Source organism: Methyloceanibacter superfactus (assembly GCF_001723305.1).
GTDB classification, from domain to species: domain Bacteria; phylum Pseudomonadota; class Alphaproteobacteria; order Rhizobiales; family Methyloligellaceae; genus Methyloceanibacter; species Methyloceanibacter superfactus.
Window position 1 is genome coordinate 1 of sequence record NZ_LPWF01000025.1, and the last position, 56,499, is coordinate 56,499.

The 56,499-nt window shown below is 64.0% G+C and carries 57 protein-coding genes and 4 pseudogenes (1 of these 61 only partly in view); 38 read left to right on the forward strand and 23 right to left on the reverse strand.

What is annotated here, in order from left to right:
* Positions 1–250 precede the first annotated feature (250 nt).
* The 6 genes and pseudogenes from AUC69_RS07910 to AUC69_RS07930 all read left to right on the forward strand — a co-directional run bounded on the left by AUC69_RS07910 (position 251) and on the right by AUC69_RS07930 (position 5,172).
* Positions 251–1,120 carry a class II glutamine amidotransferase domain-containing protein gene (locus AUC69_RS07910; protein WP_204377291.1) on the forward strand — a complete coding sequence of 290 codons (870 nt, stop codon included), beginning with the start codon at positions 251–253 and terminating at the stop codon, positions 1,118–1,120.
* Positions 1,108–1,431: a hypothetical protein gene (locus AUC69_RS17920; RefSeq protein ID WP_204377292.1), complete on the forward strand. Its 324-nt coding sequence runs from the start codon at positions 1,108–1,110 to the stop codon at positions 1,429–1,431. Before AUC69_RS07910 ends, AUC69_RS17920 begins: the two co-directional genes overlap by 13 nt.
* Before the next feature lie 14 nt (positions 1,432–1,445).
* Positions 1,446–1,979: a GltB/FmdC/FwdC-like GXGXG domain-containing protein gene (locus AUC69_RS07915; protein ID WP_244500176.1), complete on the forward strand. Its 534-nt coding sequence runs from the start codon at positions 1,446–1,448 to the stop codon at positions 1,977–1,979.
* A 122-nt stretch (positions 1,980–2,101) separates the two neighbouring features.
* Positions 2,102–3,381 (forward strand): annotated as a pseudogene (locus tag AUC69_RS07920) (FMN-binding glutamate synthase family protein).
* 14 nt (positions 3,382–3,395) lie between these two features.
* A complete protein-coding gene (locus AUC69_RS07925) occupies positions 3,396–3,839 on the forward strand; it encodes a hypothetical protein (RefSeq protein ID WP_069441684.1) in 444 nt (147 codons plus the stop codon).
* A 436-nt stretch (positions 3,840–4,275) separates the two neighbouring features.
* Positions 4,276–5,172 carry a bifunctional 5,10-methylenetetrahydrofolate dehydrogenase/5,10-methenyltetrahydrofolate cyclohydrolase gene (locus AUC69_RS07930; protein WP_280136630.1) on the forward strand — a complete coding sequence of 299 codons (897 nt, stop codon included), beginning with the start codon at positions 4,276–4,278 and terminating at the stop codon, positions 5,170–5,172.
* Between the two features lie 133 nt (positions 5,173–5,305).
* Here AUC69_RS07930 and AUC69_RS07935 read toward each other — a convergent pair whose 3' ends face one another.
* On the reverse strand, positions 5,306–6,361 hold the full coding sequence (locus AUC69_RS07935) for a class I adenylate-forming enzyme family protein (protein WP_204377293.1): 1,056 nt from the start codon (positions 6,359–6,361) through the stop codon (positions 5,306–5,308).
* Positions 6,256–6,828, reverse strand: coding sequence for an AMP-binding protein (locus tag AUC69_RS17925; RefSeq protein WP_204377294.1), 573 nt, complete (start codon positions 6,826–6,828; stop codon positions 6,256–6,258). The genes AUC69_RS07935 and AUC69_RS17925 overlap by 106 nt, the downstream gene beginning before the upstream one ends.
* A gap of 150 nt (positions 6,829–6,978) precedes the next feature.
* Here AUC69_RS17925 and AUC69_RS07940 point away from each other — a divergent pair, with 150 nt between their 5' ends.
* The 10 genes from AUC69_RS07940 (at position 6,979) to AUC69_RS07985 (ending at position 18,917) form a co-directional block, all read left to right on the forward strand.
* A complete protein-coding gene (locus tag AUC69_RS07940) occupies positions 6,979–7,485 on the forward strand; it encodes a GbsR/MarR family transcriptional regulator (protein WP_069441685.1) in 507 nt (168 codons plus the stop codon).
* Between the two features lie 43 nt (positions 7,486–7,528).
* The gene (locus tag AUC69_RS07945) at positions 7,529–8,671 is read left to right on the forward strand and encodes an efflux RND transporter periplasmic adaptor subunit (protein WP_141700666.1); all 1,143 of its coding nucleotides are present in this window, start codon (positions 7,529–7,531) and stop codon (positions 8,669–8,671) included.
* On the forward strand, positions 8,668–11,844 hold the full coding sequence (locus AUC69_RS07950; protein WP_069441687.1) for an efflux RND transporter permease subunit: 3,177 nt from the start codon (positions 8,668–8,670) through the stop codon (positions 11,842–11,844). The genes AUC69_RS07945 and AUC69_RS07950 overlap by 4 nt, the downstream gene beginning before the upstream one ends.
* A 73-nt stretch (positions 11,845–11,917) precedes the next feature.
* Entirely contained in the window at positions 11,918–12,976 is a 1,059-nt protein-coding gene (locus AUC69_RS07955) for a glycoside hydrolase family 5 protein (protein ID WP_158008048.1), read from the forward strand.
* A 243-nt stretch (positions 12,977–13,219) separates the two neighbouring features.
* Positions 13,220–14,983 carry an HlyD family secretion protein gene (locus AUC69_RS07960; protein WP_069441688.1) on the forward strand — a complete coding sequence of 588 codons (1,764 nt, stop codon included), beginning with the start codon at positions 13,220–13,222 and terminating at the stop codon, positions 14,981–14,983.
* Positions 14,980–16,713: a glycosyltransferase family 2 protein gene (locus AUC69_RS07965; protein WP_244500161.1), complete on the forward strand. Its 1,734-nt coding sequence runs from the start codon at positions 14,980–14,982 to the stop codon at positions 16,711–16,713. The genes AUC69_RS07960 and AUC69_RS07965 overlap by 4 nt, the downstream gene beginning before the upstream one ends.
* Entirely contained in the window at positions 16,668–16,952 is a 285-nt protein-coding gene (locus AUC69_RS18450) for a PilZ domain-containing protein (protein WP_244500177.1), read from the forward strand. Before AUC69_RS07965 ends, AUC69_RS18450 begins: the two co-directional genes overlap by 46 nt.
* Before the next feature lie 164 nt (positions 16,953–17,116).
* Positions 17,117–17,782 (forward strand): response regulator, encoded by a 666-nt coding sequence (locus AUC69_RS07970; RefSeq protein WP_069441689.1) that lies wholly within the window; start codon positions 17,117–17,119, stop codon positions 17,780–17,782.
* A complete protein-coding gene (locus AUC69_RS16985) occupies positions 17,704–18,486 on the forward strand; it encodes a TackOD1 domain-containing metal-binding protein (protein ID WP_141700667.1) in 783 nt (260 codons plus the stop codon). Before AUC69_RS07970 ends, AUC69_RS16985 begins: the two co-directional genes overlap by 79 nt.
* Positions 18,411–18,917: a hypothetical protein gene (locus AUC69_RS07985; protein WP_069441692.1), complete on the forward strand. Its 507-nt coding sequence runs from the start codon at positions 18,411–18,413 to the stop codon at positions 18,915–18,917. Before AUC69_RS16985 ends, AUC69_RS07985 begins: the two co-directional genes overlap by 76 nt.
* A gap of 18 nt (positions 18,918–18,935) precedes the next feature.
* On the opposite strand, the gene AUC69_RS07990 is transcribed toward AUC69_RS07985, so the two are convergent.
* On the reverse strand, positions 18,936–20,540 hold the full coding sequence (locus AUC69_RS07990; protein WP_158008050.1) for a TolC family outer membrane protein: 1,605 nt from the start codon (positions 20,538–20,540) through the stop codon (positions 18,936–18,938).
* Between the two features lie 519 nt (positions 20,541–21,059).
* Here AUC69_RS07990 and AUC69_RS07995 point away from each other — a divergent pair.
* The 3 genes from AUC69_RS07995 to AUC69_RS18455 all read left to right on the forward strand — a co-directional run bounded on the left by AUC69_RS07995 (position 21,060) and on the right by AUC69_RS18455 (position 24,242).
* Positions 21,060–21,998, forward strand: a complete 939-nt coding sequence (locus AUC69_RS07995) for a response regulator (RefSeq protein WP_069441693.1) — start codon at positions 21,060–21,062, stop codon at positions 21,996–21,998.
* 44 nt (positions 21,999–22,042) lie between these two features.
* On the forward strand, positions 22,043–23,308 hold the full coding sequence (locus tag AUC69_RS08000; RefSeq protein ID WP_069441694.1) for an ATP-binding protein: 1,266 nt from the start codon (positions 22,043–22,045) through the stop codon (positions 23,306–23,308).
* A 220-nt stretch (positions 23,309–23,528) separates the two neighbouring features.
* Entirely contained in the window at positions 23,529–24,242 is a 714-nt protein-coding gene (locus AUC69_RS18455; protein ID WP_244500162.1) for a response regulator, read from the forward strand.
* A gap of 23 nt (positions 24,243–24,265) precedes the next feature.
* On the opposite strand, the gene AUC69_RS08010 is transcribed toward AUC69_RS18455, so the two are convergent.
* Both AUC69_RS08010 and pgl read right to left on the reverse strand, forming a co-directional pair.
* Positions 24,266–24,649, reverse strand: a complete 384-nt coding sequence (locus AUC69_RS08010; protein WP_069441696.1) for a response regulator — start codon at positions 24,647–24,649, stop codon at positions 24,266–24,268.
* A 350-nt stretch (positions 24,650–24,999) separates the two neighbouring features.
* Complete coding sequence (pgl, locus tag AUC69_RS08015; RefSeq protein WP_244500163.1) at positions 25,000–25,770, reverse strand: 6-phosphogluconolactonase; 771 nt, start codon at positions 25,768–25,770, stop codon at positions 25,000–25,002.
* Between the two features lie 109 nt (positions 25,771–25,879).
* Here pgl and rpe point away from each other — a divergent pair, with 109 nt between their 5' ends.
* Positions 25,880–26,554, forward strand: coding sequence for a ribulose-phosphate 3-epimerase (gene rpe / locus AUC69_RS08020; RefSeq protein WP_069441697.1), 675 nt, complete (start codon positions 25,880–25,882; stop codon positions 26,552–26,554).
* 4 nt (positions 26,555–26,558) lie between these two features.
* Here rpe and pgi read toward each other — a convergent pair whose 3' ends face one another.
* The 7 genes and pseudogenes from pgi to AUC69_RS08055 all read right to left on the reverse strand — a co-directional run bounded on the left by pgi (position 26,559) and on the right by AUC69_RS08055 (position 35,172).
* Positions 26,559–27,968, reverse strand: a complete 1,410-nt coding sequence (gene pgi / locus AUC69_RS08025) for a glucose-6-phosphate isomerase (RefSeq protein WP_244500164.1) — start codon at positions 27,966–27,968, stop codon at positions 26,559–26,561.
* Between the two features lie 231 nt (positions 27,969–28,199).
* Complete coding sequence (gene tal, locus AUC69_RS08030) at positions 28,200–29,276, reverse strand: transaldolase (RefSeq protein ID WP_069441698.1); 1,077 nt, start codon at positions 29,274–29,276, stop codon at positions 28,200–28,202.
* Between the two features lie 15 nt (positions 29,277–29,291).
* A complete protein-coding gene (locus AUC69_RS08035; RefSeq protein ID WP_069441699.1) occupies positions 29,292–29,966 on the reverse strand; it encodes an HAD family hydrolase in 675 nt (224 codons plus the stop codon).
* 7 nt (positions 29,967–29,973) lie between these two features.
* Positions 29,974–31,377 (reverse strand): glucose-6-phosphate dehydrogenase, encoded by a 1,404-nt coding sequence (gene zwf / locus AUC69_RS08040; RefSeq protein WP_069441700.1) that lies wholly within the window; start codon positions 31,375–31,377, stop codon positions 29,974–29,976.
* Complete coding sequence (gene gnd, locus AUC69_RS08045; protein ID WP_069441701.1) at positions 31,358–32,371, reverse strand: phosphogluconate dehydrogenase (NAD(+)-dependent, decarboxylating); 1,014 nt, start codon at positions 32,369–32,371, stop codon at positions 31,358–31,360. The genes zwf and gnd overlap by 20 nt, the downstream gene beginning before the upstream one ends.
* A 56-nt stretch (positions 32,372–32,427) precedes the next feature.
* Positions 32,428–34,472, reverse strand: a pseudogene (tkt, locus tag AUC69_RS08050) (transketolase).
* Between the two features lie 49 nt (positions 34,473–34,521).
* Positions 34,522–35,172 (reverse strand): ROK family protein, encoded by a 651-nt coding sequence (locus tag AUC69_RS08055; RefSeq protein WP_083239227.1) that lies wholly within the window; start codon positions 35,170–35,172, stop codon positions 34,522–34,524.
* 438 nt (positions 35,173–35,610) lie between these two features.
* On the opposite strand from AUC69_RS08055, the gene AUC69_RS17930 reads away from it, so the two are divergent.
* The 3 genes and pseudogenes from AUC69_RS17930 (at position 35,611) to AUC69_RS19325 (ending at position 38,117) form a co-directional block, all read left to right on the forward strand.
* Entirely contained in the window at positions 35,611–36,753 is a 1,143-nt protein-coding gene (locus AUC69_RS17930) for an HAD-IC family P-type ATPase (protein WP_204377295.1), read from the forward strand.
* A pseudogene (locus AUC69_RS19320) lies at positions 36,663–37,292 on the forward strand (HAD family hydrolase); the annotation flags it as partial. The gene AUC69_RS17930 and the pseudogene AUC69_RS19320, both read left to right, overlap by 91 nt.
* Positions 37,278–38,117: an HAD-IC family P-type ATPase gene (locus AUC69_RS19325; protein ID WP_342018561.1), complete on the forward strand. Its 840-nt coding sequence runs from the start codon at positions 37,278–37,280 to the stop codon at positions 38,115–38,117. The pseudogene AUC69_RS19320 and the gene AUC69_RS19325, both read left to right, overlap by 15 nt.
* Before the next feature lie 155 nt (positions 38,118–38,272).
* Here the strand turns inward: AUC69_RS19325 and AUC69_RS17405 are convergent, their stop codons facing one another.
* The 6 genes from AUC69_RS17405 to AUC69_RS08080 all read right to left on the reverse strand — a co-directional run bounded on the left by AUC69_RS17405 (position 38,273) and on the right by AUC69_RS08080 (position 40,060).
* On the reverse strand, positions 38,273–38,500 hold the full coding sequence (locus AUC69_RS17405; RefSeq protein ID WP_158008051.1) for a hypothetical protein: 228 nt from the start codon (positions 38,498–38,500) through the stop codon (positions 38,273–38,275).
* Between the two features lie 143 nt (positions 38,501–38,643).
* Positions 38,644–38,961, reverse strand: coding sequence for a hypothetical protein (locus AUC69_RS08070; protein WP_069441703.1), 318 nt, complete (start codon positions 38,959–38,961; stop codon positions 38,644–38,646).
* Positions 38,958–39,143, reverse strand: a complete 186-nt coding sequence (locus AUC69_RS08075) for a DUF4405 domain-containing protein (protein WP_069441704.1) — start codon at positions 39,141–39,143, stop codon at positions 38,958–38,960. The genes AUC69_RS08070 and AUC69_RS08075 overlap by 4 nt, the downstream gene beginning before the upstream one ends.
* Positions 39,140–39,274 carry a hypothetical protein gene (locus AUC69_RS19000; protein ID WP_280136631.1) on the reverse strand — a complete coding sequence of 45 codons (135 nt, stop codon included), beginning with the start codon at positions 39,272–39,274 and terminating at the stop codon, positions 39,140–39,142. The genes AUC69_RS08075 and AUC69_RS19000 overlap by 4 nt, the downstream gene beginning before the upstream one ends.
* Positions 39,271–39,399: a hypothetical protein gene (locus AUC69_RS19005; protein ID WP_280136632.1), complete on the reverse strand. Its 129-nt coding sequence runs from the start codon at positions 39,397–39,399 to the stop codon at positions 39,271–39,273. The genes AUC69_RS19000 and AUC69_RS19005 overlap by 4 nt, the downstream gene beginning before the upstream one ends.
* A gap of 154 nt (positions 39,400–39,553) precedes the next feature.
* Positions 39,554–40,060 (reverse strand): hypothetical protein, encoded by a 507-nt coding sequence (locus tag AUC69_RS08080; RefSeq protein ID WP_141700669.1) that lies wholly within the window; start codon positions 40,058–40,060, stop codon positions 39,554–39,556.
* Between the two features lie 227 nt (positions 40,061–40,287).
* On the opposite strand from AUC69_RS08080, the gene AUC69_RS08085 reads away from it, so the two are divergent.
* From AUC69_RS08085 to AUC69_RS08100, 4 genes are all read left to right on the forward strand, one after another.
* Complete coding sequence (locus AUC69_RS08085; protein ID WP_069441706.1) at positions 40,288–41,586, forward strand: efflux RND transporter periplasmic adaptor subunit; 1,299 nt, start codon at positions 40,288–40,290, stop codon at positions 41,584–41,586.
* 36 nt (positions 41,587–41,622) lie between these two features.
* Entirely contained in the window at positions 41,623–42,318 is a 696-nt protein-coding gene (locus AUC69_RS08090) for an ABC transporter ATP-binding protein (RefSeq protein ID WP_069441707.1), read from the forward strand.
* The gene (locus tag AUC69_RS08095; RefSeq protein WP_069441708.1) at positions 42,318–43,523 is read left to right on the forward strand and encodes an ABC transporter permease; all 1,206 of its coding nucleotides are present in this window, start codon (positions 42,318–42,320) and stop codon (positions 43,521–43,523) included. Before AUC69_RS08090 ends, AUC69_RS08095 begins: the two co-directional genes overlap by 1 nt.
* A 101-nt stretch (positions 43,524–43,624) precedes the next feature.
* The gene (locus AUC69_RS08100) at positions 43,625–43,909 is read left to right on the forward strand and encodes a hypothetical protein (RefSeq protein ID WP_069441709.1); all 285 of its coding nucleotides are present in this window, start codon (positions 43,625–43,627) and stop codon (positions 43,907–43,909) included.
* Between the two features lie 39 nt (positions 43,910–43,948).
* On the opposite strand, the gene AUC69_RS08105 is transcribed toward AUC69_RS08100, so the two are convergent.
* The 3 genes from AUC69_RS08105 to AUC69_RS08115 form a co-directional block, all read right to left on the reverse strand.
* Positions 43,949–44,317, reverse strand: a complete 369-nt coding sequence (locus AUC69_RS08105) for a SpoIIAA family protein (protein WP_069441710.1) — start codon at positions 44,315–44,317, stop codon at positions 43,949–43,951.
* Between the two features lie 24 nt (positions 44,318–44,341).
* Entirely contained in the window at positions 44,342–44,623 is a 282-nt protein-coding gene (locus tag AUC69_RS16990; protein ID WP_141700670.1) for a hypothetical protein, read from the reverse strand.
* 78 nt (positions 44,624–44,701) lie between these two features.
* Positions 44,702–45,973, reverse strand: a complete 1,272-nt coding sequence (locus AUC69_RS08115) for a cation:proton antiporter (RefSeq protein ID WP_069441836.1) — start codon at positions 45,971–45,973, stop codon at positions 44,702–44,704.
* Between AUC69_RS08115 and AUC69_RS18460 the strand changes: the two genes are divergently transcribed.
* From AUC69_RS18460 to AUC69_RS08155, 8 genes and pseudogenes are all read left to right on the forward strand, one after another.
* Positions 45,964–46,317, forward strand: coding sequence for a globin domain-containing protein (locus AUC69_RS18460; protein ID WP_244500165.1), 354 nt, complete (start codon positions 45,964–45,966; stop codon positions 46,315–46,317). The two genes, AUC69_RS08115 and AUC69_RS18460, sit on opposite strands and share 10 nt — an antisense overlap.
* Before the next feature lie 44 nt (positions 46,318–46,361).
* Positions 46,362–47,493, forward strand: a pseudogene (modC, locus tag AUC69_RS19875) (molybdenum ABC transporter ATP-binding protein).
* A gap of 16 nt (positions 47,494–47,509) precedes the next feature.
* A complete protein-coding gene (gene ppa / locus AUC69_RS08130; protein WP_069441712.1) occupies positions 47,510–48,043 on the forward strand; it encodes an inorganic diphosphatase in 534 nt (177 codons plus the stop codon).
* 148 nt (positions 48,044–48,191) lie between these two features.
* Complete coding sequence (locus AUC69_RS08135; RefSeq protein WP_069441713.1) at positions 48,192–48,407, forward strand: DUF6455 family protein; 216 nt, start codon at positions 48,192–48,194, stop codon at positions 48,405–48,407.
* Between the two features lie 190 nt (positions 48,408–48,597).
* On the forward strand, positions 48,598–49,032 hold the full coding sequence (locus AUC69_RS08140) for a hypothetical protein (RefSeq protein WP_069441714.1): 435 nt from the start codon (positions 48,598–48,600) through the stop codon (positions 49,030–49,032).
* Positions 49,029–49,859 carry a GGDEF domain-containing protein gene (locus AUC69_RS08145; RefSeq protein WP_141700671.1) on the forward strand — a complete coding sequence of 277 codons (831 nt, stop codon included), beginning with the start codon at positions 49,029–49,031 and terminating at the stop codon, positions 49,857–49,859. The genes AUC69_RS08140 and AUC69_RS08145 overlap by 4 nt, the downstream gene beginning before the upstream one ends.
* A 19-nt stretch (positions 49,860–49,878) precedes the next feature.
* The gene (locus AUC69_RS08150) at positions 49,879–51,141 is read left to right on the forward strand and encodes a GGDEF domain-containing protein (RefSeq protein ID WP_158008052.1); all 1,263 of its coding nucleotides are present in this window, start codon (positions 49,879–49,881) and stop codon (positions 51,139–51,141) included.
* Positions 51,142–51,323: 182 nt separating this feature from the next.
* Positions 51,324–52,862, forward strand: coding sequence for a CYTH and CHAD domain-containing protein (locus AUC69_RS08155; RefSeq protein ID WP_069441717.1), 1,539 nt, complete (start codon positions 51,324–51,326; stop codon positions 52,860–52,862).
* Positions 52,863–52,865: 3 nt separating this feature from the next.
* Here AUC69_RS08155 and AUC69_RS08160 read toward each other — a convergent pair whose 3' ends face one another.
* Positions 52,866–53,246, reverse strand: coding sequence for an HPF/RaiA family ribosome-associated protein (locus AUC69_RS08160; protein ID WP_069441718.1), 381 nt, complete (start codon positions 53,244–53,246; stop codon positions 52,866–52,868).
* A gap of 213 nt (positions 53,247–53,459) precedes the next feature.
* Here AUC69_RS08160 and AUC69_RS08165 point away from each other — a divergent pair, with 213 nt between their 5' ends.
* A complete protein-coding gene (locus AUC69_RS08165; protein WP_141700672.1) occupies positions 53,460–53,783 on the forward strand; it encodes a c-type cytochrome in 324 nt (107 codons plus the stop codon).
* 38 nt (positions 53,784–53,821) lie between these two features.
* Positions 53,822–54,643 carry a universal stress protein gene (locus tag AUC69_RS08170; protein WP_069441719.1) on the forward strand — a complete coding sequence of 274 codons (822 nt, stop codon included), beginning with the start codon at positions 53,822–53,824 and terminating at the stop codon, positions 54,641–54,643.
* 19 nt (positions 54,644–54,662) lie between these two features.
* Here AUC69_RS08170 and AUC69_RS17410 read toward each other — a convergent pair whose 3' ends face one another.
* A complete protein-coding gene (locus AUC69_RS17410) occupies positions 54,663–54,932 on the reverse strand; it encodes an ElaB/YgaM/YqjD family protein (RefSeq protein ID WP_069441720.1) in 270 nt (89 codons plus the stop codon).
* Between the two features lie 126 nt (positions 54,933–55,058).
* Here AUC69_RS17410 and AUC69_RS08180 point away from each other — a divergent pair, with 126 nt between their 5' ends.
* On the forward strand, positions 55,059–56,499 hold the 5' portion of the coding sequence (locus AUC69_RS08180; protein ID WP_069441721.1) for a PAS domain S-box protein. 113 nt of this gene lie beyond the right edge of the window; 1,441 of the gene's 1,554 nt are visible here — the first part of the coding sequence; it begins with the start codon at positions 55,059–55,061; the stop codon falls past the right edge of the window.

The window sequence follows — 56,499 nt, forward strand, 5'->3', positions numbered from 1 at the left end:
AAGAGAAAGCGCTCAAGTAGCGAAGCGGGTGCGCGAAGAGAAAGCGCTCAAGTAGGCCAGAGGCCGGTAGCGCGAAGAGGAAGCGCTCAAGTAGCGAAGCGGTAGCGCGAAGAGAAAGCGCTCAAGCAGCGAAGCGGGTGCGCGGAGAGAAAGCGCTCAAAGTTGCGAAGGAAGGAAGAACGAGCATGTGCGGGATTGCCGGAGTGATCCATCGCGGCGGCGCCACGGGCGCGGCCAGGAGATGACGTCGATGCTTCAGAGCTTGAAGCATCGCGGGCCCGACTCCACGGGGTTTGCGGTCTACGGCGTGACCACGCCTGACGAATATATCATGCGCCTGAAGCTGGCCGAGGCCGAGGATCTTGAGACCGATTACAAGATCCACGACAAGATCAGGGAGCGTCAGGGCCTAGTCGACAGCCGTCTGTCCGAGCTTGGCGCGGAGACCCTCGACGTGGCGGAGCCGCGGCCCTATGCGTTCCGCTATCGCTTGCGCTATGCCGGCGACACCAAGCAGCTGGCCACGGATATCGAGCAGATCGAGGGCGCCGAGGTGTTGTCCTTCGGCAGCGCGCTCGAGCTGATCAAGGATCTCGGCGACGCCACCCAGGTGTCGGGGCAATATGGTCTGGGCACATTCCGCGGCACGCATGCCATTGGTCACACGCGCATGGCGACGGAGTCGGACGTGGATATCCGCTCGGCGCATCCTTACTGGGCCTATCCGTATAACGACATCTCCGTGGTGCATAACGGCCAGATCACCAATTACTGGATTATGCGCCGGGAGATGGAGCGTCTCGGTCACCGCTTCATGTCGAATTGCGACTCCGAGCTTCTGGCGGTCTACACCGCCAACAATCTGGAGCAGGGGGCGAGCTTGCTCGACTCGCTGAAGGCGTCGATCAAGGAGATCGACGGCGTGTTCACCTATCTGGTCGCCACCGACAGCGAGCTTGGTCTCGCCAAGGACACCATGGCGGCGAAGCCCATGGTTCTTTACGAGAGCGACGATCTCGTCGCTCTTGCCTCCGAGGAGGTGGCCATCCGCGCCATTGTTCCCCGTGAGATCGACACGTCTGACCCTTACGATGAGGAGGTGCGGGTATGGCAGCGCTGACGCGATCGGCCCCTTCGGAGCAGGAGCGCCTGTCCCATGAGATGGGCATGCACACCGAGAAGCTCACCGGGCGCTCGATCGAGAACTTCTTCGACATCGATCTCGGCGAGGAGCATCACGGCTTCTCGCTGCCCAACGCCTTCGAGGTTGACTTCAACAAGCGGGCCGAGATCGACGCGTCCAACATGGACGCCAAGGCGGTCAATTTGCGCATTCGCGAGTTGATGACCGAGGGTTACGGCACCATCGTGCTGAAGAATCCCGGCGCCAAGCACTCGCTTGCGGTTGCATTCTCAACCGGCTCAATCTGATCATCGACGGTTCGCTGGGCTATTTTGGCCTCGGCCTGATCGACGGGCCGAATGTGCGCATCGCCGGCCGTGTCGGCTGGTCCTGCGCCGAGAACATGATGAGCGGGACGGTTCTGATCGAGAAGAATGCCGGCTCGCAGTTCGGCGCGGCGATCAGGGGCGGCGACCTTGTCTGCAAGGGCGATGTCGGCTCGCGCACGGGCATCGACATGAAGGGCGGCAACATCATCGTCGGCGGCAACACGGGGGCCTTCACCGGCTTCATGATGCAGCGCGGGCGCATGGTGATCTGCGGCAACGCCGGCAAGAATCTGGGTGACTCCATGTATGACGGGGTCATCTACATCGCCGGCGAGCCGCAGAGCCTTGGCGTCGACGCGGTGTGGAACGAGATGACCGACATCGACCGTCAATGGCTAGAGCGCAAGTTGCGCATGTACGACGTGATGCCGAAGGGCGGCATCGAGTCATTCCGTAAGATCGGCAGCGGCAAGCAGTTGTGGAACTACGACAATCTGGAGCCGACCGAAAAGAAGATGGTGCTTTAGGCGCCGACGAAGGGGCTGGGTAAATGGCAAAGACCAAGAAGCGAAACGGAAACGGCGCGACGGAGCCGGCGGAATCGAGCCGCTTTATCCTCGGCCAGAGTCAGATCTTCACGCCGACCGTGATGAACGACATTCACGTGAAGTCGGAGCTTGGCCGCTACCGCATGCGCGGCTTCTCGCTGTTCAAGAAGATCCCCCATTGGGACGACCTCACCTTCCTGCCCGGCACGCTGACCCGCTTCGTGATCGAGGGCTATCGCGAGAAATGCGATACCAAGACGGTGATCGGGCCGCAGGCGAAGCGTCCGCTCAAGCTCGACATTCCGGTTTACGTGACCGGCATGAGCTTCGGCGCGCTGTCCTTCGAGGCGAAGATCGCGCTGGCCCGCGGCGCCACCATGGCGGGCTCGGCCACCTGCTCGGGCGAGGGCGGCATGATCCCCGACGAGCGGCGTTATTCCTCGAAATGGCTCTATCAGTGCATCCAGTCGCGCTACGGCTTCAACCCGCATCATTTGCGGCTGCCGATGCGTGCGAGTTCTTCATCGGCCAGGGCTGCAAGGTGGGCTTGGGCGGTCATTTGATGGGCCAGAAGGTGACCGATCAGGTTGCCGAGATGCGCTCGCTGCCGGCCGGCATCGATCAGCGCTCGCCGGCGCGTCATCCCGACTGGCTCGGCCCCGACGATCTGGCGCTCAAGATCGAGGAGATCCGCGAGGCGACCAATTGGGAGATTCCGATCCAGCTCAAATTGGGTGCCGCGCGCGTCTATGACGACGTGCGCATGGCCGCCAAATGCGGGCCCGACTCCATCTATATCGACGGCATGGAAGGCTCGACCGGCGCCGGTCCGCACATTGCCACCGAGGATACCGGCGTTCCGGGCATCGCGGCGATCCGCCAGGCGCGGCGCGCCATCGACGAGCTCGGCCTGCGCGGCAAGATCAGCCTGGTCTATGCCGGCGGCATCAGGAACGGCGGCGACGTGGCCAAGGCCTTGGCGCTCGGCGCCGACGCCATCGCCATCGGCCATTCGGTGATGATGGCGCTCAACTGCAACAAGGAGATCCCGGAGTCCGACTTCGAGGCGGAGATCGGCGTGCCGGCGGGGCGTTGCTATCACTGCCATACCGGGCGCTGCCCGGTCGGCGTGGCGACGCAGGACCCCGAGCTCAGGAAGCGGCTCGATCCCGACGAGGCGGCCGAGCGCGTCTACAACTTCCTGCATACGCTGACGCTCGAGGCGCAGATGCTGGCCCGCGCCTGCGGCAAGACCGACATCCATAGTCTCGAGCCGGAGGATTTGGCCGCGCTGACCATGGAAGCCTCGGCCATGGCGCAAGTGCCGCTGGCCGGCACCGACCACACGGTCGGCGTCGCGAATTACCACAAGCTGGGTTGAGTGGAGCAAGACAGATGGCCAAGGATCTGAAGAACGGCAAGAGCGCCGCCAAAAGCGCCGTCAAGGGCGGCAAGTCCGACGACGTCGACAAATATTTGAAGGACGCCGCCGGTCTCGACACCGACCGCGAGAAGGTGATCGGGCAGCACATCGGCTACCGCTACGACGTCAACCTGCTGCCCGACTACGGCCAGCTCACGCCCTTCCTCAAGGACTATATGGAGTTCATGGGCTGGGACGACCTCAACTGGCTCGAGGACGTCCATCTCGGCTACGAGGCCGGCGAGCCCGCCATCTTCGACCGCAACATCAACGGATGGGTGCGCATCCCCAAATCGATGAAGCTGCCAAACACCCAGCAAGCCCGCGACATGCTCGCCCGCGAAATGCTCATCCGATTCCAGACATCGCCAAACCACCCGCTCCACCAACTCAATAAGGCATACCGAAAGTTCTAACGGGACCGCGTGTCCGGCAAACCGTCCGAACGCGCGGGCGTCAGAGTGTAGTGCAAGAACAATTTGCGGAGCTCCGCAAAGCTCCTCTCCCTGGATCGTTCTTGCAAACCTGCCGGCCACTCCGTCTCGGTGTGGCCGGTTTTTTTGATGCTGGGATGGGATGATCGGCGGCGGCAAGGAGATGCCGTCACAAAGAAAAAGGCCCCGGTAAGAAACCGGGGCCAGGCAATTTGCAGGAAACGTCGCTCGGCGCAAACCTCGCAACGACGAAAAACTAATCGGCCCGAGTATCCAGGCAAATACCCCGTTGTGATTACGTACTCGAGAGGATTGCTCCGAAGTCCGACGCGCCGAGCCGACATCGCCAAATCTAGGCGGTGCGGCCGAGCATCAGTATCCAACCCACGACACGACGCTTGAACGGGAGAATGACCGTATGCCGGCGAAGATCATTTGCGGAAAGTCAATTGCCGCGGCTGTACGAAAAGATTGTCAGCAGCGGGTCGAGCGCATGAAACGTTTGACCGGCCGAGTCCCTGGACTGGCCGTCATCATGGTCGGCAGCGACCCGGCTTCGGCGGTCTATGTCCGCAATAAGATCAAGGCCTGCCAGGACGTCGGCATCCGGTCCGAGCGGTTGCTGTACCCGGCGACGGTCTCCCAGTCCGACATCCTCGACACGATCAAAGCCTATGGGGAGGATCCGGAGGTCGACGGCATTCTCGTGCAATTGCCGTTGCCCAAGAGTTTCGATCTGGAGCTCGTCTTGGGGGCGGTCAACGCCGAGAAGGATGTCGACGGCTTTCATCTCTATAATGTCGGGGGGCTCGTCATCGGCAACACGGTCTTTCCGCCATGCACGCCCTATGGCGTCATGCGGCTGTTGGAGCACGAAGGGATCGAGATCGCCGGCCGTAATGCGGTCGTCGTGGGCGCCAGCAACATCGTCGGCAAGCCCATGGCGCTGATGCTCATGCAGCACGAGGCGACCGTATCGGTGTGTCACGCGAAGACGCGCAATCTCGCCGAGTTCACGAGGATGGCGGACATCCTCGTGGTTGCGCCGGGTGCCCCAATTTTACAGCCTCCATGGTCAAGGAGGGCGCCGTGGTCGACGTCGGCATCAATCGCCTGGCCAACGGCCCAATTGGTCGGAGATTGCGATTTCGAAGGCGTGCGGGCCCACGCGTCCTATCTGACGCCAGTGCCGGGCGGGGTCGGGCCGATGACGGTGACCATGCTGCTCGTGAACACCATCAGCTCGGCCGAGCGGACCTTGGCGGCCCAGAACGCCACAATCGAGAACGACGGCCTCGCGGCCTTTGTCGAGTAGCGTCAAGGCGGCGGAGAGCCCGGTAAACCCGGATTCGATGATTGCCACATCGGCTTTCGCTGGGAGCGATGGGTCCGGCGTCTCCCGGCGTGGCGCGGCATCCCACCAATAAGGCCGGACAGCGCCAGCGCGTTCAGTCCCTTGGTCCTTCGTCGAAATCATCACGCAAGGCCCGACGCAAGAGCTTGCCGTTCGGTCCCTTGGGCAACGTGTCGACGCGCGTGTAGATGCGGGGGCATTTGTAGCGGGCAAGGCGCTCGGCGACGAAGCGTTCCAGCTCGTCAGCGCCGATCGGGCCCTTGGCGACGTAGAACGCGGCGATGACGGTCGTGTCGGCCTTGACGGTGACCTCGGCGGCGGCGCTTTCGACGATTGCCGGATGGGCATTCAGCGCGCTCTCGACTTCGATGGGCGAGACCCGGACACCGCCCGCATTCATCATGTCGTCGGCGCGCCCGAGATAGGTGAGCGCGCCCTCCGCCGCCATGCTGACGAGGTCGCCGGTCAGGAACCATTCGCCCCGGAAGCGCGCACGGGTTTCTTCCGGCGCGCCCCAATAGCCCAGCATCAGCCCCGGATCGCGATTCGAGACGGAGAGAATGCCCGGTTCCCCGAAGCCCACCGGACCGTCCTCGCCCAGCACGGCCACGCGCCGGCCGTCTTGCGGATAGCCGAGCGTACCGTGCGGCGCCGTGCGCATGGGTGCGCCCGATATGAAGGTCGAGCATTCCGACATACCGAAGGCCTCGTGGACTGGTGTGCCGGTGGCGTGCTCCCAGGCGGTGCGGGTGGCGTCGGGCAGCTTCTCGCCGGCCGACAGTCCGTGACGGAGGCCGTGGACTGGAGGGACCGGCGTTCTCAGAAGCTGCCGGTAGAGCCCCGGCGCGGCGGCAAAGATCGTTGCGCCGTGCTCGGCCATCAAGCGGCCAAGCTGGTCGGGCGTCACGCCATGGCCTGGGATCAGCGCCGTCGCGCCGCACGTCCAGGGGTCGAGGAGGCCGGTGCCCAGCGTATAGGTCCAGTTGAAGGCGCCGGCGTGTAGCAGGCGGTCGGACTCGATGAGCCCGTACCAGCCGTCCCACATCATCCGCCGGGCCCAGATCGCCCGATGGGCATGGATAACCGCCCGCGGCTGCCCCGAGGTGCCCGACGTATATATAATGTAGCCGGGCCGATCCTGATCGCCCATGACGTAGGCCGCGGGCGCAGGTCGTACATGGCCCGCATGGCCGTGGCCGGAAGGATGGGGCAGGGCGGATTTGCCGGAAGCGCAACCCCCTCGTGGGCCACAATCAGCCGCGGGGCGATGTCCTCGGCGATCGAGCTCACCTCGGGCGCGGTTAGAAGCGAGGACGTCGGAACCGGAATGATGTCGGCCGCGAGCGCGGCGAGATAGCAGATCGGAAATTCCACACTGTTGCCGAGCCGCATGAGGAGCCGGTCGCCTGGCCGTAAGCCCTTGGACAAAAAGCCGTTTGCGGTGCCGCGCACGGCCGCCTCGAGCCGGCCGTAGCTCCATGCCTCAGCCCCTGATGGGGAGAGCACGGCGAGCGCGGTCTTGTCTCCGAGCTCTTGGGCGCGCCCCAGCACATGGGCCGCCAGATTGAAGGGCACCGGGCACGGGGGCGGTGGGCCATGATCGAAGATCGCGGGCATGACGCGCCTGCTACGCTTTCGTATCTTGCGTTGCAAGCCCCCGAAAATGCCATAAACCCTGGCGATATAACGACCGGACCTGGTGTGGCACGGGTTTGTTTAAAGCGTTCAATCTTGACTGAACGAACAAAATGGACCATATGGTCGCCCATGGCAGACGAAACCGAAAAAGTCATCGCTGAGTTCGTGGAGCGGATGGGCCTCATCCTCCAGGCCGACGGCAAGCCGCGCATTGCTGGCCGTATTCTGGGCCTGATGGTGGTGCATGGGGGACCGTTCGGATTCACGGAATTGGCTGAACGTTTGAGCGTGAGCCGGGCCAGCATCAGCACCAATACGCGGCTGCTGGAGGATCTCGGCATCATCGAGCGCACGTCGATGCCCGGCGACCGGCAGGATTATTTCAGGCTGAGCCCCCAGCCTTATGCACGGTTGTTGCGGGGGATTTTTGAACGGATGCACCGCGCCCGTGACGTTGTCGGCGCCACTCGAGCGGCGCTCCCGAAGGACATGGCCGGTGCGCAAGAGCGGTTGGCGGAGCTCGATGCCTTCTACGAAACGCTCATCAACAATTTCGAGACGGTGATCGAAGTCTGGGACGCGAAAGGGAAGAGCCCGGGTTCCCAGAAGCGGGAGCTTACGGAGCAACCGGCATAAGCCAAGCTTGGCGCGCGTAACGCCTGAAGTTGGAGCGTTGGACTTGAACAAGTCATATCTCATAGCAGCGGTTTTCACCCTCGGCCTCGCCGCATGGGTGCTCGGCGGCTATTTCGTCAAGTCCTCGGGCAAGGAAACCCCCGACGCGCCGGCGGTAGCCGACGCCGTCGCGCCGATGACGGTCTCGGTCCGCACCCAAGAAGCCAGATCGGTCGAGCAATATATTGTCGCCCAAGGCCAGGCGGAGCCGAACCGGACGGTGACCATCCGTGCCGAGACGACCGGCCAGGTCGCCGAGATTCTGGCGGACGAGGGCGCGACCGTGGCCGCCGGGGACGTCATCGCGAGACTTGAATCGAACGACCGTCAGGCTCGGCTGGCGCGTGCCGAGGCGCATGTGCGCGAGCAGGAGAGCGCCTACGAGGCGTCCGAAACGCTCGGCAAGAAGGGGTACCAGACGCAGCGCCAGGCGGATCAGACCTTCTCCTCGCTGCAGACCGCGAAGGCCGAGCTGGAAGAGGCACGCATCGAGCTCGAGCGTATCGAGATCAAGGCGCCCTTCGAGGGTGTCGTGCTGTCGAGTCCGATCGAGCTCGGCGCCTATGTTGATGTGAACGGCGAGGTGGCGACGATCGTCGACAACGATCCGCTCGTCGTCAGCCTCAGGATCACCCAGCAGAACATCGCCGATCTGAAGGTCGGCCAGGCCGCGTCCGTGACCTTCGCCACCGGGCAGAAGCGTGATGGTAAGATCCGCTATGTCGCCGCCCGGGCCGACGAGGACACCCGTACGTTCCGCGTCGAGGTCGAGCTTCCCAATCCCGATGGCGAGATTCCCTCAGGCATCAGCGCCGAGGCCAAGATCCCTACGGGATCGGTGATGGCGCATTTCGTTTCGCCCGCCGCCCTGTCGCTCAACGAAGAGGGCAAGCTCGGCGTCAAGACGGTCAATGAGGACAACAAGGTCGCCTTCCATACCGCCGACATTGTCCTATCGGACGTCAACGGCGCGTGGATCACAGGCCTGCCCGCTCATGCGCGCATCATCACCCTTGGCCACGGCTTCGTGCAGATCGGCGAGGAGGTGCAGGTTGCCGAGGAGCAGGGCAACGCCTCCGACGGGTCGCAGGAGGCTGCCGCTCTACTTCCCACGAGCAGTATCGAAGAGCCGACGGCCGCGCGATGAACGCCCTCATCGACGCAGCCTTCACGCGCACCCGCACGGTGGCGTTGGCCTTCTTCATGATCATTGTCATGGGGGCGGTCGCCTATGTTTCGATTCCCAAGGAGTCGGAGCCCGATATTCCGATTCCCACCATCTACGTGTCGATGACCTATGAGGGCATCTCGCCGGAAGACTCCGAGCGGCTCCTCATCCGTCCGATGGAAAAAGAGCTCCAGTCCATCGAAGGCATCAAGGAGATGCGCGCCGTCAGCTCCGAGGGCTACGGCTCGGTCACGCTCGAATTCGACGCGGGCTTCGACGCCGACCAGGCGCTCCAGGATGTGCGCGAGAAGGTGGATATCGCCAAGGCCGAGCTGCCGCCGGACACCGACGAACCCCGCGTTCACGAGGTGAACGTGGCCCTGTTCCCCGTTCTCACCGTCGGCCTGTCCGGCAATGTGCCGGAGCGCACGCTGGTCAACATCGCCCGCGATCTCCAGGACAAGATCGAAGGCCTCCCAGGCGTGCTCGAGGTCGACATCGGCGGCGACAGGGAGGAGCTTCTGGAGATCGTCGTCGATCCCATGGTGCTCGAAACTTACAACGTCTCCTTCGCGGACGTTCTCAGTACGGTCCAGCGCAATAACCGGCTGGTGGCAGCGGGCGCACTGGAAAACGCCGCCGGCCGCATGGTCCTGAAGGTTCCGGGCGTATCGGAGGAGGTCGGCGATGTGCTCGACCTTCCCGTCAAGGTCGTCGGCAACACCGTGGTCAAGTTCCGTGACGTCGCCTCCGTGCGCCGGACCTATAAAGACCCGCAAGGCTTTGCCCGTGTCGCCGGGAAGCCCGCGCTGGCGCTGGAAGTCAAGAAGCGGGTCGGCTCGAACATCATCGAGACCATTGCGGATGTGCGCGAGGTCGTGACGGCTGAGCAGGCCGCGTGGCCCACCGGCGTCAATGTCAGCTTCATGCAGGACAAGTCCGAGCAGATCCGCGACATGCTCGGGGATCTCCAGAACAATGTGATTGCAGCAATCGTCTTGGTGATGATCGTCATCGTCGCCGCCATGGGCGTGCGGCCGGCCATTCTCGTCGGTCTCGCTATCCCGGGTTCGTTCCTCGCCGGCATTCTCGTCATCAACTGGATGGGACTCACGCTCAATATCGTCGTGTTGTTCAGCCTCATCCTCGTGGTCGGCATGCTGGTGGATGGCGCCATCGTCACCGTGGAGCTGGCGGACAGGAAGATGGCCGAGGGCAAGGACCGCAAGGTCGCCTATGCCGAGGCGGCCAAGCGCATGGCCTGGCCGATCATCGCCTCGACGGCCACCACCCTGGTCGTGTTCTTGCCCCTGCTGTTCTGGCCGGGGATCGTCGGCGAGTTCATGAAGTTTCTGCCGATCACCGTTCTGGTGACCCTGACGGCGTCGCTGGCCATGGCGCTGATCTTCATCCCGGTGCTTGGCGGCGTCATCGGCCGCCCCAACGAAGACGACGGCAAGTTGCTGGCCGCCATCAAGGCCGCCGAAGACGGCGATCTCGAGACGATCAAGGGGCCCGCCGGATTCTATCTCGGCACGTTGAAGCGCCTGCTTGCCCATCCGGCAAAGGTTCTCGGCATCGCCGTGGCCCTGCTCATCGGCACCTATGTGGCGTTCGGCATGTTCGGCCGCGGCGTCGAGTTCTTCCCGGACGTCGAGCCGGACTTGGCGCAAGTGCAGGTCCGGGCCCGTGGCGATCTATCGATCCGGGAAATGGACGCCGTCGTGCGCAAGGTCGAGGCCCGGCTCTTGGCGCTTCCCTATTTCGAGACCGTCTATGCCCGGACCCTCGGGGCGGGCGGTAAGCCGTCGCAGACGGGATCGGCCGAGGACGTCGTCGGCATCATCCAATTTGAGTTCACCAATTGGCGCACGCGGCCGCCGGCATCGGAGATCTTGAAAGAGGTCCGCAAGCTCACCGCCGATATTCCCGGCGTGATCCTGGAAGTCCGCAAGCAGGAAGGCGGACCGTCGGCCGGCAAGCCGGTGGAGCTTCAGGTGACCTCTCGCGATCCCGAGAAAATGCCGGGCACGGTGGAGAATCTGCGGCTGATGATGCAGCAGATCGGCGGCTTCATCGACGCGCAGGACAGCCGTCCGCTGCCGGGTATCGAGTGGCGGCTCAAGGTCGACCGGGAGAAGGCGGCCCGCAACGGAGCCGATGTCGCCGTGCTTGGCGATGCCGTCACCATGCTCACCAACGGCATCAAGGTCGCCGAATACCGCCCCGACGATGCCGACGAGGAAGTGGACATCCGTCTGCGCTTCCCGCTCGCCGAACGCAATCTCGAGCAGCTCAACCGGCTGCGCGTGCCGACCAGCAGGGGCCAAGTCCCGATCGGCAACTTCGTCAGTTTCGAGCCGGCGCAGAAGACCGGCAACTTGAACCGGACCGATAGCCGGCGCGTCATCACCATCCAGGCCGACGTCGCCGAAGGCCTGCTGGTCGACGATCAAGTGCGCAAGCTGAAAGCAGCGGTGGCCGAGGCCAATATCGATCCGGCGGTGACCGTGCGCTTCAAAGGCCAGGACGAAGACCAGCGCGAGGCGGGCAACTTCCTTCTCAACGCGTTCGTCATCGCCATCTTTGCCATGACCGCGATCCTGCTCACTCAGTTCAACAGCTTTTATCAGACCGGGCTGGTGCTGAGCGCGATCATTTTCTCCACCGCCGGCGTCATGCTGGGCCTGCTGATCACCGGTCAGCCCTTCGGCATCGTCATGGGCGGCATCGGCGTCATCGCGCTGGCTGGTATCGTCGTGAACAACAACATCATCCTGATCGACACCTATAATGACATGAAGGCGCAAGGACTCGCGCCCAAGGAAGCTATCCTGCGCACGGCAGCGCAGCGCATGCGTCCCGTGCTGCTCACGTCCATCACCACCGTTCTCGGCCTCATGCCGATGGTGTTCGCGCTCAGCATCGACATCATCGGTCAGGACGTGTCCATCGGCGCGCCGTCCACGCAGTGGTGGACGCAGCTTTCCAGCGCCATCGCCGGCGGCCTGACATTCGCCACGCTACTGACATTGGTGCTGACCCCGTGCCTTCTCATGCTGGGCGACAACGCCGCCGCATGGATTGAACGGCGCAAAGCCCGGTGGGCGCAACGCGCCAACCACGCGGCCCGGCCGCAAGCGGCCGAGTAACCCGCCCGTCGGGATTTCGCGCTAGACTGTCATGGCAGCCAGCACGTCATCCGCCAATCGAGGCTTGGGCCCCGTGTTCAACACTTCGCATCGCCGCCTATCGGTTGTCACATCGCTGGCGGCGGCGGTGTTCTTTGGCGACGCCGCTACGGCCACGCCCGCGCAGGCTCCCACGATGTTGCGCGGGGCGAATGTCTCCGGTGGAGACTTCGGCAAGGTCCCTGGAACCTACGGGACTGACTACATCTATCCGAGCAAGGCCGAGGTCGACTACTACGCCGACCGTGGCTTTACCGCATTGCGCGTGCCCATTCGGTGGGAACGGGTGCAGCATGGCCTCTACGGGGAACTCGACAGTCTCGGCGACGGGACCGGCGACTTCGACCGCATAAAGCAGGTGGTGGAGTGGATCACGGACCGAGGCATGACGGCCGTGCTCGATCTGCACGAATATGGCGGCCGCACCGTCGATGGCACCGCCGTTAAGGTAGGCAGCGACGCACTCCCGGCGTCGGCGCTCGCCGATCTATGGGTGCGCTTGGCGAAACCGTTCAAGGACAATGACCGCGTCTGGCTCGGTCTCATGAACGAGCCGGAGGGGATCGCGCCGGCCGACTGGAAAGCGACGGCCCAGTCGGTCACCGATGCCATTCGTGCCGCCGGTATCCGCAATCGTCTGCTGGTGCCGGGCACGGACTATACGGGTGCTCATTCCTGGATCACCAGCGGCAACGCGGCGCAAATGGCGGCCTTTGTCGATCCCGCGAACAACTTCGCCTTCGACGTGCACCAATATCTCGACACCGACAGCTCGGGCACCCATGGCGACTGTGTCGCCGGTGCGGGATCGCGGCTTGACGAGTTTATCGCGTGGGCCAAGGCGGCGCCGGGACGGCGCGGATTTCTCGGCGAGTTTGCCGGCGGCGACCCTGCTCTTCCCGGACAGGCGCAATGCGCCATCGAGTTGCCGGCGCTGCTTGATGCCGCGGAAAGCTCGGGCGTGTTTGACGGGTGGACGGCCTGGGGCGGCGGCCTGTGGTGGGAGCCGTCTTACATCTTTCGTCTCGAGCCGCCGGATTTGTCGGCTGCCGATACGGACTATATGGAGATGCTCAAGCGCTATGTGGATTGACTGCCCAAGGATGCGGCAGTCTCGCGGCAATGCCGCGAGCTTGAATCAAATTTTAGTCATTCTTTAAGCAACACAGTGGTTCGCGCACCGGCCTTTCGCCTAGCGTTAACGCCCATTCTGCTATCCCTGGCGATACTTCGAAACGCAAAACTTGCCGAATTCAAGCGGGGAGAATTTCACCTGCGACAGGTTCGGTGAACAGGGTAGACCATGTCTCCTTTGGACTTTGAACCAGAACCGCAGGTGCCGTCCGCTCCGTCGAGCGACGCCGCGACTGGCGACGCCCAGGAGGAAGCGAAGGACGCCGCCGCGCGCCGGCTCGCCAAAGACCAGTCCGAACCGCTGCCGCAAGAGGCGTCGGCGGAGCATGACCCTGAGCGCGCGCCGGAGGATGGCCCAGCGCCGGCCCTGCCCGAGGATGATCTTCCCGAGATCGACGAAGCGCTGCAGGAAGACATCGACAGGTGGAACGAGGCGCTGTCGGAACCCGATGACGGTGATCCGCCGGAGGCCGCCGACCTTTGGGCGCTGAGGCGCGCGACCGCGCAATCTAACCCATCCATGTCCGCGCCGGGACCGACGGCCACGGCGCACGATCTCTGGGCGCAAGCCCGCCAGAGCAACGAGCCCCTCAAGCCATCGAGCACCGCCCGTTCCCAGGAGCGAGCCGGGGAAGCCGAGGCTTTGGAGCGCTTGGTGCGGCTCAATGAAGAGCTGCGCGCGCGCGCGATTCCCGAAATGCCGGCTCCGTCCCCTCCAAGCGAGGCGCCTCCAGCCAAGGCGAAGCCCGCACGGTCGGGGTGGTCGCTCGCATCCATTCCGCCGGCGAAGATCATCAAATCGCTTCTGGCCCTGTTTGTCGCCGTGGCGCTCGCCTGGGTGCCGCTGTCGCGGCTCCTCTCGGTGACCAGCGCCGAGGCCACGATTAATGCGCGGTTGATAAACCTGCGCGCCCCCATCGACGGGACGATTTCTATTGTTGCGCCGACCATCGCCGTGGGCACCCAGGTGGAGCCGGGCGAAACCCTATTGCGTGTGACCAATAGCCGGGCCGACCGTCAGGGGCTCGACGAATTGCGCCGGACGATCGACGGCCTGCGCACGGAAGCGACAGGCTTCGAGCAGCGCGCCGAAGAGTTGAAGAAGACAGAGGCGGACCTCGCGGCACAGAGCAAGGCGTTCCAGACGGGCCGGATTCGCCAGCTCGAAGCGCGGGCCGGAGAACTCGTGACGGAGCTCAACGCCGCCAAAGCGCGGTATGAGGATGCACGAAAGTCCTTTGAGCGGGACAAGCAGCTCAGAGCAGAGGGCTTCCAAACCGTCAGCGCGCTCCTGCACTCGGAGCGGGACTTCAAGGTTGCCGCGCAGGATGTCGAAGCCGTGCGCAAGCGGCAACAGGCCAATCAGGTCGAACTCGACGGCGCCCGCAAGGGGCTCTTTATCGGCGACAGCTACAACGACCGGCCGCGGTCAGCCCAGCGGCTGGATGAGGTGAGCCAGCAGATCGCCGAACTCGCCAGTCAAGTTGAGGAGCGCACGTCGCGCATAGCCTATCTCGAGAGCGAGCTCGCCACCGAGACCGGCGCGTTCGCCAAGCGGGCCGAGACCGACGTCACGGCCACGGTCAGTGGCCGCGTTTGGGAGGTGCTGACCGCTGACGGTGAGAAGGTGCATGAAGGCCAGGATCTCCTGCGCATCTTGGATTGCGGCGGTGCCGTCGTCACCGCGACGGTCAGCGAGTCCGACTATAACGAGCTGTGGATCGGGCAGCCGGCGACGTTCCAAATACGCGGCGAGAGCCGGGAATATCCCGGGTCCGTCGTCGCCCTGACAGGCCTCACGCCCGCCGGCTCCAACTTCGCCATCGAGCAGGCGGCGCTGCGCCGGGAGCCGTACCATGTCACGGTCGCCGTACCGGGGCTGGCGGCACTGAAGGAGTGCAATGTCGGGCGTACGGGCCGCGTGACCTTCGACTCATCGGCGGCCCCCGCGCAAGCCACCCCATGATCCCTTCAACGGGCATCAGCTATTGGGATGCGTTCCTGCCGAGCATCGTTCTGCTCCTGCTGGCCTACGCCGTTCTGCCCTGGCTCAATCGCGACAGCACCTTTGCCCGCACCGGCGTCATCGCGGTGTGCATTTTCCTTGCCTGGCGCTACATGCTCTGGCGCATCTTCTACACGCTGCCCCCGGCAGGATTGACGCTGGACTTCGCCCTTGGCGTCATCTTCACGTCGGTCGAATTCCTGTCCATGGTCGGGGTGACCCTGTCTCTCTTCTTTCTGACCCGCACTCGTAACCGGACCGCCGAAGCCGACCGGAATATCGCCTGGCTCAAGTCCCTTCCCGAGCCGCCCCTCGTCGACGTTCTCATCTGCACCTACAACGAGGAAGAGTTGATCCTGGAGCGCACGATCATCGGTGCGCTCGGAATCGACTATCCAAACTATCGTCTATGGGTCTGCGACGACGGACGCAGGCAATGGCTCAAGGATCTCTGCGAACGGCAGGGTTGTGGCTACCTCACGCGCGGCGACAACAAGAATGCCAAGGCGGGCAATATCAACAATGCCTTGCGCCACATCTCGACACTGCCGCAACGCCCCGATTTCGTTGCTATCCTCGACGCCGACTTCGTGCCCAAGAGGCAGTGGCTGACCCGCGCGCTGGCGCTCATGCGCGAGCCGGACGTGGGCGTAGTGCAGACGCCGCAGCACTTCTTCAATGCCGATCCCATCCAGAAGAATCTTTCGCTCTCCCGTGTTTGGCCAGACGAGCAGCGCTACTTCTTCGATGTGGTTATGGCCTCTAAAGATGCCTGGGGAGGGGCCATCTGCTGCGGCACCTCCGCCGTGCTGCGCTTCGCGCCGCTCATGCAGATCAAGAAGTTCCCGACCGACTCGGTCACCGAGGACTATCTGATCACGCTCAGGCTCAACGAGATCGGCTACCGCACCATCTATCTCAACGAGCCCTTGTCGCTCGGCCTCGCGCCCGAAGGCCTCAGGGAATATATCTCCCAGCGCAGCCGCTGGGCCTTGGGCTTCATGCAGATCTGCCGCGGTCCCAACGGGCCCTTCAGCCTGACGTCGCACGCCCCGCTGAGCACCCGCGTCATGCTGATCGAGACGTTTCTTTATTGGTCGGCGACGCACGCATTCCGCATCCTCGCGATCCTCGTGCCGGCCGCCTATCTCTGGTTCAACATCCAAGCGGTCTACGCCTACGTCCCCGACGCGATCTCCTATCTGTTGCCGGTCTTGGTGGCAGGCACCTATGTCATGAGCTGGCTCACCCATCGCCGCGTGCTGCCCATCCTGGCCGACCTCAGCCAGCTTCTGATCGCCACGGACATCGCGAAGTCGGTGCTTGTCGGGCTCTTCCGGCCGCAGGGGCATAAGTTCGAGGTGACGGCCAAAGGCGGTGATCGTACCAAACGCTTCCTGCAATGGCCGATGCTGCGGATCTTTCTCTTCTGCCTAGTGATGACTGTCGGCGGGGTGATCTGGGCATTCGTGCTCGACGATAGCCGGCCTGTCGCCGATGCGACCGGCATCGCGCTCTTCTGGAGCTGGTTCAACATCATCCTTCTGGTTCTGGCGTGCTTCGTCTGTATCGAAGCACCGGAAATTCGCGGCGGCGTCGCTTCCGCAGCGAAGGCCAGGCCACGCTCACCATTGGCGGCCATAAGATCAGCTACCCGGTGGCGGACATCTCCGTGGGGGGCATGCGCCTGATGGGGGATCTACCCCCCAAAACCCACGAAGCCTTGGTGCATGTGGAGTTCGATGGGCTAGAGATCGATGCGCGCTTGGTGCGTGCCTATAAAGGCGGCTTCGCCGTTCAATTCATCCAGTCGGAAAATGCGCGGGAACGGCTTATCCGCCTCGTGTACGGCGGCAAGCACGGCAACAAGTCCGTCGAGATCAAGCCCGCCGAGGTGATGGGTGCGATGATCAACCGGGTGTTTCGCTAAAGCGCAAGGGCTGCACAGCACCGTGCTCGAAACCGGAATTTGCCGGGAAAATTGAAGACTAATTGGTAACGCGTATCGCCGATCATAGAGACTGCAAGAGGTTTGCCCGGCGGGATGCCGGGGAGACCTTTCCGCGACGCCACGGGACCGACGAGTAGTGCCGAATGATGAAGACGAACGCAGTCAAGGAAGCCGCGCCCGACGCCGGGCCCCAGCCGCACCACGCCGCCGCCCGCCGCGTGCTCGTGGCGGAGGACAGCGCCATCACGCACGATCTCCTGAAGCTGCTGCTCAATCAGCGCGGCCATGAGGTCGATGTCGCCACGGACGGCCTGGAGGCGCTCGCGGCGCTGCGCGAGAAGTCATACGACGTTGCCTTGCTGGACTATCACCTGCCCCACATGGACGGCTTGCAAGTTGCCGCCGCGCTCAAAGCCGAGGCGGCGACGAGCGCACACAGGCTGCCGCGGCTGATTGCCATCACCGCCGATCCCGAAGGTCTCTTGCGCGCCGAGTCGGGATGCGAAAAGTTCGATTACATTCTGCCGAAGCCGCTCGACATCAACCAGGTCGGCAAGGTGGTCGAGGAGCAGGCGGATATCGCCGACCGCGAAGCGGCCGACCAAGCCAAGCCGGAAGGGCAAATCCCGCCGCGGCGGTCGCGCCGTTGCCCTCCATTCTCGATGGCATGGATCACAAGTTCCTGGCTTGGCCGGACGACCTGGATGCGTCGCGGTTCACCAGCCGGGCGATGCAAGCCACTTTGGGGGATGTCCGCTTCGACGCCCTGGTCATCAAGGTCCCGGTTTCATCGGACGATCTCGCCATGATCTGGGACCGCAAGGCGCTTTACGCGCTGCCGGTGATCGATTTGACCGGCAGCCTCGGTGGCCGGGCAGACCTCGATGCATCCAGGCTCGAGCCGCACGAGCGCGATCGGGTTGACCGTCTGATCCGGCGCTTTCAAGAACGCCGCGCGCACCTCCATCGCGATCTCTTGTTGAGCGACGATCTGGAGGATCGGCTCTTGGGCCGCATTTTCGTGTCCGGCAAGCCTTTGACGGCGACGCTCGATTCCAGCTCACCGAGCTGTGTTTCCTACAATATTACGATGAGTCCGGATGTGCTGGTGCGCGAGACGGAGCGCATGCGCGGAAAGGGGCTCCTGAAGCGGGAGTTCGTCGAGCGCTTTCACGAGTGTGGGCGCTGCGAGTCTTCGCACCTTCATGCCCGCGACGTCTGCGTGAAGTGCCGCTCGCCGAATCTGGTTGTAGAGGAATATATCCATCACTTCCGCTGCGGCTTCCAGGGTCCCAAGTCGGACTTCCGCCGCGGTCTCGAGCTGGTATGTCCCAAGTGCCACCATGAGCTCGGAAGCATCGGCATCGATTTCGGACCGGTGCAGACGATGGTCATCTGCCAAGCTGCGGCCATACGGACGGCAAATCGGACATCGGCATGGTGTGTCTCGATTGCGACGCGCATTACGAGTGGGGCACGTGCCGGGAGCGTGATGTCTTCTCCTATCAACTGACCGATCAGGGCAGTGGGTTCGCCGAATATGGCCGCTCCTTCCTCGGCCTGTTCCAGAAGCCGCTGCGCTTCGAGGAGCTCCCCAATGAGTTGATCCTGGCGTTGAATGACGCCGCGAAGAAGTTCAACGAAGACAACACGCCATTCACGCTGGTGAACGTCTTCTACAAGAACGAGCGCGCCATCACGTCTGAGCACGGCGGACGCCTGTTCGCCGGAGCCCGCGATCAGTTCATCGCGAATCTCCGTGCGGCACTCGGCCATAACGAGCTCGTCGTCCGGGGGCCGTCCTCTTATGATTTCGCACTATTGCCGGGCATAGACCCACAGCAAGCGACGAGGGGTTTCCCCAATCTCAGCCAGCGCGCGGCGGGGCCGCTCAGCCTTGATCTGGGCGCGACGCTGAAGGCCTTCGGTCCGGAGGATTTCTAGCGACCGAGTGACGGCGGACTAATTGTCCGCGTCAGGCGGCGATGGCGGGCGCAAGCCCACCAATTTGTTTGCGACGTCGTCATAGTGCTCGGTTGGATCGTAGTAGGGGGTGGACAGTCCGAGGCTTTGAGCATCCAGCCGGCCGACGGCCGCCGCTAGCGAATATTCCGCCACGAGCCGGCCGTGCAGCGCCTCGACCAGGCCGATCTCCGAATCCACGAGCTCACGGAGCGCGTTGAGGACGTCGAGCGTCGTCCGCCGCCCGATGCTCTGCTCCTTGCGGGTGCCGACGAGGGAGACTTTGTTGTTAGCGATGGCGGCTCTGGCGGCCGTGATTTCCGGGCCGGAGGTTTGCAAGATCCCCCAATTGGCCAGGACATCGGAGTGCGTGCTCAGTCTCGCCGACTCGACTTCCCGCTTGTACTGCGTGTTGGTCTGCTTGGCTTGACGAACCCGGGCGGAGACGCCGCCGCCTTGATAGAGCGGCACGGTTACGCGGCCGACGACCGTCGTGGCTTCTTCTCCGTCGAGCACTCTGCTGAGGTCGTAGCGTTGCTGGTACTGCGCCTCCAGAGTGACGCTGGGCAGGAGCTCGCCCATGATTTGATTGACCTGATAAAGGGACGCTTCCTCCGTGTAGACCGCGCTCAGGATTTGCGGGTTTTCGGCGTCAGCAATGGTGTTGGCGTGATCGAGCGTGGTGGGCAGGCGCTGGAAGATCGACGGGGTGGGAGCAAGCCTGCCAGGCGGGTGGCCGATCACCTTCTCATAGACGGCGCGGCTTGCCTTGAGATCGGCCCGCGCCGCGTTGAGAAAGGCGATAGCGCCGGAAAGCCGGGCTTCCGCCTGCGCCATGTCGGTGCGGGTCACTTCGCCGATCTTGAACTCCGCCGCTGTTCGCCCCCGCTCCTTGGTCAGATCGGCGACATTCTTCTCGCGCAGGCGGACGATTGTCTGATCTCGCACCACGTCCGAATACGCCGTCACCGCGGCGAGCAGCACTGTTTGCTCCGCCTGGCGCAAGTCTTCGCGGCCGGCCTGGACGCGCGCCTTGGCTTGGCGCACCGCATTGAGGTTCTGGAAGCCCTGGAACAGGGGTTGAGAGACGCCGAGCGCATAGCCCCGCGGATGGGTGGTGCCGTCGCTGATCAGGTCGCCGTCAGGGCCGAAATTCGCCTGGGCGTCGGGATTGTTGCCGGTGATGCTGTTGTGGGTATTGGCGTAGCCTGTATCGGCCGAGGCGGTGACGTTCGGGCGGAGGCCGGACTTGGCGACGCCTACCTCTTCATCGATGGCGCGCAGTTTCGCGCGAGCCGCGGCCAAATCCGGATTGACCAAATAGGCGGAGGCGAGGGCCTCTTGGAGGGTCTCGGTCGCGCCGGATCCCGGCGCCAGCAGGAGCGGGTCCTCGTCCATGACAACCGCTTCAAGGACCGGCGCTGGCTCGACTTGACCGGCCTCGGCGGCGGCTGCCTCCACCACGAAGGATTCCGCCAAAAGACTGGGAGGAAGGCTGAGCTCGCCAAGCTGCGACTGGTCGCAGCCGACCGCGCCAAGCGATGCGGCGCCGGCCAGAAAAACCCTGGCAATGCAGCGCAAAAATGGCTCGAACGCTGCGCGCAAATCACTGGCCTCCATCCCCTGCAACGACTGGAGTAGAGGGCCGAAGTGGTTAAGAAGCTGTTAACCTTAATATTTAGGTAACGCCTAGAAGCGGCCCTGCGGCCCTCGACTTCAATAGCGCGCGAGCAAAGGCTGAGCTGGAGTGGCCGGTCCAGACGATCGGCGGCCGTGCGGGTTAAGCAGCCTTGGGTTCCCACGCGATTGATCCCTCGGCGAACCGAAAAACCATTTGCGCCACAGCGAAAGAATACCCGCCGGCTGGTGACAGATGATGTCCATGGTCAAGCGTATCACTACGCTAACCTTTCCCGAGAACTTTGCCACTCTCTAGTTACGCTTGTTTACATGTAACGGAGCTTTAATGCGTTGCCCAGACAGCGGTTCAGAACAGGAAGGCCAGAGTTGTTTTCGGCATGCCAAGTACTGCCTTGGAAATCGGTGCGGCGACGGATGCGCCGCCGCCGAGATTGATCGCGGAGCTGATGCAATCGTCACAGCGTGAAGCGGCGGAGAAGTCGGATGTCAGAGCGGACCAAGCCCAACTCGGCTGAGGAGACGACTGTCCTCATCGTCGAGGATAGCCCAACCCAGGCTGACCAGCTGCGTTGGCTTCTGGAAGAAAACGGCTTCGTCGTCATCGCCGCGCGAGACGGCGAGGAAGCACTTGAACTCGCCAAGGCCAGGATGCCGTCGGTCATCATCAGCGGCGTGATGATGTCGAAGATGGACGGCAATCAACTCTGCCTGGCAGTGAAGGCCGATCCGGCGCTCAAGTCCATCGGGGTGATCCTGGTGACCACGCTGTCCAGTCCCCACGATGTATTCAAGGGTCTCGAGGCCGGCGCCGACAACTTTCTGGTGAAACCCTACCAAGAGGAGCAACTCCTCTCGGGCATCCGCTCCCTGCTCGCCAACAGGGAAGGCCGCGATGCGAGGCAGCGTGAGGTCGGCATCGGGATCGAGCTCGCCGGCAAGCGGCATCTGATCAACTCCGGGCAGCAACAGATTCTCGACCTGCTGATCTCGACCTACGAGCAAGCGGTGGGGTTGAACCAACAGCTCGAAACCCGCCAGAGGGAACTGGCCCAATCGAATAAGACTCTAAACGCCCTTTATGGCCTGGCCGGCGGCTTCAATCACTGCCGGAGCGAGGCGGAAGTTGCCGCATTCGCGGTGAAGGGAGCGCTGAGCATTCCCAGCGTGCGGGCGGCGTGGCTGTATCTCCGCGATTCCGGCAGCTACCGGCTGGCCGGGCTGGCCGGGCTGGTGGAGCTCGACGAAGCCGCCGCCACGCCCCAGAAGTGCACTTGCCAGCGCATGCTCGACCACGGCGAGCTGACCGGTACGGAGCATATCCAATATTGCGAGTGCCTTGCCGAGACCAGTGCCAGCAACCCGCGCGGTCACGTCGGCATCCCCTTGACGGTCGATGGGTCGGGCGCGGACTTCTCAATCTGATAAGCGACAATCCGGACGGCTCGTTTTCGGACGATCAGCGCCGCATGCTCGCGAGCATCGGCATTCAGATCGGCGATGCGCTGCAACGGACCCGGTTCCAGGAAGTCCTCGAACAGAGGGTCGAGGAGCGGACCCGTCAGTTGCGGGCGGAAATCGGCACGCGCCGGCAAGCCCAACGCGCCGCGGATACCGCCAAGGAACGGCTGCTCGACGCCATCGAGAGCATCAACGACGGCTTCGCGCTCTACGGCGCGGACGACACGCTGCTTGTTTGCAACAGCGGCTATCAAGGCATGCACGCCTCGATCAAGGATCTCGTGGTCCCGGGCGCGAAATTCGAATCCCTCGTCAGAGCTGGCCTCGACTGCGGCGACGGCCCGCTCGCCAAGCCAACCGATGCGCAGTTGGCAGCCCGTCTCGCCCAGCATCGGCAAGCGGACGGAACGTCAACCATCCAAAGCCGGGGAGAACGCTGGCTGATGTGGAGCGAGCGCCGGACGCGCGAGGGCGGCGTCGTGGCGATCGAAACCGACATCACTGACCTCAAGAAGGCCGACACCGCTAAGGATGAATTCTTGGCAAAAGTCAGTCATGAACTGCGTACGCCGCTCACGCCAATTCATGGCGCGCTCGCTCTCATCCGCTCCGGCAAGATCGCGCAGCAGCCAGAGAAGACGAGCGAATTGATCGATATGGCGGCGCGCAATTGTATGCGCCTTATGTCGATCGTGAACGATCTGCTCGATTTCACCAGAATCAATTCGGGCCGGTTCAGTCTCGATCGCGGCATCGTGGTGATTGAGCCGTTCCTCGAGCAGATCATCCAGAATAAGCGGATTGGCATCGATCCGCCGACAATCGAGCTCAAGGTCGATCCTCGTGCCAAGGACCTGAAGCTGGAAGCGGACCCGCTTCGGATTCAGCAGGTTGTCGACAACCTCGTGTCTAACGCCATGAAGTTCACCGAGCCCGGCGGCCAAATCGAAGTCGATGTCGCCCGCCGCGACGGCTTGCTGCGGATCTCAGTCGTCGATCACGGCCCCGGAATTCCCAAGGACTTTCAGAACCGAGTATTCGACGCGTTCGCACAGGCGGATTCCTCGTCGACGCGCCGGCTTGGGGGTGTGGGACTTGGGCTCAGCATTTCAAAATCGATCGTTGAGGCACACGGTGGCAGTATCGGCTTTAGGTCTAAGGAAGGAGAGGGGACGACCTTCTTCTTCGAGTTGCCCTTGGCGCCCCGGAAAGGTGGCAAGAACAAGCGCGCAAGCGCGCCGGCTGCGGCCCCGAAGCGCGTATCTGCCGCCTGAATCCATTGGCAACGGTGCCAAACTCTAATGAAACCTTCATGCACCTGTGATGACTTAAATTAGTTGAGTCATCCCTGTTCACGGAGTTTGGGCTGCGGCCGTCGTGACCAGCCCTTGCTATTCGCAAGGGACCCTTATTGGACGAGGAAGATCCATGGCCGCATCGCAGGGTTCGGAAATTGACATGGTCACATCCCCGGCAGGTAGAGCGAGGGTGTCCTTGGCGATCTTGGTCGCCGAGGACAGCATCATTACTCAAGATCTGCTGAAACTTCTGCTCACGCAGCGCGGCCATGATGTCGATACCGTGGAGGACGGCGCGAGGGCCCTGAATGCCCTGCAGGATCGCCACTACGACATCGCGCTGATGGATTTTCACCTTCCGACCATGGACGGCCTGAGGGTGGTCTCGACGTATAAGTCACTGTCCGCGGACAAAGCAGCGCAGACTCATTTCATTGGCATCACGGCCGATGTATCCGGCTTCATGGCGCACCCCGACAACTGGGAGACGTTCGATCTCGTCATCGCCAAGCCGATCGACATTGCCAATCTGTGCACCGTCGTCGAAAATTTCGAACATTACATGGCGTGGCGGAGTCACACATCGGCCAAGCCGGGTGAGGCCAACCCGACCCCCGTCATGCTGGCCGAGGATGTCGTCCCGCAGACGCAAGAGACACCTGACACCCCGCCCGACGAAGGCATTGCTCTGCGCCGGGAGAAGCGCATGAAGATCGACCGGGGCACCACGCAGCTATTGCTCGAAAACGGCGAGGTCTATCCCTGCCGCGTTCTTGATCTGTCTTTGGGCGGTGCGGCTTTGGCGATCGAGGAGCGTCCGGCGATTGGCGAGCAGGTCCGCGTGGGCCGAACCGCCGGTCGAGTCGTCCGGCATACCTCCGAGGGAATTGCGGTCGAGTTCGGCAAGTAGGGGCATCGCCGGTCGCAGTCGGCTTACTGGCGATCCCAGATCTCGCGCAGTTGATCGGGTAGGTTGAGCGGATCGAAGGGTTTAGGGATCACCGCCGAAGCGCCCAGGGACAGATAGCGTTTGACCTCATCCTGCATGGCCTTCGCTGTCATGAAGATGACGGGTGTCTCCTCGGTCTCCGGAATTTCCTTCAAGCGCTCAAATGTCTCGATGCCGTCCATGCCGGGCATCATCACGTCGAGGAGAATAAGATCGGGCCTAAACCCGGGCGCCTTGTCGATGGCCTGCTGCCCGCTCTCGTAGAGTTCGACTGCGAAGCCACCGAGTTCCGTCAAGGCGAACTCGGCGATCGAGCGGATGTCCGGCTCGTCCTCGATATAGCAAATGCGCTGCAGCGGAGATGTCATGATGGGGCTCCGGGCCGGCGAATCGCGGGCAAGTTCGGCCTGGTTGCGGCCTGCGGCTACCTCGGTTCAGCATGACGCACCAACGTTGACGAATGGTTGAAGGGGCATCGGATTTGCATGCCGATCCGGCTTTGAACGGAAAACCAGGGCCAGCGGAGAGATCATGTCCCAACTGCCAACGCCAGTTCTTCCATCGGCGGAACTTCACCGGCTGCTGGCCGAGGATGCGCATTACGGCGACCTGACCACCGGCGCAAACCGGCACCAAGCCGTTCCAAACATGGAGGCGGAGGAGAGTTCTGGAACAAAAGTCACAGCGTTGAGGCGCAATTGCCGTTGGCCGGATCGGCCTAGGCCCATCGGCCGGCCGCGGCGCGGTCGGTAAACCAAATGACTTCGCCTTGCGGGCGGATATGAGAGGCCGGAAAGTCCGTGTCGCCCGATAGGATCTTGTCGAGGATGGCGCGCTTGCCCTCGCCGGCGACGAGGAAGGTGATCACGGTGCTGGCGTTCAGCGCCGGATAGGTGAGGGTGATGCGCTCCTCGACGCGGCCCCTGGGCACCGGGGCCACCCAGCGGGTGCGCTCTTGAAGCACCGGCTCACCCGGCAGCAAAGAGGCGGTATGCCCGTCCTCGCCGAGTCCGAGCAAAGTTAGGTCCAGCAAAGGCCGGCCGGCTTCCAACGTGTCCGCGCCATAAAGTCTCTTCAGCATGGCCTCGTAGCGGATGGCGGCCTCATCCAGCGTGACGCCGTCGGTGTCCACGGGATGCACACTCGCCGGCGGCACCGGCACATGGCCCAGGAAGGCCGCGCGCGCCATGCCGAAATTGCTGGCCGGATCGGATGGCGGCACGAAGCGTTCATCGCCGAGAACCCAATCGATCCGGTCCCAAGGCATTCGCGTTTTGATCGGTTCGGCGCCGAGGCGCTCATAGAGGGGCTTCGGCGTATTGCCGCCGGAGAGCGCGATGATCGTGCGGCCGCTACGGCCCCCGGCGAGATCGCAGACATATTCGGCCCCGGCCTCGGCCAGCGCGGTGGCGTTCTCATAGACGCGAAGCGTCCCAAAAGCGGGCGCATAAATGCCTCCCGGCGTCGATCGCGCGGACGATAGGGGCAAAAAGTTAAGGGCGCCGCAAGCTCCCCGGTCTAGCCTTCCCCGGTTTTCCGGGTTCGCCGACTCGGGCTAGATTTGCGCCGTCTGACTGCTACCGCTCGCCAGGGCTCAAATGACCCACGAGATCATCATCGCGCCGTCGATTCTGTCCTCCGACTTCGCCAAGCTCGGTGAGGAGGTGCGTGCCGTCGACACGGCCGGCGCCGACTGGATCCATGTCGACGTGATGGACGGGCATTTCGTTCCCAACATCACCATCGGCCCTGACGTGGTCAAGGCGCTGCGGCCTCATTCCAAGAAGCCGTTCGATGTGCATTTGATGATCGCGCCCTGCGATGCCTATCTCGGAGCCTTCGCCGAAGCGGGCGCCGACATGATCACCGTGCACGCGGAAGCTGGGCCGCATCTCGACCGCTCGCTCCAGATCATCAAAGGTCTCGGCAAGCGAGCAGGCGTGAGCCTCACGCCGTCGACGCCGGAAACCGCGCTGGAATACGTGCTCGACAAGCTCGACCATGTGCTGGTGATGACGGTCAATCCCGGCTTCGGCGGTCAGACCTTTATCCCGGCCCAGCTCCACAAGATCAGAGCCATCCGCGAGATGATCGGTTCCCGGCCGATCCGCATCGAGGTGGACGGCGGCATCAACGCCGACACGGCGCCGCTGGTCGTCGAGGCCGGCGCCAATACGCTCGTGGCCGGCTCCGCGGTGTTCAAGGACCGCGAGTACGCCGGCAACATCGAAGCTATTCGCGCCGCCGCCTTGAGGGCCCGCGCCGCGGCCTAATCTCTCAGCCTTTGTGCTGCCGGTAGCGCTCGATCAGCGCATTGGTCGATGAGTCATGGCTAAGCTTCGGCGTGTCCTTGTCCTTGAGCTCGGGGATGATGCGGTTGGCGAGCACCTTGCCGAGCTCCACGCCCCATTGATCGAAAGAATCGATGTCCCAGACGGCGCCTTGGGTGAACACGCTATGCTCGTAGAGGGCCACCAGCGCGCCGAGCGTCTTGGGGTCGAGCGTGTCGGCGAGGATCATATTGGTCGGGCGATTGCCCTCGGTGACCCTGAACGGCGTTTGCGCCGGTGGGGAGCCTTCCGCCGCGAACTCCGCCGCCGTCTTGCCGAAGGCGAGGGCCTCGGCCTGAGCGAACAGATTGGCCATCAGCAGATCGTGGTGGCCGGCAAGCGGGCTTAAGGGCGTGAGGAAGCCGATGAAGTCGCACGGGATGAGCTTCGTGCCCTGATGGATCAGCTGGTAGAAGGAATGCTGCCCGTCGGTGCCCGGTTCGCCCCAGATGATCGGACCCGTCTGGTAGTCCACGTGATTGGCGCCGAGATCGACATGCTTGCCGTTGCTCTCCATCTGTAATTGTTGGAGATAAGCGGGAAAGCGCGCCATATGCTCCGCGTAGGGCAGCACGGCGAGTGTCTGCGCCCCGAAGAAATTGTTGTACCAAACCGTGAGCAGGCCCATCAGCATCGGCAGATTCTTCTCTGGCGGCGCGGTACGGAAATGCTCGTCCATCGCGTGGAAGCCGTCGAGCATTGCCCGGAAGTTCTCGGGCCCGATGGCGATCATGGTGGAGAGGCCGATGGCCGAGTCCATCGAGTAGCGCCCGCCGACCCAGTCCCAGAACTCGAACATATTGGCGGTGTCGATGCCGAATTTCTCAACGCCCGCGGTGTTAGTGGAGTTGGCGACGAAATGCTTGGCCACCGCCGCCTCGGAGCCGAGCTTGGCCACGCACCAGGCTCGCGCGGTCGCCGCGTTGGTCATGGTCTCCAGCGTGGTGAAGGTTTTCGACGAGACGATGAATAGCGTTTCCTCGGGATCGAGGTCGTGCGTCGCCTCGGTGAAGGCGGCGCCGTCCACGTTGGAGATGAAGCGGAACGTCATGGCGCGGTCGGTGTAGGGGCGCAAGGCGAGATAAGCCATCTCTGGACCGAGATAGGAGCCACCGATGCCGATATTGATGACGTTCTTGATGCGCTTGCCCGTATGTCCCGTCCATGAGCCGTCGCGGATCTTGTCGGCGAAGGCCGCCATGCGGTCGAGCACCGCATGCACGTCCGGCACGACGTTATGCCCGTCGAGTTCGATGATCTCGTCGCGCGGCGCACGCAAGGCCACATGCAGAACGGCGCGGTTCTCCGACACGTTGATCCGCTCGCCCCGGAACATGGCGTCGCGCCGCTCCGCCACGCCGCGCTCCTTGGCGAGATCGAGAAGCAGCGCAACCGTCTCTTCGGTGATGCGGTTCTGGAGTAGTCGAGGAACAGCCCGGCGCCCTCGACCGAGAAGCGCTTCGCCCGGTCCGGATCGTCGGCGAAGAGCTGCCGGAGATGGGCGTCCTTGATCTTGGCATGATGCGCGGCAAGCGCCTGCCACGAAGCGGTGTCGGTCAGCTTTGTGGACCCCATCTCGCGGCCTCCCTTAATTCAGCGCTTTGGTCTTGGTCTCGATGGACTTCAGCAGGTCTTGCCACGAAGACACGAAGGATGCGGCACCCTCCTTCTGCAATTGCGCCGCGAGCGCGGCGATGGAGATGCCGGCCTTCTCGTAGTCCGCCAGAACCTCTTCGCAATTGCCGCCGTCCGGCGCCAGCACCCCGTCGAGTTTGCCGTGATCGCCGAAGGCGAGCAGCGTCTTGTCCGGCATGGTGTTGACCGTATTCGGCGCGGCCAGCGCGGATATATAGAGAGTGTCGGGCGCGCGCGGGTCCTTGGTGCTGGTGCTGGCAAAGAGCAGCCGTTGCGGCCGGGCGCCCATGGACTCAAGACGCTGCCAGCGGTCGGAGGCGAGCATCGTGCGATAGTCGCGATAGGCCTGATGCGCCACGGCGATGCCGAGCTTGTCCCGCAACGCATCGGGCACCTTGTCGAGCACGGCTTTGTCCCAGCGGCTGATGAAGATGGACGCCACCGAGCGCACGTCCGGGTCGAGCCCGGCCGCCATCCGCCGCTCCAACCCCTTCATGTAGGCGTCGGCCGCCGCCTTGCAGTCGTCGGACGAGAACAGCAGCGTGACATTGACGGTGACGCCGGAGAAGATCGCTTCCTCGATGGCCGGAAGCCCTTCCTTGGTGCCGGGGATCTTGATGAAGAGGTTCTTCTTGTGAGCCCGCCCATAGAGGCGCTTCGCCTCGGCGATGGTGGCTTGCGTGTCGTAGGCGAGCAGGGGCGAGACTTCCAGGGACACGAAACCGTCGACCCCAGCCGTCTTCTCATGGATGGGTGCGAACAGGTCGGCCGCTCGTGACAAGTCCTGGAGCGCCAGCTCGAAGAATAGCGCCTCTCCCGAGTACCCCGCCTTCATCAGCCGCTTCATCTCGCCGTCATAACTGTTCGACTTGGAGATGGCGTTGTCGAAGATCGTCGGATTGGAGGTAAGCCCCGTGACCGACAGCTCGTCGATATATGTCTTGAGCGTGCCACTATCGAGCAGATCGCGGGTGATGTCGTCGAGCCACAGGCTTTGCCCGAGATCGTGTAGTGCTTGCGTTGCTTTCACGGCAATGTCTCCTCGTCAGGCCGGCGATAACGCCGAGAAATCGTGTTCCATCAAGTCCGCGATGCGGTCGACTTCGATGTCCGCCGGCCCTTGATCCGCCAGGGAATCCGGATCGTTCGCATAGTGTCCTTGGCGAGGGAAGACAGTTGTGACCGCATTGCCCCAGGCGCTTTTCACCGCATTGAGCAGCTTCAGCTTGTCGTCGATCAGGACGTAGTGCCGCGATGGATAGGCGCGCCGGACGGAGTCGAGCTCTTCTTCCTTGTGGATGTAATTGAGCACGTGGCCGTCGAACGCGGTCCACAACCCGGCCCGTTCCAGCTTGTGCGGCTGAAACACGCCGTCGCCGTCGGTGAGGATCACCGGCAGCCCCCATTGGCGGACATGGCGCACGACGCCGAGTGCGTCCGGGTAGAGGCGTTCGATGAAGGGATAGTCCATGACCCAGTTGGCCAGCAGCAGGGCGCGCGGGTCGTGCAAATGCTCCAGACGGAAGCGCTCGAGTGTGCCGAGGAAGTCGGCATAGCCGTGCTTGGCGCGCTCCTCCTCGTAGAGCGCCCAGAGGCGGTCGTTTGCGCCTTCGCCGAACGTGGCTTCGACATGCTTGCCGAGATCGCTCTTCATGCGGTCGTTGTCGAGCAACGTGTTGTCGACATCGAACAGGAAGATCACGTCATGCGTCTCGGACATGGGCCGTCTACGCCGGCTTGGGGTTGAGCCAGGGGCCGTCGCCGCCGACGAGCTGCAACGCCTCGTCGGGCCCCCAGGTGCCGGGTTCGTAGCGATAGACCGGGGTCACGTCGCCGAGCACGTCGTTGACGATGCGCCACTCGGCATCGACGATGTCCTCGCGGGTGAACAGATCGCTGATGCCGTGCATGGCGTCGCCCAACAGCCGCTGATAAGGCGGCCTGTCGGCGCCCGGCTGCCGCGTCAGGATCAGCTCCACGTCGTCGCCGATCATGCGGTCGCCTGGGATCTTGACGCGCGTGCCCAAGGCGATGGTCACGTCAGGCTGGATGCGAAAGCGCATATGGCCGCAGCCCAGCGAGTCGATCTCGCCGAAGGTCTCGCGCGGCGGCTTCTTGAATTGGACGACGGCCTCGGCGATGCTGACCGGCATCACCTTGCCGGTGCGGATGAAGATGGGCACGCCTTCCCAGCGCCAGCTGTCGATGGCGAGCCTGGCGGCGGCGAAGGTCTCGACGGTTGAGCCGGGCCGGACGCCCGGCACGCTCTCGTAGCCGATATATTGTCCGCGCACGACATGCCCGGCGTCCAGCGCCCGGACAGACTTGAGCAGGCTGGCCTTGCTGTCGCGGATCGCCTCGTGCTCCTGCCCCGTGGGCGGGTCCATGGTCAGCGAGGCCAGGATCTGCAGCATGTGGTTCTGCAGCACGTCGCGGATGGCGCCCGCCTCGTCATAGAACGCGCCGCGATCCTGCACTCCGAAATTCTCCGCCATGGTGATCTGAATGCTGCGCACGAAGTTGCGATTCCAGATCGGCTCGAAGGTCGAGTTGGCAAAGCGCGTGTAGAGGATGTTCTGCACCGGCTCCTTGCCGAGATAATGGTCGATGCGGAAAATGTCGTCTTCCGAGAAATACTCATCGAGGATGCGGCTCAGCGCTTCGGCCGACGCCCGGTCGCGCCCGAACGGCTTCTCGACCACGAGGCGCGCGTTCTTGGAGCAGCCGGACTTGGCGAGCTGCGAGGCGACCTCGGAGAACAGCACCGGTGGAATGGCGAGATAGTGCAGGGGGCGCTGGGCGTCGCCCATCTGCTTGCGCAGCTCGGTGAACACATTCGGGTCGGCGTAGTCGCCGTCCACGTAGCGAAGTTGGCTCAGCAGCTTGTTGAAGGCTTCGGAGGTGATGTCGCCGCCATGGGCTTTGACGCTGTCCGCCGCGCGCTGCTTTAGCTGATCGAGCCCCCAGCCTTGCTTGGCGACGCCGATGATCGGCGTCGACAGGCCCTCGTCGCGCACGAGCCCGTAGAGCGCCGGGAAGATTTGCTTATAGGCGAGGTCGCCGGTGGCGCCGAAGAAGACGAGCGCGTCGGAAACCCATTCTTCGCGTTCGTCATGGCGCCTTCTTCTCAAGATGGCCGCCGAATTCCCAGCGCATGGCCGACATCAGCTTGTCGGCGAACTCCGCATCGCCACGCGAGGCGAAGCGGCTGAACAGCGCCGAGCTGATGACGGGCGCCGGCACCCCTTCGTCGATCGCCGCCTGCAAGGTCCAACGGCCTTCGCCGGAGTCCGACACGCGCCCCTCGAAGTTGGAGAGGTCCGGGTTATGGCGCAAGGCGCTCGCCGTGAGGTCGAGCAGCCACGAGCCGATGACGCTGCCGCGCCGCCACACCTCGGCGACCTCGGGCAAGTTCAGCTCATATTGGTAGAGCTCCGGATTGCGCAGCGGCGTCGTCTCCGCGTCCGTCTCGCGCTTGACCGTGCCCGCATTGGCGTTCTTGAGGATGTTGAGCCCTTCCGCGTAGGCCGCCATGATCCCGTATTCGATGCCGTTATGCACCATCTTGACGAAATGCCCGGCGCCGTTCGGTCCGCAATGCAGATAGCCGTTCTCGGCCGGAGAGGGTTCGCCGGTGGCGCCCGGCGTGCGGGCCGCGTTGCCGACGCCAGGGGCCAGCGCCTTGAAGATCGGATCGAGCCGCTGCACCACCGCGTCCTCGCCGCCGATCATCATGCAGTATCCTCGGTCGAGACCCCACACGCCTCCGCTCACGCCCACGTCCACATAGTGGAGACTCTTTTCTTTCAGTGCCTTAGCCCGGCGGAGATCGTCGTGATAATAGGAGTTGCCGCCGTCGACGATGATGTCGCCGGCGTCCAGGATGCGGCGGCCGTCGAGCACCGCGTCGACCGCGCCCGCCGGAACCATCATCCAGATAGCGCGCGGCTTATCGAGGCCCTTCACGAAATCGCTCAGGTCCGTGCTGCCTTTGGCGCCCTTGTCGGTCAGCGCCTTCACCGCCTGGGCATGCGTGTCGTAGACGTGCATGTCGTGGCCGGCCTTCATCGCCCGCACGGTCATGTTGGCGCCCATTCGACCGAGGCCGATCATGCCAAGTTGCATCCTTCATCTCCTCGTTTCGTATGTCAGGACGTTCCGAGCGCCGGAACGCGAAAAGACTAGAGGCCCAGCGCCATTTTGGCGGCGGCGGCGACCCGCTCCGGCGTGAACCCGAAATGCTCGGCGACCACCTTCAGCGGTGCCGACATGCCGAATGTATGCATGCCGAGCACGATACCCTTAGGCCCCGCATAGCGGTCCCAGCCAATGGGCGAGGCTTCCTCCACCGTCACCCGGGCCGTGACGGACGACGGCAGCACGGACTCGCGATAGGCCTCGTCCTGCGCGTCGAACAGCTCGCGGCAAGGCATTGAGACGACTCGCGCTTTGATGTTCTCCGCCGCAAGCTGATCGCGCGCCGCCAAGCACAGCGCCACCTCGCTCCCCGTGCCGATCAGGATCACGTCGGGTTTTCCGCCCGGGGGCTCGGCCAGTACATAAGCGCCCTTGGCGAGACCGCTCGCCGGCGCCAGCTTGTTGCGGTCGAAGATCGGCAGCGCCTGGCGCGACAGAATGAGCGCTGTGGGACGGTGGGTCTGCGGCATCGCCAGCCGATAGGCTTCCGCCGTCTCGTTGCGTCGGCTGGCCGGATGACCATCATGCCGGGAATGGCTCGCAACGAGACCATCTGCTCGATGGGCTGATGGGTCGGGCCGTCTTGGCCGAGGCTGATGGAATCGTGCGTCCAGATATGCAGGACGGGAAGATCCATCAGCGACGACAGACGGATCGCGCCGCGCGCATAGTCGGTGAAGATCAGATAGGCGGACGCGTAGCCGCGCAGTCCCGACAGCACCATGCCGTTGACGATGGCGCACATGGCGTGCTCGCGAATGCCGTAGCGCAAGTTTCGGCCGCCATAGTCGCCGAGCTCGCCATAGGGCTGGAACTCGCCGGCGTCCTCGAAGCTCAAATTGACCTTGGTGCTGCCGGCCACGTCAGCCGCGCCGCCCAGCACCCAGGGCACCTTCGCGGCGATGGCATTCAGGACTTTGCCGGAGGGCTCGCGCGTGGCTATCCCCTTGGGATCAGGCGCAAAAGTCGGAATGTCGCCGTCCCATCCTTGCGGCAACCCGCGGTTTCGGATGAGGTCGATCTGGGCTGCTTCGGCCGGGTATGTCTTGGCGTAGCCGGCGAACAGCGCGTCCCATTTGGCGCGGGCATCGGTGCCGCGCTTGCCCATCCGAGCGGCGAAGACCTCGCGCACGCCGTCCGGCACCACGAAGCTCTTGTCGGGATCGAAGCCGAGAAATTCCTTGGTGCGGCGGACCTCTTCCACCCCCAGCGGCTCGCCATGGGCCGCCGGCGTGTCGTGCTTCTCGGGCGAGCCGTAACCGATATGGCTGTGCACGACGATCAGCGTCGGCTGGTCGTCGGTCGCGAGGAATTCGTCATAGGCTTTGGTCAGTTGGCCGAGTTCGTTCGGGTTCTGAACATGGGCGATGTGCCAGCCATAGGCCTCGAACCGCTTCGCCACGTCCTCGGTGAAGGTGATGTTGGTGTGGCCGTCGATGGTCACGTTGTTGTTGTCGAAGATCCAGCAGAGGTTCGACAGCTTGAGATGACCGGCGAGCGACGCCGCCTCGCTGGCGACGCCCTCCATCAGGCAGCCTTCGCCTGAGAGCCCGTAGACATTGAAGTCGAACAAGTCGAAGTCCGGCTTGTTGTAGGTGGCGGCGAGCCATTTGCCGGCGATCGCCATGCCGACGCTGGTGGCAAGACCTTGCCCCAGCGGCCCGGTGGTGGATTCGACGCCCGTCGTCCAGCCATATTCGGGGTGACCCGGGCAGCGGCTGCCTTCCTCGCGGAACGACTCGATGTCGGCGAGGGACACCGCCTCGCCGCCGGGCTTCTGGTAGGAGGTCTCCGCCGCCTCGATGCCGGCGAGGTGGATCAGGCTGTAGAGCAGCATCGATGCGTGTCCCGCCGACAACACGAAACGGTCGCGGTTGATCCAATGCGGCGTCTTCGGGTCGTAGCGCAGCACCTGTTGCCACAGCGCATAGGCCGTGGGTGCCGCGTCCATGGCCGTGCCGGGATGGCCGGAATTCGCTTTCTGAATGGCGTCGATGGAAAGCGTGCGGATTGTGTTGACCGCCAGCATGTCCAGTTCGTCTTGCTTCTGCGTCACCGTCGCCTCTCCTCGAAAACCATCAGGCCACGGTCACAAAAGCGGATGAAGTTTCGGTGAAACTCTGGTCCATCTGCTTGCTCCAGACCTTCACGCCGCCGGTGATACCGTCTTCATTGGAGACAATCCTCACATTGTCGGGCAGGGGCGACTCGATCAGTCGCGAGTTTCCGCCGCCGATATAGAGCGTGTCGTAGTTGGTCACCGTTTCGAGAATCTTGATGATCTTGCGGACGCGGCGGTTCCAATGCTTGCGGCCCACGGCCTCCAGCGCGGCCTCGCCGATATAGTGATCGTAGGTCGTGTCGGTCTTGATCGGGTGCTGGCTCATCTCGAGATGTGGGGCGAGGCGGCCATGGTCGAACAACGAGAAGCCGAATCCGGTTCCCATGGTCAGCGCGCATTCGACACCGTCTCCGGAGATCGCGCCCAAGCCTTGCACGGAGGCGTCGTTCAGCATTCGCACCGGCTTGCCAAACCGCTCGTGGATCACGCGCGCAAGCTTGTAATCACGCCATAAATCGGTGCCGAGATTGGGCGCGGTGACCACGTAATCGGCGCGGACAACCCCGGGGAAGCCGATGGTGATCCGGTCATGCGGGCCGAGTTCCTTGGCAAGGCCGAGCAGTCCCGCCACCACGTCCGCGGGATTCGCCGGATGGGGCGTGACCACGTGGCTGGGCCCTGCAGCATGACGCCGGCCGGCGACAGAATCCCGGCTTTCAGGTGACTCCCGCCGATATCGAAGACGAGTGTCAGCGGGCCTTGGGTCAGCGGGCCTTGGGCGCCATCTCCAGTGCGCGTCACGAGGCGTGCTCCACGAGTTGCGTGACCGCACTGCGGCGGTTCTGTCGGCACGGCTGTACCGTCATTGGTCTCAATATTACGTGAAATAAGCCACGCAAGTCTTAGGATTGCTCGCGATTTCTACAGCTTCTTACGGCAACGTCCGCTCTGTCATTCTCTTGTGGCTGTTGAGCCCGTAGGGAAGGGAAGGTCGTCCGTCCCATTTTCCACAAGGAAGGCCTGCGGATTCAGGACGTGGCAAGGTCAAAGGCGCATCTTCTTCCCGCCGAGCGATGATCGTGGCCGCCAATATAGGGAGAGCGTCGTGGCAGTATCCGAGACCCAGCCCCAGGATCAAACCGGGCCGCAGGCAGATTTGAAGTCGCTGCCGCTGCCCCAGCTGGAAACGAAACTTGCCACCTCCGCCAACGGTCTGACCCAAGCCGAAGCCGACCGCAGGCTGACCCGCTACGGGCCCAATGCGCTGGCCGAGAAGAAGGTCAGTCCACTTCTCAAATTCCTCGGCTATTTCTGGGGGCCGATCCCGTGGATGATCGAGGCCGCGGCGGTGCTGTCGGCGGTCGTGCAGCACTGGTCGGATCTCATCATCATCCTGGTGCTGCTCTTCGCCAATGCCGTGGTCGGCTTCTGGGAGGAGTTTCAGGCCGGCAACGCCATCGCCGCCCTGAAGGCGAGGCTCGCGCCGCATGCGCGCGTCAAGCGGGACGGTGCCTGGACCGATTTGGCCGCGCGCCTGCTGGTGCCGGGCGACATCGTGCGCTTGCGTCTCGGCGACATCGTTCCCGCCGACGCGCGATCGCTCGGACCAGATCCGGTCGAGGTCGATCAGGCGGCGCTGACGGGCGAATCCCTGCCCGTATCGCGGGGAACGGGCGAGGTGCTGTTCTCCGGCGCCATCCTGCGCCAAGGCGAGGCCGATGCCCTCGTCTATGCCACGGGCGGCAACACCTTCTTCGGCAAGACCGCAGCCCTCGTGCAGCAGGCCCACACGACCAGCCATTTTCAACGCGCGGTGCTGAAGATCGGCGACTATCTCATCGTCATCGCCATTGCCCTCGTCACGCTCATCTTCGCCGTGGCGCTGTTCCGCGGCGATCCGGTGATGACCACACTGCAATTCGCCCTGGTGCTCACGGTCGCCGCCATCCCCGTGGCGATGCCGGCCGTGCTGTCGGTGACCATGGCGGTTGGCGCCAGGCGGCTGGCGGCCAAGGAGGCCATCGTCAGCCGGCTCGCGGCGATCGAAGAACTGGCCGGCGTCGACGTGCTGTGCTCCGACAAGACGGGCACGCTGACCCAGAACACGCTGACGCTTGGCGATCCTTATTGCCTCGGGAAAGTCAGCCGCGACGATCTCGTGCTCGACGCGCGCTCGCTTCACGCGCGGAGGATCAGGACACCATCGACATGGCCGTCATCGCCGGCGTCAAGGATCCGGCCGGTCTGAAGCACTATCAGTCCGAGCATTTCCAGCCCTTCGACCCCGTGCACAAACGCACCGAGTCGACGGTCAAGGCGGCCGACGGCAGCGTATTCAAGGTGACCAAGGGCGCGGTGCAGGTGATCCTGGCCCTGTCGGCCAATGCGGACGCGGTGCGCGCCGACGTCGACAAGGCGACCGACGAATTCGCCAAGCGCGGCTTCCGCTCATTGGGTGTCGCCAAGGCCACCGGTGACGGCGCCTGGCAGTTCCTCGGCGTGCTGCCGCTCTACGACCCGCCGCGGCCGGATTCGAAAGAGATGATCGCCACCGCCGAGGAGCTCGGCATCGACGTCAAGATGATCACCGGCGACCAGCTCGCCATCGCCAAGGAGATTGCCGCCCAACTCGGCCTCGGCACCAATATTCTCGACGCCAGCGGCTTCGAGACCACCAAGCCTCACGAGGCGGCCCAGTTCGACCAATCCATCGAGATGGCCGATGGCTTCGCTCAAGTGTTCCCCGAGCACAAATTCCACATCATCGACGTCTTGCAGAAGCATGGCCATATCGTCGGCATGACCGGCGACGGGGTGAACGACGCGCCGCCGCTCAAGAAGGCCGATTGCGGCATCGCCGTCTCCGGCGCCACCGACGCCGCCCGCGCCGCCGCGGCCATCGTGCTTCTCACGCCGGGCCTGACAGTGATCGTCGAAGCGGTCAAGGAAGCGCGCAAGATCTTCCAGCGGATGAACAGCTACGCGATCTACCGCATCGCCGAGACCATCCGCGTCCTCCTGTTCATGACGCTGGCGATCCTCGTGTTCAATTTCTATCCGGTCACGGCGATCATGATCGTGCTGCTGGCGCTGCTCAATGACGGCGCGATCCTGTCCATCGCCTACGACAATGTGCGGCCGTCCCCCAAGCCGGAATCGTGGAACATGCACCGGGTGCTCGGCATCTCGACCATGCTGGGCATCGCCGGCGTCATCGCCTCGTTCGGCATGTTCTATATCGGCGAACGCGTGCTCGATCTCGACCGTGAGGTCATCCAGTCCTTGATGTATCTGAAGCTGTCGGTGGCGGGCCATCTCAACATCTTCGTCACCCGCACGCGCGGGCCGTTCTGGTCGATCATGCCGGCGCGCATTCTGCTGATCGCCGTGTTCGGCACCCAGGCCATTGCCACCATCCTCGCCGTCTATGGGCTGCTCATGCCAGCCATCGGCTGGGAGCTGGCCCTGATGGTGTGGGGCTACGCGCTGATCTGGTTCCTGATCAACGACCAGGTGAAGCTGCTCGGCTATCGCATCCTCGATCCCGGCGGCGAGCCGGTCATCGCGCAGCGCAAAAGCGCTCGCGGAGACGCGTTAGCCCAGGGCAGCTAGGGGAAGCTGCCGGCTCCCCATCGCCTTTGACGCGCATCAAGGCGACTGCAACCGAACCACGCTCCTTGCCCTCGAGCCGGGGTGAGGGTCGGGCGCGAAATACGGGCCCGTCCGATCGGCCCCGATACATCTGCTTGCGGAAAGGTTCGATCATGTCAGCCCAAAGGCAAACGAAGAGATGCGCCGGCTTTGCGGGTGTCCTCGCTGTCGCCGTTTCCCTCGGCGCGGCAGCCGCCGTCGCCCAGGAGCATGCCTGTTGCCGTTACAACGTCGAGGGTCACACCGACGCCGACGACTTCTGGAGCTGGAATACGCTTGAAAGCGCCGCCATCAGTCAGTGGAGAAGGAATGCGGCCGATAAATGCGGCGGGTTCTGGACGCATTGGAAATGGGAGAACGCCGCTAACAAGAGCCTGGTGCGCAGCGATCCGCCCGGGGAGAAGACGAGACGGGTCACGGCCAGAGGCAATCCCTGCAAATAGGCCATCCCGGATAGATCCGGCGGTTACCTAGCAACGGCGCGGGATCAGGGGCGCTTCACCTCGAGCACGGTCATCAGCGCCGCCATGGTTGGCCGGTCCGAGCCTGATGCGATCTCCGCCAGGCGCTGGTCGGAAGAGTGAACCACGAAACCTTGCTGTTTGAGCGCCGCGCTCAAGGAGTCCGCCGGCACGTCGAGGACGCGGCCGAGATCGGCGAGCCTGGCATTCTCCAGAGTTTGGAACAGGGCAGGGACGGGGTTGCTGTGGGTGGAGAGACTCGCCGGGACGATGAAGGCCGCCGCCGCCAGCAGTGCCAGCGTGACGGGGGCGATGATCGTCCCGCGCCGGAAATAGGTCTTCATCCCACCCCAGTTCTGAGGATGTGCAGCCCGATGGCCGCGACGAAGATCACGGCGAGCCATTCGTGCATTTCCTTCACCAGATCCTCGCCGACATGGAAGAACATGGCGAGGCCGGAAGCGGCGACGATGAGAAACAACGCGGCCGCGACCGCGGTGATGTATTTCTTGAACTTATCGCTCACCCGATCTCTCCTTGAGCCTCGTCGTCATAGGTCCGGTGCCGGAGCTGCAAGAGGTCGGGGAAGGCGATGCTCGCGACCAGTAAAGCCGCCGTGCCCCAACACAGAACCACCATGATCCACAGCAGGGTCATCGCATGGCCCTCCTGGTGGAGGGCTGAGCCCAGCGCCATGGCTGCAAGAGGTTTGGGAAGACGAGGCTGACGATCAGCACGCCGGCGACGATGCGAAGCGCGGCGACCCACAGGAACACGTTCATCGATGACCCTCCTGGCAGTTGAGGATCTCGACTCTAGGACGCGAATATTGCGCTCATTCGGCGCTTGTGTTTCCCAAGATGTCCGCTCGGGCAATTTTGTGTCGAAACGTTTTCGAGCCTGCAAAACCCCGGCTTTCGTAACAAAAATCAGGGCTCACTTCGGGAGGTCGCAGGTCTCGATCAACAGCTCCCACATGTCCTCCGGCACGAACGTGACCTTGCCCGTGTCCTTGACCTGGGCCAACAGCGTGCGGCCTGCGGCGGCCGTCTCTTGCTTGGGGGAGCCGAGCTGGAACAGTCCCATCACGAAATAAAGATGGGCGCGATCTTCTTCGGTGTCGAGTTGCTCTGCCGAATTTGCCACGATCTCGCCGCCGGGTTTACCGCCGTACCAAAGCAGCATCATCCAACCGCGCGCTTTGAAGTCGCTGCGCTCCGCCGTGATGAGCTTCTTCCCGGCTTCGAGCACGAGAGTTCTTTCGTCGAGCTTCGCGAGCTCGGGATCTTTCTTGATCACGTCCTGGAGCAGTTCCGCGGTTGCCGTGTTCACCATCTCATTTGCGGTGACGCGACAGGACTCCGCCTGAGCGGATACGCAGCCAAGGCCGAGCAGCAAAGCCGGAAGGACGATGTGAGCGAGCATGCGGGTCAAGGGTGTCATGTGAACTCCGATCGAGTTGCTTGGATCGCTGGAGCCGGTTCGGAAAGGGGCTTTGGCGAGGTATGCGCCGGAAATTTGTGACAAAACGTTTCCGGCTCGGCAAAAGGTCCGGTTTCGTTACAAAAATCTGAGCCTTGAAGGCGCGCCGTGGCGCTACAACTTGACTTGGGACAAGGCCGGCGGTCGCCCGAGGGGAGACCGTCGAGCCGAGCGGATCGAAGGACCGGATGAACGAGCAGGTGCAGACCGACAAGGTCGAGGCCAAGAAGGTGAAGGCCGATATCGAGGCCGTGCTTGGCTTGGCCAGGCCCAAGACGAGGCTGCCGCGCTTGCGGCCGGCCGTCGTCATCGGCGCGGTCGCCGTGGCCGCCCTCGGCCTTTACCTCGTCTTCGGCGGCGGCGGCTCCAATGACGGCATCAGCTACGTCACCGAGCCGGTGACGATGAGCGATCTGACCGTGACCGTGACCGCCACGGGCGCGGTTCAACCCACCAACGAGGTGGAGATTTCGTCGGAGCTTTCCGGCATCGTCCGCAACGTTCTGGTCGACTACAACAGCGCCGTCACCACGGGCCAGGTTTTGGCCGAGCTCGACACCGACAAGCTGCAATCGACCGTCGACAGCTCGCGCGCCAAGCTGCAAGCCGCCAAGGCCAAGGTCAGCGAGGCGGAAGCCACCGTCCTCGAGAAGAAACTCGAACATGCCCGGCAGCAGATGCTCGTCACCAGGAGGGTTGGCGCCGAGCAGCAGTTGGAGGTCGCCGACGCCGCGCATCAGCGCGCGCTGGCCGCGCTCGAAAGCGCCAAGGCCGATGTCGCCGCCGCCACGGCCGATCTTGCTTTGAACGAGACGAATTTGAGCAAGGCACGCATCCTGTCGCCCATCACCGGCGTGGTGCTGAGCCGCAATGTCGAGCCGGGCCAGACCGTGGCCTCGTCGCTCCAGGCGCCGATCCTGTTCACCATCGCCGAGGACCTCGCCAAGATGGAGGTCCAAGTCGACGTCGACGAGGCCGATGTCGGCAGCGTCAAGGAAGGGCAGGAGGCGGCCTTCACGGTCGATGCCTATCCGGACAAGAAATTCTCCGCGGTCATCCGCGAGCTCCGCTTCGGCTCCGAGGTGGTGCAGGGCGTCGTCACCTACAAGGCGGTACTGACCACCGACAATTCCGATCTGCTCCTGCGTCCGGGCATGACCGCGACCGCCGAGATCGTCACCGCGCAAGTGGACGACGCGGTTACCGTCCCTAACGCCGCGTTGCGCTTCTCGCCGCCGGCAGCCTCGCAGGATGTCGATCAGCGGAATTTCCTCCAAAAGATCATGCCGGGTCCGCCGCGCCTGCGCCGGCCTTCGAGCGCGCAGGCCCCGTCCGGTGCCGAACGCAAAGTCTGGGTGCTCGCCGACGGCGCGCCGCAAGAGGTGAGCGTCACCGTCGGCCCGAGCGACGGCAAGCGCACCCAGATCGTCAGCGGCGACCTCAAGCCGGGCCAGGCGGTCATCGTCGACACCGCCGCGAGCAAGTAGAACCATGCGCCGCGACGCAAGGCCAAGCCGGCGCGGCTGCCACTGATCGAGCTGCGCAACGTGACCAAGATCTACGGGCAGGGTGAAGCCCAAGTGCGCGCGCTCGACGGCATCGATTTACGCATCGACGAGGGCGAGTTCGCCGCGGTCATGGGGCCGTCCGGCTCGGGCAAGTCCACCGCCATGAACATTATCGGCTGCCTCGACCTGCCGACCAGCGGCAGCTATCTGTTCAACGGGGTCGAGGTGGGCGGTCTCGACCGTAAGCAGCGGGCGCTGCTGCGCCGCAACTATCTCGGTTTCGTGTTCCAGGGCTTCAATCTGCTCGCCCGCACCTCGGCGGTCGAGAATGTGGAGCTGCCGCTGATCTATCGCGGCATGAAGCTCGCCGAGCGCCGGCCGCTCGCCATGGACGCGCTCGCTCGCGTGGGCCTTGAGGGCCGCGCCAAGCACACGCCAGGCGAATTGTCCGGCGGCCAGCAGCAGCGTGTCGCCATTGCTCGCGCCATCGTCACCCAGCCTGCAGTGCTCCTTGCCGACGAGCCGACGGGCAATCTCGACACCAAGACCAGCCATGAAATCATGGAGCTTCTCGTCGGCCTCAATCGCGACCAGAAGATCACCGTCCTCATGGTCACCCATGAGCCGGAGATGGTGTCCTATGCCAATCGCGTGGTCCACTTCCTCGACGGTAAGATCGCCAGCGATACGCGGCAGCAGGAGGCCGCCTGATGTTCTACGAGACCTTGAAGCTCGCGGTGCAGGCGATCCGGCGCAATGCCTTGCGTTCCTTCCTCACGCTCCTCGGCATCGTCATCGGCGTGTCCGCGGTCATCGCCATGGTCACCATCGGCAACGGCACCACCGAGAAGGTCAAGGAGGAGATGGCAAAGCTCGGCAGCAATGTGCTGTTCGTTCGCCCCGGCCAATGGGGCCCCGGCCGCTCGAGCGCCACGGCAAAGCCGTTCGACATGCGCGACATCGCCGAATTGCGCAGCCAGCTTCACGGCGTGCGTGCCGTGGCGCCCATGGGCCAGCAGGCGGTCACCGTGGTCTACGGCTCGGAGAGCCGTAGCGTCGGCACCATCGGCACCGACGCCAGCTATATCGTCACCCAGGACTGGGGCTTGAGCGAGGGCCGCAACTTCGTCGAGGGCGAGATCCGCAGCGGCCGCGCGTCTGCATCATCGGCCAGACGGGTGCATGAGAAGCTGTTCGGCTCCACCGATGCCGTCGGCAAGCGCATTCGCGTCAGCAACGTGTCCTGCGAGGTGATCGGCATCTTGGAGGAGAAGGGCGAGTCCGGCTTCGGCACCGACCGTGACGATGTGGTGCTCATGCCGATCCGCACCTATCAGCGGCGCATCGCCGGCAATACCGACGTCAACACGATCAACGTGTCGGCCATGGACGGCGTTGATACCTCGAAGGTTCAGGCCGACATCGAGCGCCTATTGCGCGAGCGCCGCGGCATTACCGAAGGCGAGGAAGACGACTTCCGCGTCGCCGACATGAAGCAGATCGCCGATACCCAGACGGCCACGACGGGCGTCCTCACCGCGCTGCTCGGCGCCGTGGCCGGCGTCAGCCTGCTCGTCGGCGGCATCGGCATCATGAATATCATGCTGGTCTCGGTCACCGAGCGCACCCGCGAGATCGGCATTCGCCTCGCCATCGGCGCGCAGGAAGCGCAAGTGCTGATGCAGTTTTTGGTCGAGGCCGTGGTGCTGTCGCTGCTGGGCGGCACAATCGGTGTCGTCTTGGGGCTCGCGCTCGCCGGGGCGGCGTCGGCCGGCATGAGCATCCCCTTCGTGCTCGACCCGAGCATCGTGGTGATCGCCTTCGGCTTCTCAGCGCTGATCGGTGTGGTCTTCGGCTATTTTCCCGCGCGGCGGGCGGCGCAGCTCAATCCGATTGAAGCCCTGCGTCACGAATGACCTATGTCGTTTTTCAGGGAGCCGGCGGAAGCCTCTAACATTTGCGAAGCGCATCGCACCTTCGCTAGGTTACGCGGCATTGGACCAACAGGGAGCGCGCAATGAAAAAGCTATGGGTTGTTGCGTTGGCGCTGTGCGCGACGCTTGCTTTCTCGACCATGTCTGACTCTGTCTACGCCAACGGCAGCAACGAGGATTGCTTCGTCGTCACGGGCTCGGCCAACGCCAGGAACCAGTGGGTGTCACAAAGACGGGCGGCGAAGCGGTTGGCGGATCAGATCGCTGTCCACATGGGAGATCCGGCGGGCGTGACGGTCGGCCCGACCAGGTACAACTGCATTCTGGAAGCTTGTGAGGCGAGCGCCCTGGTCTGTCACCGCCGCTAGCCCGCGTCCGGGCGGGTCCGTGAGGGGGTGGGCGGCGGCTTAGGCGGCCTGCGTGATCCACAGCCGCGCCTTCGCAGCGTCCGCCGTCGGATAGACGCGCATGGCGCCCGGCAGGAACACGCTGAACAGGCGCATGGCGAGCGTGATCCACTCGATATCGGTAATGACGGCGACCCGCTCCCAGCGGGAGAAATGCTCCATGCCGACCTTGAAGTCCTCCCAAGCGGCGCCGGCGTCGTAGCTGGCGAAGTCGGGCCCGATCTCATAGAGCAGCCGCACCTTGTCGTGGGCTTTCAGCGCCTTCTCCACGGCGGGGATCAGCACCGTGTCGTAGTCCTGCCTGGTCACTTCGCCGTGGCAGGCAATCGCGACGACATTGTCGGGAAAACCTTTGAGTAGCTCGATCATGGGCCTCTCCCGCGGACCGGCTATTCAGCCTTGGTCACGCACTTCTCGTCGGCTGCATTCCAGGCGCAGCCAAGTGAGCTGGTATTGCAGGTGGACTCGCCGCCATGCACGCCGCACGCGTCTTCGTCGGGCCGGGCCCGGCAGGCATCCCTTGTTGTTGGCGGCATCGTACCAGCAGTTCGGCTCGGACACGCACATGGCCGAGTCGCGGATAGCCTGGCAGCGCACCTCTTCCGCATCGGCCGGCGTGCCGCCGAATGTCATGGCCAGGAAAGCGAGCAAGAACGCAAACATCGTCGATCGCATGAGGATTCCTCTTGGGTTCAACAACCTGGTCCCGTTCTAGCCGAACCGCCCATGCCCTGAACAGTCCCGTGACGGCGGTTAGTCCGCTTTGACCCGGGCTGGATTGGCAAAACGCCGTACGACTTCCGGCAGCGTAAGCCCTTGCACGATGAGGGTGAAGAGTACGACGGCATAAGTGGCAGCGAGGATTTGCGGCCGTTCGGCGACATACGGAATGGACAGTGCCAGTGCGACCGAGATGCCGCCGCGCACGCCGCCCCAGGTGAGGATGGGGATCGTGCCCTTCACGAGGCGTTGCTTGAGGCTGACGAACGCCATGGGCACGGCGACCGAGATCAGCCTTGCCAGGAACACGACGGGGATCGCCGCGACGGCCAGCGGAATGAGAGAGATGTCGAAACTGATGACCAGAACCTCCAAGCCGATCAGGAGGAACAGGACGGAGTTCAGGAGTTCGTCGATCAGGCTCCAGAAATCGAACAGATAGCGCCGCGTCGTTTCGCTCATGGCGTGCGCCGCGCCGCGGTTGCCGGTAATCACGCCGGTCACCACCACCGCGATGGGGCCGCTTACATGCAACATCTCCGCCACGGCATAGGTGCCGGTGACCAGACCGAGCGAGATGAGAACCTCGATCGGGTAGTCGTCGATGCTGCGCATGGCGAGATAAGCGAGATAGCCGGTCACCGCGCCGAGCAGCGCGCCGCCTAGGGCCTCGACGAAGAACAGCCGCGCGATATGCGCGAAGTCGATGCCCGCATCGCCCGAGCTGCTCATGGCCGCCGCCAGCAGGATCGTGAACAGCACGACGCCGACGCCATCGTTGAATAGAGACTCGCCGGCCATATCCATTTCCAGCGTCTTGGCGACGCGCGCCTGCTTCAGCACGGCGAGCACGGCGATGGGATCGGTTGGGCTGATCAGCGCGCCGAACACCAGCGCCCAGGCAAAGCCGATGGGCAGGCCGAAAAGCTGACCGGCACCCCAGAACAAGACCGCCACGACGATGGTGGAGATGACGACGCCGAGCGTGGCCATGGCGCCCACCGTCCACGCCCTGTCGCGCAAGAGCGAGATGTCGATCTGCAAGGCGCCGGCGAACAGCAGGAATGCCAGCATGCCGTCGAGCAGCGTCTCCGAAAAATTGATCTTCTTGATGAAGTCCTCGAGGTCGGCGAACAGGGAGACGCTGGGAATAAGGACCTCGAGACCGACCAGCACGAGCGAGGCGGCCATGCCCATGACCAGCAGGCCGACATTGTTCGGCAGCCGCAAGAAGCGATGGTTCGCCCAGGCGAAAAAGGCGGTGAGGGTGAGAAGCCCCGCGACGATGTCGAAGATTGAAAGCAAGTCGAGCCTCACCGGAAAGAATCGCGAAAATCGGCGCCAGGGTACAGCGTCACCGCATCTCGCGGGAAGCCGCCATCCGGGGCGCCACGGCGAGGGCCCAAGATGCCGCAGGGGCGCGGACTGGCCCTGAGGCCGCCGAAGCCGCCTCGATCTCCTTTATGCGCATCGGCGAGCCCGAGCGCGACGCCTGGCTGCTCTGCATGAGCGGGGCGCTGGAGGAGGTGGTCGCCGATGAGGCGTTGCGCGAGGAGCTGTATGCCGCCTTCGCCAAGCTCGCCGACTGGATGCGCAACGATCCTGGCAACCCCCACGATAGCCAGCATGGGAGGCAGGTTCTGCGCTAGGCTGCCGCCTGGACGGTCGGCGGGGAAGCGGCTAAGCGAAGCTCATGAACGCCACGGCCCCAGCCAGGATCAGCGTCGATGTGGCGCTCGCGCTCGGCGCCTTCGATCTCGATGTCGCTTTCGAGAACGAGGCCGGCATCACCGCTTTGTTCGGGCGGTCCGGCGCCGGCAAGTCCATGACCATCAACCTGATCGCCGGGCTTGCCCGGCCGGACCGCGGCAGGATCGTGCTTGGCGGCCGCACGCTGGTGGATACGTAACCGGCATCTTCGTGCCACCGCACCGTCGCCGGGTCGGCCTCGTGTTTCAGGATGCCCGCCTGTTTCCTCATCTGACCGTGCGCCAGAATCTCGTCTTCGGCCGCTGGTTCCTGGCGAAGGGCGCCCGCCGGGTAGCCTTCGATCCGGTGGTCGAGACGCTCGGCATCGCCCATCTCCTCGACCGGCGGCCGGCGCGTCTGTCCGGCGGCGAGAAGCAGCGTGTCGCCATCGGTCGGGCCCTGCTCACCTCGCCCGAGCTCCTTCTCATGGATGAGCCGCTGGCGTCGCTCGATACCGAGCGCAAGCTGGAGATCCTGCCGCTCATCGAGTCGCTGCGCGATGCTTTCGGCATTTCCATCGTCTACGTCTCCCACGCCGTGGACGAGGTCGCCCGGCTCGCCGCCCATGTGGTGGTCCTCGATCATGGACGCGTGGCCGCCTCGGGGACCGTCGAGGATGCGCTCGGGCCGGCGCTGAAGGGGGCGGGCATTAGCCGCTTCGCCCGGTCCTCCGTGGTGACGGGGACGCTGACCGCCGTCGATTCGGACTATGGCCTGACCGAGATTTCCCACCCCGCCGGCAAAATTTGGCTGGTCGGCCGCACCGGGACCGAGGGGGCGGATCTGCGCGTGGTCATCAAGTCGACCGACATCACCCTGTTGCGGGACCCTGGCCAGGATCTCAGACCCGCGATCTCAGCATCCGCAACGCTTTGGCCGGTACGATCGCCGGCATCGAGATCGACGACGGCCCGTTCGCGGGCGTGTCCATCACCCTGGATGGCCACGGCGCCCTATTCGCCCTTGCGACCCGCAAGGCAATCGACGAGCTTGGGCTTGGGCCCGGCGATCGGGTATATGCCTTAATCAAGACGGTTGCCCTCGATGAGCGCGCGGTGGCGCTGATCGAACCCTAGATGGAGTGCTGTTCATATGAATCTTCTCGCGATCCCCGTTGGCGATAATCCGCCCCACGAGGTCAATGTCATCATCGAGATCCCGCAAGGCGGGTCTCCGGTGAAATATGAGATCGACAAGAAGTCCGGCGCCCTGTTCGTCGATCGCTTCCTGCACACCTCGATGTTCTATCCGGCGAATTACGGCTTCATCCCGCACACCCTGTCGGAGGACGGCGATCCCGTGGACTGCATGGTCATCGCGCCGACCCCGGTGGCGTCCGGCGTGGTCATCCGCGCGCGGCCCATCGGCGCACTCCTCATGGAGGACGAGAAGGGCATCGACGAGAAGATCATCGCCGTGCCGATCGATGAGCTTCACCCCTTTTACAAGCGCGTGACCAGCTACCGCGACCTGCCCGAGATCCTGGTCGAGCAGATCGGCCACTTCTTCGAGCACTACAAGGATCTGGAAAAGGGCAAATGGGTCAAGGTGGTGCGCTGGGCCGAGCATGCCGAGGCCGGCGATCTCATTCGCGCCGGCATCGAGCGGGCCAAAACCGACGACTAAGCCCCATTGATTTGCGTCAAAGCTCTGGCGCACCCCTCGCGCTACCCATGAAATCGGGCGCTGTGGCGCCCGAAATGGGGAGGAGACCATGAACAGTCAAAAGCACGATCCTCGGCCGGAGCTCGCCGACTTTCATCGGCAAGTCCCAATGGACAATATGATGGAAGCCGTTGGCGTCGAGGTCCTGGCGGCCGTCGACGTGGATGGCGGCGGATCCTACGTCCGCGCCAGGGTGGCGTGCCATGGCTGCACCTGCCGGCATTTTTGCCGCGAATGGCTCGCCGAGCACAGCCAGGGCCAACAGCCGCAGGCATTCTGCCCGAATGCGAATTTTTTTCGGGCGGTCAAAAGCGGCGACTGCTGACCGGATCGCGCGGCCTGGACGGTAAGCCTCTGTTGCACCGCATGGTTCCGGCTTGGCGACGACGCAGGGCCCGGGCGATGAGGCCGTCCGTTCGCTAAAGTTATCGAGAAAGTTTAGCGGGCCGATAAAGCCTGTTGTGAGGGCACCGGGGCTAGTTCGCGGCGAGGCTCAATCCCGCCAGCGAGCGCCTATGCAACTCGACATGATGACGATGTCGACCGTCGACGTCACTGTGACGGCGGTTCTAGGCCTCGTGCTCCTCTTCACGTGGCTCAAACAGCGCAGCGCCCAGCTCGTCGGCTGGTGGGGCCTGATTATGCTCATGCAGGCGGCGGGCGTGGTGGTCTGCGCCTCCGGTGCGTTGACAAACACGCCAGCGATCATCACGGCAGGCCTCGGGGTCATGCTGTTTTCCGACAGCCTGAAATGGATCGCGGCGCGTGACTTTGTAGATCATCCCACCCCAGCCGCTTGGGCGCTGGCCGGCCCGCTCATGTTTGTCGTTCCGGCCTATTCCGGACTGCTGGCCGGACTTCTCTCCCAATTTATCTTCTTCAGCCTGCTGACGCGCTGGCCAACCTGGGCGCAGCGTTCGAGCTTGCCCGGGCCAAGGGCAAGAGGTTGATTTCCCACTGGCCCGCGGTGGCGGCCTTGGTCGCCACGGCCATCGCCGTTCTGTTGGTCATCCCGCTTTCGACCCGGGTGCCCTTCGAAAGGCCGAGCGAGGCCTACCTATCCGGTTGGTTCTCATCCGTCACGCTCGTCATGGTGATCGTGCGGATCACCTTGGCCTTCGTCGTGCTCGCCATGGCGAAGCAGCGTCAAGAGATGGAGCAGCGCGTCTACGCCTTGACCGACACGTTGACCGGTCTGCCGAACCGGCGCGCGCTCTACGACAAGCTCGACGCCCTGGAGCGCAGTCACATTCTTCAAGCGACGCCAATCTCCGTGTTGTTCTTCGATCTCGATCATTTCAAGGACGTCAACGATACCTTCGGTCACGAGACGGGCGACCGGGTGCTCAAGCTGTTCGCGGCCACGGCCGGCGCGCATCTGAACGGTAGCAGCATCATTGCCCGCATGGGCGGCGAGGAGTTTGCCGCCGTGCTGCCGGGCGAGGGATCGTCTACCGCCACCAAGACGGCTGAAGCCATTCGTGCGGCCTTCGCCGGATCGGCCGCCGTGATCAACGGCATGACCATCGGTGCCACGGTCAGCGCGGGCGTCGCGTCCAATTCTTGCGCCTGCGATAGCAGCGATATCGGCGCGCTGTTTCGCCAAGCCGACGCCGCGCTCTATGCCGCAAAGCGTACGGGCCGCAATCGCGTCGAGTTCGCTGGCACCGACGGCGTGACGCTTGTCCCCGCCACGGCTGCGGTCCGAACGGCGCCGCGCCGCAAGCCACGCAGCCATCGAGCAGGTCGCGACACCAACGTCGCGGCCAATGCTTGACGCAGGAGGGGGAGGGACCGTGCCTGTTCACCTCGATATGATGACCATGTCGGTCGTGGGGATCACCGTCACCCTGGTCCTTGGTCTCGTGCTCACGTTCAATTGGGCACGCTACGGCGGTTCGTCCTTCGTGGGCGTTTGGGGCCTGTCGATGCTTGTCCTGAGCGTCGGCATTGTCGTTGCCAGCGTCTCTTCGCTGGCGGGCCTCCTGAGCGTCCTCGCCTTCGGCCAGGCCGCAATGATCCTGTCGGATGGCATCAAGTGCAACGCATGCCGGGAGTTCGCCGGCCGAGAGTCCAGTCTTGTATATGTCGTCGCCGGTCCGCTCCTGTTTCTCCTCGTGGTCAATTCGGGGCTCGTCGAGACTTTCAATGGGCGGCTGATGCTGGTTTGCACGCTGCTGGCGGCCTACAACTTCGCCGCGGCCGCGGAGCTGATCTATGCCAATGGCGAGCATCTGCCATCGCGCTGGCCCGCGGCGGTGCTCCTCGTCATCACCGGCCTGAGCTTCTTGTCCTGGCTGCCACTGATCGTCGCCAGGCCCATCGTCGAGATCGGGCAAGTGTTCCTCAGCGGTTGGTTCCCGGCCGTGCTCCTGGTGACGCTGCTGCTGCGGACCGCGTTGGCGTTCATCGTGCTGGCCATGGCCAAGGAGCGGCAGGAACAAGAGCAACGCACCGATGCGCTCACCGATAGCCTGACGGGATTGCCGAACCGCCGCGCCTTGTTCGAGGCCGCCGACGTCATCGGCCAGCGCCGCATCCTCGGCGGCGGCACGCCTGTGTCGGTGCTGATCCTCGACCTCGATCACTTCAAGGATACCAACGACTCCTATGGCCACGAGTTCGGCGACGAGGTGCTCAAACTGTTTGCCAGGACCCTGGTCAAGACCCTCGACGACAAGGGGATTGTCGGACGCCTCGGTGGCGAGGAGTTCGCCGCCATCCTGCCGGGAGTCGATGCCACCGCGGCCGTGGTGGCGGCGGAGGCCCTGCGGCGGGCCTTCGCCCGGTCGGCGGCCTTCGTTAACGGGCTGGCCATCGGAGCGACGGTCAGCGTGGGCGTTGCCTCCGACGTGGAGGTCGATACCGATCTGAGCGGCTGTTCAGGCCGCGCCGATGCCCGCGCTCTATGTCGCCCACGCGCGGGCCGCAACCAGGTGGCGCTGCTCGAATCCGACGATCAGCGCGTGCTTCCCGCCGGCTCCACCATCCGCACCTCGCCGTCGCGGCTGCGCCCGACCCCGCCGATCACCAAGCGGCAGACGGTTCGGATCGACTGATCCGGAACGCTTTGCCGCAGCCGGCGGCAGCTCCTCATACGTTGCAGGAGAACCGCTCGCGCGGCCTGTGCGGAACGGCGGGGTTGATTGTGACAGTAAGATGTTGGTTTGTCCCGTGCACCACCATGACGCGCGCGGGCCTCCGGCCGCGCGCGTGGCGTTCGTAAGCGGGAGTCGGAAGAGTGACAGCGGGACATTCGGAGCATGAGGCCAAGGAGATCGAACTCAAGCTCGAGTTCGCACCTGCCGATGCACCCTGCATCCTGTCCCACCCGATCATCCAGGCGAGCCAGGCCGCGCCGGTCACGCGCGAGCTGATCTCCGTCTATTACGACACCGGCGACGATGTCCTGCGCAAGGCGGGCGTGTTCCTGCGCGTTCGCGCGACCGGCGACGGCTACGTCCAGACCATCAAGACGGCCCGCGGCGAGGCCGAGTTCCTCGAGCGCGACGAATGGGAGCAGCCGATTCCCAGTCACCAGCCGGTCCTCGAAGCGGCGGAAGGGACGGCGCTGGCGCCGCTGCTTACGGCGGACGTCCGCGCGAGGCTGGCGCCGCGCTTCCACACGCGGTTCCGGCGTCAGACCTACTGGGTGCGCCGCGATGCCACCGAGATCGAGCTTGCCATCGATCAAGGCGAGGTCACCGCCGGCGTCGACGCCACGCCGATTTCGGAGCTGGAGCTCGAATTGAAGGCGGGCGACAAGCGGGAGCTGTTCCAGCTCGCCCGCGAACTCGCCGAGACCGTGCCGCTCTACCTCGCCATAAAGACCAAGGCGGAGCGCGGGTTTGAGCTGATCGATGGCGGCGACTTTTCCGTGGAGAAATCGAGCGACGTCGACATCGGACCCGGGATGACCTGTGCCGATGGCTTCCGCGCCATAGCCCGCAACTGCCTGCGTCAGATCGTGGCCAATACGCCTGCCGTCCGCGCTGGACGCCCGGAAGCTCTGCATCAGATGCGGATCGGTCTCCGCCGCTTGCGCGCCGGCCTTTGGCTTTTCGCCGGCGTGGTGGCCGACGAGGATCGCGAATATATCGAGGGCGAGTTGCGCTGGATCACCCAGGAGCTCGGTCCGGCGCGCGATCTCGACGTGTTCGCCGCCGACGTGCTCGAGCCGCTGCGCGCCGCCAGTCCGGACGATCCGGAAATTGCCGCGGCGCATCGCGATTTCATTCAGCACCACACCGCCGCCTATGACCGCGCCACCGGCGCAGTCGGTTCCCACCGCTTCCGCAAATTGCTGCTCGACCTTGCGGCGTGGATCGAGATCGGCGCATGGGCGGCCCATGGCACGCCGCGCCAGGCGGCGCCCGTGGATGGCGCCGTGACCGCCTATGCCGCGAAGCAGCTGTCGAAGCTGCGCCGCACGATCAAGAAGAAGGGGCGCGGCTTGCGCGAGGCGAGTCCGCCCGAGCGGCATAAGGTTCGGATTCGCGCCAAGCGTTTGCGCTACGCGACCGAGTTCTTCACCAAGACCTTTCCCGGCAAGAAGAGCGACAGACGCCGTGAGAAATCCCTCGCGGCGTTGGAGGACCTCCAGGACGCGCTCGGCGTGCTCAACGACATCGCCATCCGGCGCACTCAGCCCGAGGCGGGGGAAGGCTTCGCCTTCATGCACCCGCACGGCGACGACGCCGCCGAAGAGTCGAAGCAACTCAAAGCGGCCAAGGCGGCGTTCGACCGCTTCGCCAAGGTCAAAGCCTTCTGGAAGGCTTGAGGCCTACTCGGCGAGAGGCGCGGCTCCGCCGCGTTGCGTGCCATTGTGGGTTTTCACGTCGCCGCGCATCCGCTGGGTGTGGTCCTCAAGACGCCGCACCGCCGCGTTGAAGGCGTCGCGGACGGCGACATAGACGTCTTCGTGGGAGTGGTTTGCCGGCTTAGCGCGGTCGACGACCAGGTCCTTACCCGGTACGCTGATATCGATATGTACGCTGTACAGCTTGCCCTTGTGATGGTGCCGATGCGGCGCCTCGACCACGACGGTGCAGCCGATGATACGGTCGTGGAAGCGTTCGAGCTTCTCCGCTTTCTCGCGGATGCGAGCCTCCACGGCGGGTGAGGGGTCCATGTTGCGGAACTTGACGTCCAAAGGGATTTGCATCGAGCGCCTCTTTCTTTCCCGGCCAAAACGGTCTGGGCACCATTGTGCGACAGAATGAGGAGAAATGGCGACAGCTTCTTTGAGGTGGGTCAACGGGGCCTGACCTTCGCCTTATTTGACCCGCGTCAAGGCTCGGCCTCCCACCCTGGGCCCTATTGGTTCCCGGCGTCGGACGCCCCCCGAGCCAACTTTTGCAAGAAAAGGAGGCGCCTCATGCGGCCTGTTTTCATGGGCACGGTGATCATCGCCACGCTCTGCCTGCCAAGCCTTGCGGCCGCCGAGCATCCTGGCGACCCGCAAGCGGGATACGAATACGCCAAGCAGGTCTGCTCTGGCTGCCACGGTATTTCCGCCGAGCCCTCGCCGATGCCAGAGGCGACGCGATTCCGGGAGGTCTCCGACCGGCCCGGCGTGACCGGCACCGCGCTGCGCGTGTGGATGGAGACCACACACCCCACCATGCCCAATATCATCGTCCCCAAGCAGGACATGCTGAACGTCATCGCCTACATCCTCGACCTCAAAGGCCGGGATTAGCCCGAGAACTAGGATTGCGTTGAAGCCATGGAGCGTCGGTGAAGCTCGTCAGGATCTTGCTGCCCATTGACCATACCGGCGCCACCGCCGCCTGCGCCGACACCGCCTTCGCGCTCGCCCAACGCTTCGGCGCCGAGCTGCAAGTGCTGCATCCTTGTCCGCCGCCGGTGCAGCGCCTGCCATACTCGACGGAGCTCAGTCCGGTCTATTTCGAGGAACTGGTGGACGTCGCCCGGAAGCAAGTCGACGAAGAGGAGAGCCGCGCGACCGACTGGTTCGAGGAGCTGCTGGGCGCACACCCGGAGGTGGAGGCCGATCTCCTCACCGTGGAAGGTCTTGCCGGTCCCGCCGTCGCCGCACGCGCCAAGGTCGCCGATCTGACCGTGCTACCGAGCATCGCCGCCAAGGAGGATGAGCTTTGGGGGGCGGCGCGCGACGCCGCCATGTTCCACTCGGGCCGTCCCGTTCTCATCGTGCCCGACGAAGCGGGCGGCCCCCTGAGCGACACGGTGGTGATCGCATGGAAGGACGCCGTCGAGGCCGTGCGTGCCGTTGCCGCGGCCATGCCCTTTCTCGCCACGGCCAAGCGGGTCAAGCTGCTGAGCGTCGCCGAGGACGACGAGGATGCGACCGTACAGGCCATGGCCGAGTATCTCGCCAAGGCCGGTTTCCCGGTCGAGACTGCGTCGGTCGACCTTGGTTCACGCGAGGTCGGCGAAGCGCTGCTGGCTGCGGCCGGCAGCGGCGTTCTCCTGGTCATGGGCTGCTATGGCCACTGGCGCTGGCGCGAGTGGGTGTTCGGCGGCGCGACGCTCTCCGTCCTGCGCAATACGGACGTGCCCGTGCTCATGGCGCACTGAGCGGCGCCCCCGAAAGCGTCTAGCGCCGCAGCAGGATGCCGAGCAGAAACCCGATTCCGAGCGCGATGCCGAGGGAGGCGAAGGGGCTCTCCCGGACGGCGTCCTCGACCGCGCTCTGTGCCTCGTCGGCTTGGGCCTTCAGATTGTCGGCTTGGTGGCTACCGGTGCGGCCGATCGAGTGCACTAGGCTATCGATCTCCTTACGGAGATTGGAAAGATGCTTAGTGATCTGTTGAAGATCCTCGCTCAATGCCAGGTGGTCCGGCATATCGGCATCCTTTTGGGCCATGTTTTCCTCCTGTTGGGCGACACTACGCCTGCATTGCCGCAACGTTAGAACTAGCACTATAGAGCTAACAAGAATGCGATGCTGAGGGACGATGCGGCTCATCGCCGCCGGAGGTTCCATTTCGCCATGCACGGTCCTGTGGCCAACGGTCCCGAAGAGGGGGCAAAGGAGAGCGGCATCGAGCGCTTGCGGAGAACCTTGCTCGACCCGGCCACCTCGCTCGCCCATTACGTCGCCGCGGTCGGGGTCACCGTCCTGCTCCTGTCGCTCGCCTGGGGCTTGCATCCTTTGCTCCACGGCCGGGCGTCCTTCCTGATTTTCATTCCCGCGGTGTTGATCGCGTCGGGCCTCGGCGGCATCGGACCCGGACTGCTGGCGACGGCGCTCAGTGTGATTTTCGGCATGCTCCTGCTGGGCAACGGAGTGCTGCTCGCCGCCGCCGGCTTGGACGCGGTGGTTTTCGCCGCCGTCGGTGCCTGCATCTCCTGGTTCGGCGAGTTGCTCCGCCGCACGCGGATTCGCAGCCGCCGGCATGCCCGGGACCTGCGCTCGCGCGAGGCGCATCTCCGGTCGATCCTCGACTCCGTTCCCGACGCCACCGTGGTGATCGACGAGACCGGCATGATCCGCTCTTTCTCGGCCGCGGCGGAGCGCCTGTTTGGCCACAGCGAGGCGGAAGTCGGCGGCAAGAACGTCTCGGTCTTGATGCCGACGCCCTTTCGTGAGGAGCATGACCATTATATCGCCCGCTATCTGGCGACCGGCGAGAAGCGCATCATCGGCATCGACCGCGTGGTCACGGGCCAGCGCAAGGACGGCTCGACCTTTCCCATGAAGCTCGAGGTGGGCGAGATGCGCTCGGGCGACGGCCGGTTCTTCACCGGCTTCATTCGCGATTTGACCGAGCGGCAGCGCACGGAGCGCCAATTGCAGGAGCTTCAGACGGAACTCGCGCGGCTGTCGCGGCTGACCGCCATGGGCGAGATGGCCTCGACCCTGGCTCATGAGATCAACCAGCCCCTCTCGGCGATCTCCAATTACCTGCAAGGCTGCAATCGTCTGCTCGAAACCATCGACCACCCGAACGCGCCCAAGGTGCGCGACGCGCTGGCCGAGACCACCAAGCAGACCCTGCGCGCCGGTCAGATCATTCGCCAGCTCCGCGAGTTCGTGACCCACGGCGAGACGGAGCGGCACCCCGAGGACGTCAACAAGCTGGTGGAGGAGGCGAGCGCCCTCGGCCTCGTCGGCGCCAAGGAGGAAGGGGTTAAGACCATATTCCATTGCGACAACAGGGTCGGCCTGGTCATGGTGGAAAAGGTGCAGATTCAGCAGGTCTTGCTCAATCTCATGCGGAACGCGATCGAGGCCATGGAAGAGGCCGAGCGCAAGGAGCTCCTGGTGTCGACCGCTCCGACCGACCCGAGCAAGGACGAGAAGGGCAGGGCCATGGTCGAGGTCAGCGTGACCGACACGGGCAGCGGCATCTCCGATGTGATCGCCTCGCGCCTGTTCCAGCCCTTTGTCACCACCAAACCCGCCGGTATGGGTGTCGGTCTGTCCATCT

Bases quoted from the DNA above. Each gene is read 5' to 3' on its own strand.
- AUC69_RS08135 (WP_069441713.1), top strand. From the start codon at position 48,192: ATGGACAATATGATGGAAGCCGTTGGCGTCGAGGTCCTGGCGGCCGTC.
- AUC69_RS07935 (WP_204377293.1), bottom strand. From the start codon at position 6,361: ATGGGCGATCAGGATCGGCCCGGCTACATTATATATACGTCGGGCACC.
- AUC69_RS17410 (WP_069441720.1), bottom strand. From the start codon at position 54,932: ATGGCCCAAAAGGATGCCGATATGCCGGACCACCTGGCATTGAGCGAG.
- AUC69_RS08165 (WP_141700672.1), top strand. From the start codon at position 53,460: ATGCGGCCTGTTTTCATGGGCACGGTGATCATCGCCACGCTCTGCCTG.
- AUC69_RS08085 (WP_069441706.1), top strand. From the start codon at position 40,288: ATGAACGAGCAGGTGCAGACCGACAAGGTCGAGGCCAAGAAGGTGAAG.
- AUC69_RS16990 (WP_141700670.1), bottom strand. From the start codon at position 44,623: ATGCGATCGACGATGTTTGCGTTCTTGCTCGCTTTCCTGGCCATGACA.
- AUC69_RS08035 (WP_069441699.1), bottom strand. From the start codon at position 29,966: ATGTCCGAGACGCATGACGTGATCTTCCTGTTCGATGTCGACAACACG.
- AUC69_RS08095 (WP_069441708.1), top strand. From the start codon at position 42,318: ATGTTCTACGAGACCTTGAAGCTCGCGGTGCAGGCGATCCGGCGCAAT.
- AUC69_RS07930 (WP_280136630.1), top strand. From the start codon at position 4,276: ATGCCGGCGAAGATCATTTGCGGAAAGTCAATTGCCGCGGCTGTACGA.
- AUC69_RS17925 (WP_204377294.1), bottom strand. From the start codon at position 6,828: ATGCCCGCGATCTTCGATCATGGCCCACCGCCCCCGTGCCCGGTGCCC.
- AUC69_RS08160 (WP_069441718.1), bottom strand. From the start codon at position 53,246: ATGCAAATCCCTTTGGACGTCAAGTTCCGCAACATGGACCCCTCACCC.
- AUC69_RS19005 (WP_280136632.1), bottom strand. From the start codon at position 39,399: ATGAACGTGTTCCTGTGGGTCGCCGCGCTTCGCATCGTCGCCGGCGTG.
- AUC69_RS08140 (WP_069441714.1), top strand. From the start codon at position 48,598: ATGCAACTCGACATGATGACGATGTCGACCGTCGACGTCACTGTGACG.
- AUC69_RS07940 (WP_069441685.1), top strand. From the start codon at position 6,979: ATGGCAGACGAAACCGAAAAAGTCATCGCTGAGTTCGTGGAGCGGATG.
- AUC69_RS19000 (WP_280136631.1), bottom strand. From the start codon at position 39,274: ATGACCCTGCTGTGGATCATGGTGGTTCTGTGTTGGGGCACGGCGGCT.
- AUC69_RS08105 (WP_069441710.1), bottom strand. From the start codon at position 44,317: ATGATCGAGCTACTCAAAGGTTTTCCCGACAATGTCGTCGCGATTGCC.
- ppa (WP_069441712.1), top strand. From the start codon at position 47,510: ATGAATCTTCTCGCGATCCCCGTTGGCGATAATCCGCCCCACGAGGTC.
- AUC69_RS07970 (WP_069441689.1), top strand. From the start codon at position 17,117: ATGATGAAGACGAACGCAGTCAAGGAAGCCGCGCCCGACGCCGGGCCC.
- AUC69_RS07985 (WP_069441692.1), top strand. From the start codon at position 18,411: ATGGTGTGTCTCGATTGCGACGCGCATTACGAGTGGGGCACGTGCCGG.
- AUC69_RS07925 (WP_069441684.1), top strand. From the start codon at position 3,396: ATGGCCAAGGATCTGAAGAACGGCAAGAGCGCCGCCAAAAGCGCCGTC.
- AUC69_RS08100 (WP_069441709.1), top strand. From the start codon at position 43,625: ATGAAAAAGCTATGGGTTGTTGCGTTGGCGCTGTGCGCGACGCTTGCT.
- AUC69_RS07950 (WP_069441687.1), top strand. From the start codon at position 8,668: ATGAACGCCCTCATCGACGCAGCCTTCACGCGCACCCGCACGGTGGCG.
- AUC69_RS08080 (WP_141700669.1), bottom strand. From the start codon at position 40,060: ATGACACCCTTGACCCGCATGCTCGCTCACATCGTCCTTCCGGCTTTG.
- AUC69_RS17405 (WP_158008051.1), bottom strand. From the start codon at position 38,500: ATGCGTCCAGAACCCGCCGCATTTATCGGCCGCATTCCTTCTCCACTG.
- AUC69_RS16985 (WP_141700667.1), top strand. From the start codon at position 17,704: ATGCAAGCCACTTTGGGGGATGTCCGCTTCGACGCCCTGGTCATCAAG.
- AUC69_RS07910 (WP_204377291.1), top strand. From the start codon at position 251: ATGCTTCAGAGCTTGAAGCATCGCGGGCCCGACTCCACGGGGTTTGCG.
- gnd (WP_069441701.1), bottom strand. From the start codon at position 32,371: ATGCAACTTGGCATGATCGGCCTCGGTCGAATGGGCGCCAACATGACC.
- AUC69_RS17920 (WP_204377292.1), top strand. From the start codon at position 1,108: ATGGCAGCGCTGACGCGATCGGCCCCTTCGGAGCAGGAGCGCCTGTCC.
- AUC69_RS07995 (WP_069441693.1), top strand. From the start codon at position 21,060: ATGTCAGAGCGGACCAAGCCCAACTCGGCTGAGGAGACGACTGTCCTC.
- AUC69_RS08010 (WP_069441696.1), bottom strand. From the start codon at position 24,649: ATGACATCTCCGCTGCAGCGCATTTGCTATATCGAGGACGAGCCGGAC.
- AUC69_RS07965 (WP_244500161.1), top strand. From the start codon at position 14,980: ATGATCCCTTCAACGGGCATCAGCTATTGGGATGCGTTCCTGCCGAGC.
- rpe (WP_069441697.1), top strand. From the start codon at position 25,880: ATGACCCACGAGATCATCATCGCGCCGTCGATTCTGTCCTCCGACTTC.
- AUC69_RS08000 (WP_069441694.1), top strand. From the start codon at position 22,043: ATGCTCGCGAGCATCGGCATTCAGATCGGCGATGCGCTGCAACGGACC.
- AUC69_RS08070 (WP_069441703.1), bottom strand. From the start codon at position 38,961: ATGAAGACCTATTTCCGGCGCGGGACGATCATCGCCCCCGTCACGCTG.